General features: G+C 67.5%; 36 protein-coding genes. 19 read left to right on the top strand and 17 right to left on the bottom strand.

Features of this window, described 5'->3' with window-relative positions:
- From ACTCB7_RS03555 to ACTCB7_RS03575, 5 genes are all read left to right on the top strand, one after another.
- Positions 1 to 563 (top strand): TRAP transporter small permease subunit (locus tag ACTCB7_RS03555; protein WP_463005561.1); only part of this gene is annotated, 563 nt, incomplete at its 5' end.
- Positions 563 to 2,038 (top strand): TRAP transporter large permease, encoded by a 1,476-nt coding sequence (locus tag ACTCB7_RS03560; RefSeq protein ID WP_463005562.1) that lies wholly within the window; start codon positions 563 to 565, stop codon positions 2,036 to 2,038. The genes ACTCB7_RS03555 and ACTCB7_RS03560, both read left to right, overlap by 1 nt.
- Entirely contained in the window at positions 2,035 to 3,183 is a 1,149-nt protein-coding gene (dgoD, locus tag ACTCB7_RS03565; RefSeq protein WP_463005563.1) for a galactonate dehydratase, read from the top strand. Before ACTCB7_RS03560 ends, dgoD begins: the two co-directional genes overlap by 4 nt.
- A 196-nt stretch (positions 3,184 to 3,379) precedes the next feature.
- The gene (locus tag ACTCB7_RS03570) at positions 3,380 to 4,066 is read left to right on the top strand and encodes a 2-dehydro-3-deoxy-6-phosphogalactonate aldolase (RefSeq protein WP_463005564.1); all 687 of its coding nucleotides are present in this window, start codon (positions 3,380 to 3,382) and stop codon (positions 4,064 to 4,066) included.
- Positions 4,063 to 4,974, top strand: a complete 912-nt coding sequence (locus tag ACTCB7_RS03575) for a 2-dehydro-3-deoxygalactonokinase (RefSeq protein WP_463005565.1) — start codon at positions 4,063 to 4,065, stop codon at positions 4,972 to 4,974. The genes ACTCB7_RS03570 and ACTCB7_RS03575 overlap by 4 nt, the downstream gene beginning before the upstream one ends.
- A gap of 201 nt (positions 4,975 to 5,175) precedes the next feature.
- Here ACTCB7_RS03575 and ACTCB7_RS03580 read toward each other — a convergent pair whose 3' ends face one another.
- Positions 5,176 to 5,688: a gluconokinase gene (locus tag ACTCB7_RS03580; RefSeq protein WP_463005566.1), complete on the bottom strand. Its 513-nt coding sequence runs from the start codon at positions 5,686 to 5,688 to the stop codon at positions 5,176 to 5,178.
- A 347-nt stretch (positions 5,689 to 6,035) separates the two neighbouring features.
- On the opposite strand from ACTCB7_RS03580, the gene ACTCB7_RS03585 reads away from it, so the two are divergent.
- From ACTCB7_RS03585 to ACTCB7_RS03620, 8 genes are all read left to right on the top strand, one after another.
- Positions 6,036 to 6,914, top strand: coding sequence for an HAD-IIB family hydrolase (locus tag ACTCB7_RS03585; RefSeq protein ID WP_463005567.1), 879 nt, complete (start codon positions 6,036 to 6,038; stop codon positions 6,912 to 6,914).
- Positions 6,911 to 8,131: a glycosyltransferase family protein gene (locus ACTCB7_RS03590; protein WP_463005568.1), complete on the top strand. Its 1,221-nt coding sequence runs from the start codon at positions 6,911 to 6,913 to the stop codon at positions 8,129 to 8,131. Before ACTCB7_RS03585 ends, ACTCB7_RS03590 begins: the two co-directional genes overlap by 4 nt.
- 110 nt (positions 8,132 to 8,241) lie before the next feature.
- Positions 8,242 to 9,108, top strand: coding sequence for an MBL fold metallo-hydrolase (locus ACTCB7_RS03595; RefSeq protein WP_463005569.1), 867 nt, complete (start codon positions 8,242 to 8,244; stop codon positions 9,106 to 9,108).
- An 87-nt stretch (positions 9,109 to 9,195) separates the two neighbouring features.
- Positions 9,196 to 10,449, top strand: a complete 1,254-nt coding sequence (locus ACTCB7_RS03600) for an NAD(P)/FAD-dependent oxidoreductase (RefSeq protein WP_463005570.1) — start codon at positions 9,196 to 9,198, stop codon at positions 10,447 to 10,449.
- 92 nt (positions 10,450 to 10,541) lie between these two features.
- Complete coding sequence (locus ACTCB7_RS03605) at positions 10,542 to 11,003, top strand: YeeE/YedE family protein (protein ID WP_224414283.1); 462 nt, start codon at positions 10,542 to 10,544, stop codon at positions 11,001 to 11,003.
- A complete protein-coding gene (locus ACTCB7_RS03610) occupies positions 11,000 to 11,413 on the top strand; it encodes a DUF6691 family protein (RefSeq protein WP_463005571.1) in 414 nt (137 codons plus the stop codon). Before ACTCB7_RS03605 ends, ACTCB7_RS03610 begins: the two co-directional genes overlap by 4 nt.
- 85 nt (positions 11,414 to 11,498) lie before the next feature.
- A complete protein-coding gene (locus ACTCB7_RS03615; protein WP_463005572.1) occupies positions 11,499 to 12,176 on the top strand; it encodes a response regulator in 678 nt (225 codons plus the stop codon).
- A complete protein-coding gene (locus tag ACTCB7_RS03620; protein ID WP_224414286.1) occupies positions 12,173 to 13,480 on the top strand; it encodes an ATP-binding protein in 1,308 nt (435 codons plus the stop codon). The genes ACTCB7_RS03615 and ACTCB7_RS03620 overlap by 4 nt, the downstream gene beginning before the upstream one ends.
- A gap of 30 nt (positions 13,481 to 13,510) precedes the next feature.
- On the opposite strand, the gene dsbG is transcribed toward ACTCB7_RS03620, so the two are convergent.
- From dsbG to ACTCB7_RS03640, 4 genes are all read right to left on the bottom strand, one after another.
- Complete coding sequence (gene dsbG, locus ACTCB7_RS03625) at positions 13,511 to 14,293, bottom strand: thiol:disulfide interchange protein DsbG (RefSeq protein ID WP_224421527.1); 783 nt, start codon at positions 14,291 to 14,293, stop codon at positions 13,511 to 13,513.
- A gap of 15 nt (positions 14,294 to 14,308) precedes the next feature.
- Positions 14,309 to 15,145 carry a TlpA family protein disulfide reductase gene (locus ACTCB7_RS03630; protein WP_463005573.1) on the bottom strand — a complete coding sequence of 279 codons (837 nt, stop codon included), beginning with the start codon at positions 15,143 to 15,145 and terminating at the stop codon, positions 14,309 to 14,311.
- The gene (gene dsbD / locus ACTCB7_RS03635; protein WP_463005574.1) at positions 15,142 to 17,058 is read right to left on the bottom strand and encodes a protein-disulfide reductase DsbD; all 1,917 of its coding nucleotides are present in this window, start codon (positions 17,056 to 17,058) and stop codon (positions 15,142 to 15,144) included. Before dsbD ends, ACTCB7_RS03630 begins: the two co-directional genes overlap by 4 nt.
- A 99-nt stretch (positions 17,059 to 17,157) precedes the next feature.
- Complete coding sequence (locus ACTCB7_RS03640; protein WP_463005575.1) at positions 17,158 to 18,606, bottom strand: GGDEF domain-containing protein; 1,449 nt, start codon at positions 18,604 to 18,606, stop codon at positions 17,158 to 17,160.
- Positions 18,607 to 19,012: 406 nt separating this feature from the next.
- On the opposite strand from ACTCB7_RS03640, the gene ACTCB7_RS03645 reads away from it, so the two are divergent.
- The 4 genes from ACTCB7_RS03645 to ACTCB7_RS03660 are packed head-to-tail and all read left to right on the top strand — an operon-like array spanning position 19,013 to position 22,232.
- Positions 19,013 to 19,921: a beta-keto acid cleavage family enzyme gene (locus ACTCB7_RS03645; protein ID WP_463005576.1), complete on the top strand. Its 909-nt coding sequence runs from the start codon at positions 19,013 to 19,015 to the stop codon at positions 19,919 to 19,921.
- Positions 19,918 to 20,871 carry an L-carnitine dehydrogenase gene (locus ACTCB7_RS03650; RefSeq protein ID WP_463005577.1) on the top strand — a complete coding sequence of 318 codons (954 nt, stop codon included), beginning with the start codon at positions 19,918 to 19,920 and terminating at the stop codon, positions 20,869 to 20,871. The genes ACTCB7_RS03645 and ACTCB7_RS03650 overlap by 4 nt, the downstream gene beginning before the upstream one ends.
- Positions 20,872 to 20,885: 14 nt before the next feature.
- The gene (locus tag ACTCB7_RS03655; RefSeq protein WP_463005593.1) at positions 20,886 to 21,353 is read left to right on the top strand and encodes a thioesterase family protein; all 468 of its coding nucleotides are present in this window, start codon (positions 20,886 to 20,888) and stop codon (positions 21,351 to 21,353) included.
- A gap of 45 nt (positions 21,354 to 21,398) precedes the next feature.
- Positions 21,399 to 22,232 carry an alpha/beta hydrolase fold domain-containing protein gene (locus ACTCB7_RS03660; protein ID WP_463005578.1) on the top strand — a complete coding sequence of 278 codons (834 nt, stop codon included), beginning with the start codon at positions 21,399 to 21,401 and terminating at the stop codon, positions 22,230 to 22,232.
- Positions 22,233 to 22,248: 16 nt separating this feature from the next.
- Here ACTCB7_RS03660 and ACTCB7_RS03665 read toward each other — a convergent pair whose 3' ends face one another.
- The gene (locus ACTCB7_RS03665) at positions 22,249 to 22,458 is read right to left on the bottom strand and encodes a DUF2061 domain-containing protein (protein ID WP_463005579.1); all 210 of its coding nucleotides are present in this window, start codon (positions 22,456 to 22,458) and stop codon (positions 22,249 to 22,251) included.
- A 326-nt stretch (positions 22,459 to 22,784) separates the two neighbouring features.
- On the opposite strand from ACTCB7_RS03665, the gene ACTCB7_RS03670 reads away from it, so the two are divergent.
- Positions 22,785 to 24,125: a D-alanyl-D-alanine carboxypeptidase family protein gene (locus ACTCB7_RS03670; protein WP_463005580.1), complete on the top strand. Its 1,341-nt coding sequence runs from the start codon at positions 22,785 to 22,787 to the stop codon at positions 24,123 to 24,125.
- A gap of 86 nt (positions 24,126 to 24,211) precedes the next feature.
- On the opposite strand, the gene ACTCB7_RS03675 is transcribed toward ACTCB7_RS03670, so the two are convergent.
- From ACTCB7_RS03675 to ACTCB7_RS03715, 9 genes are all read right to left on the bottom strand, one after another.
- Positions 24,212 to 26,263: a choline transporter gene (locus ACTCB7_RS03675; RefSeq protein ID WP_463005581.1), complete on the bottom strand. Its 2,052-nt coding sequence runs from the start codon at positions 26,261 to 26,263 to the stop codon at positions 24,212 to 24,214.
- A gap of 749 nt (positions 26,264 to 27,012) precedes the next feature.
- Entirely contained in the window at positions 27,013 to 30,024 is a 3,012-nt protein-coding gene (locus tag ACTCB7_RS03680; protein ID WP_463005582.1) for an efflux RND transporter permease subunit, read from the bottom strand.
- Positions 30,021 to 31,283: an efflux RND transporter periplasmic adaptor subunit gene (locus ACTCB7_RS03685; RefSeq protein ID WP_463005583.1), complete on the bottom strand. Its 1,263-nt coding sequence runs from the start codon at positions 31,281 to 31,283 to the stop codon at positions 30,021 to 30,023. The genes ACTCB7_RS03680 and ACTCB7_RS03685 overlap by 4 nt, the downstream gene beginning before the upstream one ends.
- Before the next feature lie 121 nt (positions 31,284 to 31,404).
- Positions 31,405 to 32,448 carry a LacI family DNA-binding transcriptional regulator gene (locus ACTCB7_RS03690; RefSeq protein WP_463005584.1) on the bottom strand — a complete coding sequence of 348 codons (1,044 nt, stop codon included), beginning with the start codon at positions 32,446 to 32,448 and terminating at the stop codon, positions 31,405 to 31,407.
- Positions 32,449 to 32,563: 115 nt separating this feature from the next.
- Positions 32,564 to 33,670: an ABC transporter ATP-binding protein gene (locus ACTCB7_RS03695; protein WP_463005585.1), complete on the bottom strand. Its 1,107-nt coding sequence runs from the start codon at positions 33,668 to 33,670 to the stop codon at positions 32,564 to 32,566.
- A 54-nt stretch (positions 33,671 to 33,724) separates the two neighbouring features.
- Positions 33,725 to 35,338 (bottom strand): alpha-amylase family glycosyl hydrolase, encoded by a 1,614-nt coding sequence (locus ACTCB7_RS03700; RefSeq protein ID WP_463005586.1) that lies wholly within the window; start codon positions 35,336 to 35,338, stop codon positions 33,725 to 33,727.
- 37 nt (positions 35,339 to 35,375) lie between these two features.
- Positions 35,376 to 36,218, bottom strand: a complete 843-nt coding sequence (locus ACTCB7_RS03705) for a carbohydrate ABC transporter permease (protein ID WP_463005587.1) — start codon at positions 36,216 to 36,218, stop codon at positions 35,376 to 35,378.
- On the bottom strand, positions 36,215 to 37,189 hold the full coding sequence (locus ACTCB7_RS03710; protein ID WP_463005588.1) for a carbohydrate ABC transporter permease: 975 nt from the start codon (positions 37,187 to 37,189) through the stop codon (positions 36,215 to 36,217). The genes ACTCB7_RS03705 and ACTCB7_RS03710 overlap by 4 nt, the downstream gene beginning before the upstream one ends.
- A gap of 12 nt (positions 37,190 to 37,201) precedes the next feature.
- Positions 37,202 to 38,461, bottom strand: coding sequence for an ABC transporter substrate-binding protein (locus ACTCB7_RS03715; RefSeq protein WP_463005589.1), 1,260 nt, complete (start codon positions 38,459 to 38,461; stop codon positions 37,202 to 37,204).
- Between the two features lie 312 nt (positions 38,462 to 38,773).
- Here ACTCB7_RS03715 and ACTCB7_RS03720 point away from each other — a divergent pair, with 312 nt between their 5' ends.
- Complete coding sequence (locus ACTCB7_RS03720; protein WP_463005590.1) at positions 38,774 to 40,276, top strand: carbohydrate porin; 1,503 nt, start codon at positions 38,774 to 38,776, stop codon at positions 40,274 to 40,276.
- Between the two features lie 96 nt (positions 40,277 to 40,372).
- Here the strand turns inward: ACTCB7_RS03720 and ACTCB7_RS03725 are convergent, their stop codons facing one another.
- Together ACTCB7_RS03725 and ACTCB7_RS03730 are read right to left on the bottom strand one after the other, a co-directional pair.
- Positions 40,373 to 41,299: a LysO family transporter gene (locus tag ACTCB7_RS03725; protein ID WP_463005591.1), complete on the bottom strand. Its 927-nt coding sequence runs from the start codon at positions 41,297 to 41,299 to the stop codon at positions 40,373 to 40,375.
- Between the two features lie 107 nt (positions 41,300 to 41,406).
- On the bottom strand, positions 41,407 to 42,105 hold the full coding sequence (locus ACTCB7_RS03730) for a hypothetical protein (protein ID WP_463005592.1): 699 nt from the start codon (positions 42,103 to 42,105) through the stop codon (positions 41,407 to 41,409).
- Positions 42,106 to 42,306: the final 201 nt, after the last annotated feature.

Here is a 42,306-nt window from a genome sequence, read left to right on the forward strand (position 1 = left end):
CCGCCGAGCCCGAGTCGGCGCCGGACGAGGCGCGCAGCGCCTTCGACCGCGGCGTGCTGTGGTGCGCCCGCGGTGCCGCCTGGCTGGTCTTCGTCGCCATGGTCATCAGCGTCTACGAGGTCATCATGCGCTATGGCTTCGATTCGCCGACCTCCTGGGTCCACGAGTCGGTGGTCATGCTGGTCGCGGTCTCCTTCGCCCTCGGCGGTCCCGCGGCGCTGGCCAGCAACCGCCACATCCGCGTGCGCGTGCTCTACGACACCGCCGGCCCACGCCTCAAGCTGTGGCTCGACCGCTTCAACGACCTGGTCACCTTCGGTTTCTGCCTGGCGATGAGCTACGCCGCCTACACCATGTTCTGGGACGCCTCCCACAACCCGATGGGCGAGTGGCAGCTCGAGCGGTCCGGCACCTCCTGGAACCCGCCGTTCCCGGCCCTGGTCAAGGGCGTGATCATGGTCGCGCTGATCCTCATGTGCCTGCAGGCCTTCATCCACCTGATCCAGTCGCTGCGCGGCAAGCCCGCCCCGGTGACGCCGCCCGACGAGGAGGGGACCGCCTGATGAGTATCGCCGACGGAACACTGCTGATGGTCGGGGCGATCTTCGCCCTGCTGGTCACCGGCCTGCCGCTGGCCTTCATCACCGGCCTGGTGGCGCTGGCCTTCACCTTCGGCTGGTTCGGGCCCATGGCCCTGCCGCTGGTCACCACCCGGGTCTATGGCTTCGTCACCGAGTATTCGCTGGTGGCGGTGCCGATGTTCGTGCTGATGGCCTCGCTGCTCGACCGATCGGGGATCGCCAAGGACCTGTTCAACGCCATGCGCGTCTTCGCCGGGCGGCTACCCGGCGGCGTGGCGGTGCAGACCGTGGTGGTCGCCTTCTTCCTCGCCGCGCTGTCCGGGATCATCGGCGGCGAGATCGTGCTGCTGGGCATCCTCGCCCTGCCGCAGATGCTGCGCCTGGGCTACGACAAGCACCTGTCGATCGGCGTGGTGTGTGCCGGCGGCTCGCTGGGCACCATGATGCCGCCGTCGATCGTGCTGATCATCTACGGGCTGATCGCCAGCCAGTCGATCGCCGACCTGTTCACCGCCGCCATCACCCCGGCGCTGCTGCTGATGGGCTGCTACATCAGCTATGTGCTGATCCGCTGCCTCAAGAACCCCAAACTGGGGCCGCCGCTGACCGACGCCGACCGCGACGAGGGCTTCGCCAACCGCTGGGAGGCGCTCAAGGCCATCATCGTGCCCGGACTGATCGCCTTCGTGGTGCTGGGCTCGATCTACGGCGGCGTGGCCTCGGTCACCGAAGCCGCGGCGATGGGCGTGTTCGGGGTCTTCATGGCGGTGATCGCGCGTCGCGAGCTGACGCTGAAGATGCTGCACGCCAGCCTGACCCAGACGCTGATGACCTGCGGGATGATCATCTGGATCGGCATCGGCGCCGCGGCGCTGGTCGGGGTGTACAACCTGATGGGCGGCAACCGCTTCATCTCGCAGGTGATCCTGGGGCTCGACGTGCCGCCGGTGGCGATCCTGCTGGTGATGATGGCGATCCTGCTGGTGCTGGGGATGTTCCTCGACTGGATCGGCGTGGCGATGCTGACGCTGCCGATCTTCGTGCCGATCGTCGACCAGCTGGGCTACAGCCCGATCTGGTTCGGCATCCTGTTCGCGGTGAACATGCAGGTGTCGTTCCTGTCGCCGCCGTTCGGTCCGGCCGCCTTCTACCTCAAGGGCGTGGCGCCGCCGAGCATCAGCTTGAAGGACATCTTCGTGTCGCTGCTGCCGTTCATCGCCATCCAGCTGGTGGTGCTGTTCGCGCTGCTGTTCTTCCCCGATCTGGCCATGTGGCTGGTGATGTCGGGCATGGCTGTGCAGGCGTATGACGGCGTTATTCGGTGCTCGCAATCCTCACATACCAACCCAGTATGCTCCGGTTTCTGTGCGCCGAATGCCTTGTCCTACGCCTTGCTCGCCGATGCCGAAAGCTATGCTGACCTGCATGTTCGACAGGAAAATGGAAACATTTTATGAAAATTACCCGACTCAAGACCTGGCAGGTGCCGCCACGCTGGCTGTTCCTCAAGATCGAGACCGATGAGGGCTGCTACGGCTGGGGCGAGCCGGTCGTGGAAGGCCGGGCGGCGACCGTCGAGGCGGCGGTGCACGAGCTGGCGGACTACCTGATCGGCGAGGATCCGCATCGCATCGAGCATCTGTGGAACACCCTGTATCGCGCCGGCTTCTATCGCGGCGGCCCGATCCTGATGAGTGCCATCGCCGGCATCGATCAGGCGCTGTGGGACCTCAAGGGGCGCGATCTGGGCGTGCCCGTGCATCAGCTGCTGGGCGGCAAGGTGCGCGATCGCATGCGCATGTACGCCTGGACCGGCGGCGACCGGCCGAGCGACGTGGGTGCCGGCGCCAAAGCGCTGGTCGATCAGGGCTTCACCGCGTTCAAGATGAACGGCACCCCGGAAATGCAGATCGTCGATTCCCACCGCAAGGTCGACGAGGCCGTGGCGCGGGTCGCCGAGGCGCGCGAGGCGGTGGGGCCGGACGTGGGCATCGGCATCGATTTCCATGGTCGCGTGCACCGGCCGATGGCCAAGGCGCTGCTGCGCGAGCTGGAGCCGTTCCACCCGATGTTCGTGGAGGAGCCGGTGCTGCCCGAGCATCTGCCGAGCCTCAAGCATATTGCCACCGGACTGGGCTACCCGATCGCCACCGGCGAGCGGCTGCACACCCGCTTCCAGTTCCGTGACCTGCTGGCCGACGGCATGGTCGACGTGATCCAGCCCGACCTGTCGCACTGCGGTGGCATCAGCGAGGGGCTGAAGATCGCCTCGCTGGCCTCCTGCCACGATGTGGCGCTGGCGCCGCACTGCCCGCTGGGGCCGTTGACGCTGGCCGCCTCGCTGCATGTGGATGCGGTAAGCCACAATGCCTTCATCCAGGAGCAGAGCATGGGCATCCACTACAATCGGGACAACGACGTGCTCGATTACCTGGTGGACAAGTCCGCGCTGACCATTCAGGACGGCTTCTGCGCGATTCCCGACGGCCCCGGGCTGGGCGTGGAGATCGACGAGGCCTTCGTGGAGGAGCGCGCCCAGGTGGGCCACCGCTGGCGCAATCCGGTGTGGACGCATGAAGACGGGTCGATCGCCGAATGGTGACCAGCGATAGCGTCGCGAATGAATTCGCTCACGTGGCTCGCGCCGATATCCAGGGCTTCTTGTGGGAGGGGATTTATCCCCGACAGCAGTGGCCGAGGCATCGCGACTGAAGTCGCTTCCACATGTTAAGTCACTCTCGCATATTCCCGCCTTGAGCGCTTCATGGCGTGGCATTGAAGAGTTACAGGAGGCAACAATGAACGAGACTCGCCGTGCCGCCCTTCAGGCGGCTCTCGATGACCTGCCGCTGGTGGCGATTCTTCGCGGTGTGCACCCCGATGAGGTCGAGGCCATCTTCGATGTGCTGGTGGCGGAAGGCTTTCGGCTGATCGAGATTCCGCTCAACTCGCCCAGCCCCTGGGAGAGCATCGAGCGGATTGCCGCGCGTTGCCCGGACCATGTGGTGGTCGGGGCCGGTACGGTGCTCGAGCCGCAGGACTGCAGCCGTCTGGCGGACCTGGAAGCACCGCTGGTGATTACCCCCAATACCGACCCGGCGGTGATCGCGGAAGCCCGGGCGCTCGACCTGGCGCCGCTGATCGGCTGCATGACGCCGACCGAAGCCCTGAGCGCGGCGCGTTCGGGAGCACGTGCGCTCAAGCTGTTCCCGGCGGGCAAGCTGGGCACCGGTTACTTCAAGGACGTCAAGGCGGTGCTGCCGGCGGGCATGCCGGTGCTCGCCGTGGGTGGCATCGACGAGCACAACATGGATGAGTGGGTCAGCGCCGGCATCGATGGGTTCGGCTTCGGCGGCAGCCTCTACAAGGCGGGGCGCACGGCCGATGAGGTCGGTGCGCGCGCCCGGGTGCTGGTCGCCGAGTGGCGGCGGATCAAGGAGAGCCTGGACCAGGCCTTGGAACTCGAGCGCGAGGCCGACGCATGAGCGAGCGGCTGATCGCCATCGACTGGGGCACCAGCAATTTTCGCGCTTTTCTGGTCGACCGGGCCAGCGGCGAGTGCCTGGAGTCGCGCCGCTCCGAGGCCGGGTTGCGGGCACTGTCCAGTGCCGAGTTTCCGCACTATTGCGCTGCCCAGATCGGCGACTGGCGCGAGGACGGCGGCGCTGAACGGGTGCCGGTCTATCTGGCCGGAATGGTCGGCTCGCAGCGTGGCTGGAGCGAGGCGCCGCAGCTGGATCTGCCGGTCACGGCCATGGACCTCGCGGCGAACGTGGTGGCGGCGCCGGGGCTCGATAACGCCTGGATCGTTCCCGGGGTCAAGGTGGTTCGCGAGGATCACGTCGACGTGATGCGCGGCGAGGAGATCCAGGCCTTCGGTGCCCTGGCTCGGCGCGGCGGCGACTCGGCGCTGTGCTGCCTGCCCGGGACCCACAGCAAGTGGGCGCGTCTGGAGGGCGGACGACTGGTGGGTTTCACCACCCTGATGACCGGTGAGCTCTATCATGCGGTGCGCTTTCATACGCTGCCGGGCGAGCCGGCGCGCGAGTCGGCGGATTTCGATGCCGAGGCCTTCGCGCAGGGGCTGAAGGCGGCGCATCATCCGGGCGGGTTGCTGCATGCCCTGTTCGAGGCGCGCAGCCGTCACCTCTACGCCGGGCTGGCGGCCGGGCAGGTGGGCAGCTTCCTGTCCGGCGTGACCATCGGCAGCGAGGTCCGTGCGCAGCGGGCGATGGCACCCGAGGCGAATGAGGTGGTGCTGGTCGGGTCGACGACTCTCAACGGGCTGTATCGACGCGCTCTGGAGGCGGAAGGTTTCTCTCCCATCGAGGTCGACAGCGACGCAGCGACCCTGGCAGGGCTGTGCGCCCTGGCCGAACAACACATGGCCTGAAGGGCGGTTGTGTGGGAGGGAGGTCGCCCCTCCGGCGGCGCTGTCATTGCAGATGGTTTGTCGCGAATGAATGGGCTCCCGCGGAAAAAATGATATGGCTTGTCTGGCTCGGTGGTCGCCTCTGATTTGTGCGCTCATCGATACAAGAAAAGCGGCGCCGTTTGGCGCCGCTTTTCTTGTTATATCCGGCCGTTCATTGCGTCAGGAGTGTGCAATGTGTTCGACAAACTGCGTCACGATCCTTTCGGGCGTCTCGCGGATATCGACCCGAAAGGCCTCATCCTCGCCCGGCGGTTCCAGGGTGCCGAGCTGACTGTCCAGCATGTGCTCACCGGCAAAGAAGTGGCCTCCCCGGCTGTTGAGTCGTGACAGCAGGACATCGCGCTCGCCGTGCAGGTAGAGAATCTTCAGATCCGGGGCGCCGCGTCGCAGAACGTCCCGATAATGGTGCTTGAGGGCGGAGCAACCGATCACCAGGTCGTGGCCGGCTTCTCGGTGGTGGCGATAGAGATCGGAGAGGGTTTTCAGCCAGCCTTCCCGGTCATCATCGGTGAGCGGCTCGCCGCGTGACATCTTGGCAATGCTGGTCGGACTGTGATGGTCATCGGCATCAATGAATTCGGCACCGATAGCCGCCGCGACATCCCGTCCGATATGTGATTTCCCGGAGCCGGAAACCCCCATGACGAGGATGCTTCGTGAGGTGGTCTGCATTTGCGATCGTCCGAGGTCGAATGGCAATAATGGCTACCAATGATACCACTCTCATCATCAAAAAATGAGTCTGTTGCCGGCTTCGAAAAGCGCGTGAAGAGATAGCCGGTGCCAATTTCGGACGCCCCGGGTCGCAGTGCACCGGCATGGTGCAAGTGGTTGTCGGTAGTGCTTGGGGGCTGCGCCGATGAATGAACTATCGTGAGAAGAAGGGCAAGGCACGAGCTGCCGTGTCGTGTGGCCTGATGGTGTTTCGGGCCGCCGGACGGCATGGCAAATCTGGCACGCTCCGTGCTTGGTATGTGACACACAAGGCGATGCGTCGCCCGGTTGCCGGGAGGAACCCCATGACGGATGCCACGATTTCACCGCGGGAATGGCTGGTCTTCACCGACCTGGATGGATCGTTGCTGGACCATTACAACTATGACTGGTCGCCGGCGGCGGACTGGCTGCGACGGCTGCGCGAGGCCGGCACGCCGGTGATCCCGGTCTCCAGCAAGACACGCGCCGAGCTGTTGCCGCTGCGCCGTGAACTGGCGCTGGAGGCGACCCCCTTCATCGCCGAGAACGGGGCGGTGATCGGGCTGCCGTCGAACTGGCAGCATGCGCGTCTCGATCGAGATCCGCGAGACATCGGCGGGCTGTGCATCAAGACGCCCGGCGTCGACAGCGCCTTTCTGCGGCGTCGCCTGACGGTACTGCGCGAGCGGCTGGACCTGCGGTTTCGCATCCTCAGTGAGCTCTCCGTCGCGGCGGTCGTCGAGGCGACCGGGCTGAGCGAGGCGGGTGCCGAACGGGCCCGCCTGCGTGAAGGCAGCGAACCCCTGCTCTGGGATGACGACGAGGCCGCGCTGGAACGGCTGCGTCGCGCCCTGGACAACGACGGCCTGAGGCTGACCCGCGGCGGGCGCTTCTGGCACGTGATGGGTGATGTCGACAAGGGCCGGTCGCTGCGCTGGCTGGTGGCGCGTTATCAGGCCCTGCGCGGCGTCACGCCGGAGACGCTCGGCCTGGGGGACGGCCCCAACGATATCTCCCTGCTCGAGGCGGTCGAGGCGCCGGTGCTGATCCGTGGCGAGCATCGTCAGCCCGTCGAGGTGCGCCATGCGGCGCTGTATCGAACCCGAGAGACCGGCCCGCGGGGCTGGGCCGAGGGCCTGGACTACTGGCTGGGCGCGTGCGGACCGGCGCCCCCGGCTCCCCTGGAAGAGGCGTCACCATGAGCGATTTTTACCAGAACGGCATCATCACCAACTTTCACAACCTGACCCGCCGCCCCGTCGAGGCCCTGGAGGCGGACCTGAGCCGCTTCGCCCGGCGCCGGCCGATGGGCCTGATCCTCCCGTCCCTGTATTCCGAGCTGGAAGGGCCGGCCCTGGAGCGCATCGTCGAGGCGCTGGCCGAGGTGCCGTATCTGAACGAAATCGTCATCGGCCTCGACCGGGCGGATCGCGAGCAGTTCCTCGAGGCGCGCCGGTTCTTTGCGCGCCTGCCGCAACGCCACCGCATCCTGTGGAACGACGGGCCGCGGCTGCGCGCGCTGGATGCCGAGCTGGCCGCCGAGGGGCTGGCGCCGCAGGAGCCCGGCAAGGGACGCAATGTCTGGTACTGCGCCGGCTATACCCTGGCCTCGGGGCGTACCGAGGCGGTGGCGTTGCACGACTGCGATATCGTCACCTACGACCGCTCCCTGCTGGCGCGGCTGATCTACCCGGTGGCGCATCCGCGTTTCAACTACGAGTTCTGCAAGGGCTACTACTCGCGGATCGCCGACGGCCGGCTCAACGGTCGGGTGGCGCGCCTGATGGTCACGCCGCTGCTGCGTGCCCTGAAGAAGATCTTCGGGCCGTTGCCCTACCTGGACTACCTGGACAGCTACCGCTATCCGCTGTCCGGCGAGTTCTCGATGCGCACCGATGTGCTCGACGGCATCCGGATCCCCAGCGACTGGGGGCTGGAAATCGGCGTGCTTTCCGAGGTGCATCGCAACTATTCCACCAAGCGGCTGTGCCAGGTGGATATCGCCGACGTCTACGACCACAAGCACCAGCCGGTCTCCGAGGCGGACCCCCAGGGCGGGCTCAACCGCATGAGCCTGGACATCGCCAAGGCGCTGTATCGCAAGCTGGCGACCCTGGGGGTGCCGATCAGCGCCGAGTGCTTCCGGACCATCAAGGCCACCTACTACCGCATCGCCCTGGACCTGATCGAGACCTACGACAACGACGCGGTGATGAACGGGCTGACCCTCGACAGGCACAGCGAGGAGCAGGCGGTGGAGCTGTTCGCCGCCAACATCATGGAGGCCGGCCAGGCGTTTCTCGAGTACCCGCGTGACAAGCCGTTCATCCCCAGCTGGAATCGCGTGCAGGCGGCGATTCCCGACCTGCTCGAACGCATGCACGAGGCGGTGGAACAGGACAACCAGGGGAATGTTTGACGGTGAGCCGGGCGCATAGTCCTGCTCTCTTATGGTTTAAAACAGAATAACGTTAGAACGAAAAATGCGTTATGCTGGTGGGCATTTCGAGAGCGTGAAGGAGTCATCCCATGCGCAATCCCGTCGTTACCCACTTCTTTGACGAGCCCACCAATACCTTCAGCTACGTGGTGCGTGACCCCGACAGCCACGCCTGCGCGATTCTGGACTCCGTGCTCGATTTCGATTACGCCGCGGGGCGCACCGACGTGCGTTCGGCGGACGCCATCATCGACTTCGTTCAGCGCGAGGGGCTCGAGGTCGAGTGGATTCTCGAGACCCACGTGCACGCCGACCACCTGTCCGCCGCCCCCTATCTGCACGACAAGCTGGGCGGGAAGACCGGGATCGGTGCGCATATCACCGAAGTCCAGGCGATCTTCGGCAAGGCCTTCAATGCCGGTACCGAGTTCGCCCGGGACGGCAGCCAGTTCGATCGGCTGTTCGCCGAGGGGGACACCTTCCGTATCGGCAACCTGGAAGGCCGGGTGCTGCACACGCCGGGCCATACGCCGGCCTGTCTGACCTACGTGATCGGCGATGCCGCCTTCGTCGGCGACACCCTGTTCATGCCGGACTACGGTACCGCGCGCTGCGACTTCCCGGGCGGCGATGCGCGTACCCTATATCGCTCGATCCAGAAGGTGCTGGCCCTGCCGCCGGAAACCCGGCTGTTCCTGTGCCATGACTACAAGGCGCCCGGACGCGACGAGTACGCCTACCAGACCAGCGTGGCCGAGCAGCGTCGTGACAACATCCATGTGCACGAGGGCACCAGCGAAGAGGCGTTCGTCAAGATGCGCACCGAGCGTGATGCCACCCTGGGCATGCCGCGCCTGATCCTGCCGTCCGTGCAGGTCAACATGCGCGCCGGGCACTTCCCCCCGGCCGAGGACAACGGTCAGGTCTACCTCAAGGTGCCGCTCGACCGTTTCTGAGCGATCATTGCCTGCCGGTGCCACCCTCGATCGTCGCCGCGGTCGAGGGTGGCCGTTTGCCCTGCCCACCGATTTCGGAGTCCTTTCATGTCTGCCAACGAATCCGCTGCGTCTTCCTCGGGCCGTCACGATGTGCTGATCATCGGCGGCGGCGCCGGGGGGATCGCCCTGGCCGCCAGCTTGCACAAGCGTCGCGCCGAGCTGGACATCGCCATCATCGACCCCGCCGACCATCATGACTATCAGCCCGGCCAGACGATGGTCGGTGGGGGTATCTTCCAGGCGGCGCAGATCCGCCGGCCGATGGGCGACGTGATGCCCGCGTTCGTGCACTGGTACGCCCAGGCCGCCGAGGCGATCGACCCCGAAGCGCGCCGCGTGACGCTCGACGATGGGCGCGCGCTGGACTATCGCGCGCTGGTCGTGGCGCCCGGTCTGGTGCTCGACTGGGGCGCCATCGAGGGGCTGGAAGCGACGCTCGGCGAAAACGGCGTGACCTCCAACTACCGCTACGATCTGGCGCCCTACACCTGGTCGCTGGTGGAGTCGCTGTCGTCCGGCCGGGCGCTGTTCACCCAGCCGCCGATGCCGATCAAGTGCGCCGGTGCGCCGCAGAAGGCGATGTACCTGGCCTGCGACGCCTGGCGGCGTCGCGGCGTGCTCGACAACATCGACGTGAGCTTCCACAACGCCGGCGGTGCGCTGTTCGGCGTCGCCGACTATGTACCGGCATTGCAGGAGTACGTGTCGCGCTACGGCATCGACCTGTGCTTCCAGCAGACCCTGAAAGCCGTGGACGGCCCGGCGCGCAAGGCGCTCTTCCGCGTTCAGAGCGAGGCCGGGGAAGACGAGGTCGAGGTGGCCTTCGATATGCTGCATGTGGTCCCTCCGCAGCGGGCCCCGGAACTGGTGAGCCGTTCGGTGCTGGCCAACGACGCCGGCTGGCTGGATCTGGATGATGCCACGCTGCAGCATCGTCACTACCCGTCCGTATTCGGGCTCGGCGATGCCAGCGGTACCGCCAACGCCAAGACCGCCGCAGCGGTTCGCAAGCAGGCCCCGGTGGTGGCCGAGAACCTGTTGGCCTGGCTGGATGACCGGCCCCTGGCGGCGGCCTATCTGGGCTACGGGGCCTGCCCGCTGACCGTGGAGAACGGTCGGGTGGTGCTGGCGGAATTCGGCTATGGCGGCCAGCTGCAGCCGACCCTGCCCACCTGGCTGCTCGAGGGCACCCGGGCCACGCGACTGGGCTGGCTGCTCAAGGCCCATGTCATGCCGCGGCTGTACTGGGATGCCATGCTCAAGGGGCGCGAGTGGCTGGTCGAGCCGGCGTCGCGCTGAAGATCCATCATTCACCGGCCGGCACGGTGCCGTGACACCGTGCCGTCAGCCCGTCCGCAAGGGCGGCAGTCATCAGTCAGGAGGGAACGCGCGTGGACATGGCAGCGAGCCTGCATGGTCTTTTCGGTGGGGTGCTGATCGGTCTGTCGGCCGTGTGGCTGATGGCCACACTGGGCCGTATCGCCGGCATCAGCGGCATTCTTTCAGGCTTGATCTGGGAGCGCCCGGAGGGCGACAGTGCCTGGCGGCTGGCGTTTCTGGCTGGCCTGATCGTCGGCCCGATGCTGCTGATGCTTGCCGGTGGCAATCTGGGCAATGTCGCCGGCGCGCCGGGGGCGGTGATCGGCGCGCCGATCGGCGGCACCGGGCTGATGCTGGTCGCCGGCCTGCTGGTCGGCCTCGGCACCGGCCTGGGCAGTGGCTGCACCAGTGGCCACGGCGTCTGCGGGCTGGCGCGTCTGTCGCCGCGTTCGCTGGCGGCAACCCTGGTCTTCGTGGCGGCGGCGATGCTCACCGTCTATGGGGTTCGTCACGTGCTGGGAGGTGGTGCATGAAGACGCTCATGGGGTTCGTGGCCGGGCTGTTGTTCAGCCTGGGCCTGGCCATCAGCGGCATGACCGATCCGGCGCGGGTAGTCGGCTTTCTGGACGTCGCCGGTGCCTGGGATCCGACGCTGATCTTCGTGCTCGGCGGGGCGGTGGTGACCACCTTCATCGGCTACCGGCTGGTCTGGAAGCGTGGCACCCCCCTGTTCGCCGGGCGCTTCGCGCTGCCCACCCGCCGTGACCTGGACCCCCGGCTACTGGGCGGCGCGGCGCTGTTCGGCATCGGCTGGGGCCTGTCCGGTTATTGCCCGGGACCGGCCGTGGCCTCGATCGCCGGGTTGAGTCAGCCGCTGGCCGCGATGCTCATCGCCATGGCCGCCGGCTGGTGGGTCGCGAAACGGCTCAGCGGGTCTCACTGAGCCGACCGCACGGCGATTCCCCTCATTCCCGCTTAATCGGGTGACGCGATACTGAGCGTTGCCCGATCATCAGCAGGAAGGTCGCATGAGAGTATTGCTTGTCGAGGATGACGCCCCGGTGGCCGCGGGCATCGAGGCGGGGCTGGCGCTTGCCGAGTTTATCGTCGATACCGTGGAAACACTGACAGCCGCCCGTGCCGCGCGACAGGCGATCGACTATGACCTCGTGGTGCTCGATCGCCGCCTGCCGGACGGCGAGGGCCTGGGGCTGCTGCAGGCGTGGCGCCGCGAAGGCGTCGTCACCCCCGTGTTGATGCTCACGGCACGCGATGCCGTCGCCAGTCGCGTCGAGGGCCTGCAGGGCGGTGCCGACGACTATCTGGTCAAGCCGTTCGATCTCGATGAACTGACGGCCCGGCTGCAGGCACTGCTGCGGCGCACGGCGGGTCAGGCCGATCGGCTGTTGCATCACGGGCGCCTTTCCTTCGATCCCGTGGATCGCAGCGTGATGCTCGACGGCGTCCCCGTGGCGCTGATACGTCGCGAACGCATGCTGCTGGAAGCCCTCATTCGGGCCCGTGGGCGCCTCCTGAGTGCCGATCAGTTGAAGGATCGCCTCTACGGGATCGACGACGAGGTCGAGAGCAACGCACTCAACGTGCATATCTACCAGCTACGCCGCAAGCTGGGCCGTGGTGTGATCGAGACGGTGCGCGGCGTCGGCTACCGGCTGGGGAATGTCGATGAGGCAGCGCGCGCGTGAGCCTGCGATTGCGACTTGTCGTGACGCTGGGTGTCACGTTGCTTGCGCTGTGGGGAATCACCGCCGCCTGGCTGATTCGCGATCTCTCGACGCAGTTCGAGCAATCGCTGGACCAGCGCCTGGCCCAGTCGGCGCGCATGGTCGCCGGGTTGATGGACCGGGTGCCGGTCGATGCCTGGCGTGGCGACACGGGTGCGCTACCGGTCATTCCCGACCTGGAGGGCGTGGCCTGTCGCGTGTCGTCGCTGCGAGGACAGGTGGTGGCGGGTACACACCCGGAATTGAATGATGTGCTGGCGGCGAGCGCCGAAGGCTACGGCTATCGTCGGCACGACGGCCAGCGCTGGCGCGTCTACACTCTGATCGACGAGAACCGGCGCATCACGGTGGCGGATCGCATGCGCGAACGCGAGTCGCTGCTCACCCAGGTGCGTCGTGCCGCGTTTTACCCGTTTCTGCTCGCCCTGACCGGCAGCCTGGTCGCCTTGTGGTGGGGAGTGACACGGGGGCTGGCGCCGCTGGCCCGGCTGCAGCGGCGGCTGGTACAGCGTGATCACGACGACCTTTCGGCGCTGCCCACCCGAGGGCTGCCCGGCGAGATCCGCCCGCTGATCGACGGCTTCAACTCCCTGCTGGCACGTACCCGGCGCATGCTGGAGCGCGAGCAGCGTTTCACCGATGACGCCGCCCATGAACTGCGCACGCCGTTGACGGCGGTGCGAACCCACCTGCAGGTGGCGCGGCGGGTCGACGGTGAGCGTCACCGGGAAGCCATGCAGCAGGCCGAGGCGGGGGTGGTGCGTTTGACCCGCACCCTCGAGCAGCTGTTGCTGCTGGCGCGAATGGATAATGACGTCGGGCGGGGGGATCTCGAGCCGGCACGGCTTGGCGAGGCGCTGGAGGCCGCCATGGCCGAGACCCACAGCCATGACCGCTGCCGGCTTGCCGGGGTGGACGCTTCGCTGCGCATCGCCATGCCGGTCACGCTGCTGGCGACCGCCCTGCGCAATTTGATCGAGAATGCCCAGCACCATGGTGAGCCGGGCCACCCGATCGAGATCGGCGCGCGGCGTGGTGACTCGGGCGTGGTGATCGAGGTCATCAATCAGGGGGACGTCATCCCGCCGACGCGGCTGGCGAACCTGACCGATCGCTTTTATCGCGGCAACCACCCCCGGGGCAGCGGTCTGGGGCTGGCCATCGTCAAGGCCCTGGCCGAGCGTTTCGGAGGCGCCTTGACGCTCGCTTCCAGCACGGAGACGCCATTCCTGGTGCGCCTGCGGCTGCCGCAGGCGCACGATTGACGCGTGTCATGCCGGGGCCGTCGAGTCGGGTCAATCGCCGACGGGCCCGCCCATGATTTCGCGCAGCTTTTCCGGGCCGGGCGCGCCCATCACACGGTGTACGCCGTCAGCATCGCGGTAGAAGATGACCGGGGTCGCATTGAGCCGGGCATTACGCATCAGCCGGGTATTCTCCGACACCCAGCGTCGGCTCTCGTCACTGATGCGGTTGTTCGGCATGGTGCCGTCACGGTAATGCTCGCCGATGGCGGTGCTCGGATCCTCGGCGCTCAACAGGGTCGCGGCCTTGGCGGCGCTGTCGGCCTTGAGAACGCCGACCATCAGGTGGCGCAGCTGGACGTCGCCGTTTTCGACCCAGGGGCGGGCCTCCTGCCAGAATTTCCGGCAGTAGGGGCAGTTGGGGTCACTGAGGGTGTAGACCACGCGCTTGGCATCGGCAGAGCCGTCGCGCACCCAGTGATGCTCGGCCATCTGCTGCCATAGCCTGGCATTCTTGGGCCCGTTGACCAGTCGCTCCAGGGGCTTCGCCGATACGTCTTGCCCCTGGGCGTCGATCAGCGTGCCGATCACGGCATGGTCGCCATCGGGCGTGAGGTAGGCGGCGATGGCGCGGCCACGCAGGCTAGCTGCGTAGCCCTGAAGCCCGCCGGGGGCGTCAAACGTGCCGTGGATCGTCAGCCCCTGTTGCTTGAGTTGCTCGATAGGGGCCGGCAACTCCATGGCCTGGGCCGTCAGGCTGGTTACCAGCAGCAGGCCGGTAGCGAGGCCCAGCATCCGGCGAGCGGGACTGGCGATGGGTCGTCGATCTTGCATGGCTGTCAACTCCGTTCAGGGGGAGGCGGCTCGACGCAGGCGCTCGAGGCTGCGCGAGAGCGTGGCTCGGGACAATTCCCCGAAGTGCGTGTCCACCAGCTGATCGCTGGCGTCGTAGTAGAGCGTGGTGGGTATGCCCACGGCTCCCACGGTCTTGCCGAAGGCGCGGTGTGGATCGCGATAGAGGTGGTCGAGCGTGAGGGATTCGCGCTTCAGGAAGCCGTTGATGGTGGCGAGGGATTCGCCCTGGTTGAGGAACACGAATGTCACGTCGTCGTGTTGCTGCTGGGCCCGGGCCAGCAGCGGCATTTCGCGCCGGCACGGCGGGCACCAGCTGGCCCACAGGTTGACCACCAGCGGCCCCTCGGTACTTTCCAGCCTGTCGGGAAGGGTCACCCGCGAACCATCGAGTCCTGCCAGCGGTGTATCGGGCAGCATGGGGCCGCGCTCGGCGATCAGCGCCAGGGGGCCGGCGGTCAGGGACCAGGTCACGAGGCCGGCGAGGAGGGCGATGGCGAGTGGCCGGCGCTCGACGGGATGTCGCCAGCTGCGCCAGGCCCAGTAACCGAGCCCGGCCGCGAGGCCGGCCAGCGGCTCGAAGCCGCCGTCGCGGATATCCAGCCAGCCCAGGAACGAGGCATAGCTGTCTCGGTAGCGGAACACGAAAGCCACCCGTGCCGCGACCACGGCGAGCAGCAGGCCGTTGAACAGACGGTCGGCGGCCGCAACCTGTCGGCGCCGGCCAAGCCGGGTCGCTACCCCGAGGGCAACGGCGCAGGCGAGCATGAGCAGCAACAGACCAAGAGGCAGGACCAGCGGGCCAATGGCCAGGCTGCGATCCAGGGGGCTCATGGCGTCGTGCTCCCGCCGTTGCGGGCGGCCTGCCGGGCCTGGGCGTAGCGGTCCAGGAAGTCGGAGGCACCCAGCTCGCCGATGATACGGGCGCTGCGCAGCTCGTGGCCGTCCGGGCCGAACCACATCAGGGCCGGCGGGCCGAAGATTCCGAAGCGTTGCATGAGCGCCTGGTCGGTCGCGTCATTGTCGGTGACATCGATGCGCAGCCGCTGCACGTCCTGGAGGGCGGCCTTGACCTCGGGATTGCCGAAGACTTCCTCCTCGATCACGTCGCAGGAGACACACCACTCGGCGGTGAACTCGACCAGTGTCAGCGTCCCCTTGTCGGCCGGGGTCGCGAGACGGGATTTCAGGGCATCGAAGGTATCGACGTTATCAAAGCTCAACGGCGGGTCCGATGCGGATGCGGCGGCGCCGGTGGGCACATAGACCGCCAGGGGCCGCCAGGGATCCTCGGCCCCGCCGGCGGCGCCGACCAGCACCAGGGTGCTCCACAGCCCGACCACTCCGGCGCCGGCCTGTGCCAGCTGGCCCAGCGTGCGATCGCCTGATTCGCCCCGCGCCAGGTGGTACAGCGCAACCGCCAAGCCCAGCCCCAGGGCGCCCCAGAGTCCCATCACGATGGCATCAGCGAGCAGGCGGTCCAGGAACCCGATCGCCGTGCCGAGCAGCACGAAGCCGAAGAGGCCGCGCACCCGGCTCATCCAGGGCCCGGGCCTGGGCAGCAGGCGGCTGCCCAGGGTGCCGATCAGCACCAGCGGCGCGCCCATCCCCAGGCCGAGGGCCAGCAGTGCTGCGCCACCCAGCCAGGGGTTGCCGCTTTCGGCGATGAACAGCAGGGCACCGGCCAGCGGTGCGGTCGAGCAGGGGCCGACGAGCAGGGCCGACAGCACGCCCATGGCAGCGGCGCCCTTGAAGCGACCGCCACGCTGGCGCGACAGGGCGGCGTCCAGGCGCTGGCGGAGGAGACGCGGCAGCTCCAGCTCGAAAAGGCCGAACATGGCCAGCGCCAGTACCACGAACAGGGCCGAGAACAGGCCGATGAACCAGGCATTCTGGAGCAAGATCTGCAGGTTGGCGCCCGCCATCGCGGCGCTCACCCCGAGCAGCGCGTAGGTGGCGGCCATGGGCAGCACGAAGGCGGTGGACAACAGGAATCCCGTGGCGCGTCGATGCCCGCCTTGTGGTTGCTGACCCACGGTCAGGCTGGAAAGGATCGGGATCATCGGCAGCATGCAGGGGGTGAAGGCCAGCAGCAGCCCCATGCCGAAGAAGGCGAGCAGCGTCCAGACCGCGTCGCCGCCGGCGAGCCGTGCTGCCAGTTGCTGGTCCTGAGCCCCGGGGGAGTCGTTGGTCGCGGCGGGGGAGGGCGAGCCGGCCTCCGGATAGCCGGCCTCCGAGGAAGCGGTCGTCGACACGGTGGACGTGGTCGAGGCCGGTACCGACGAGGCAGTGATGCCGCTGGCGGTATCGAGGTCGTTCAGCGCGAAGGTGCGTTGCTGCGGCGGATAGCAGAGCCCGGCATCGGCACAGCCCTGCCAGTGCAGGGTGAGGGTCTCGGCATTGCCGGGCTCGAGCGTCATGTGCAGCGTGTCGCGATACACTTCGGAGCGGCCGAAGTATTCATCCTCGATCGTTTCGCCGTCGGGGAGCGTCAGCGCGAGCCGGCGCCCGTCCGCCTCGGCGGCGAAACGGTGTCGGTAGAGGTAATAGCCCGGCGCGATCCGCCAGTCGACCGTCAGGCCGTCGCCATTGCGCGATAGTGTCGGCTGAAACGCCTCTTCCGGAGACAGAAACGTGTTCTCCTGGTCGAAGAGCCCCTGTGCCGACGCCAGCGAGGCCACTGTCAGGCACCCCAGCATCAGCACGGCGCGCAGCATGTTGAACCAATGCCCCTTCCTGGCCTGCATTCCCGTCACTCCCGAGTCGCTTTGCGAGCAGGGTCGCGCATCGAGATGAGCCGAGGATGAAGTCGTATTATCTCTCCCCCAGTACTCAGGGGCTTCTTGTCACCTCCAGCGTGGCGGACGGGCCTGCTTGGCCTTCAGTAGCTCGATATCGGCGCGCTTGAAGGCCTGGGTCAACGTTTCGTGCCTTTCCAGGGTCACCACACCGAAGGTGGCGGACAGGCGCTGTTGCATGCCGGCAACCTGCAGGTCGCAAATCCGCTGATGCAGCCGCGTGACCAGCTGCCGGGCCTGTGCCGTATCCCGGTTGGGCAGCAGCAGCAGGAACTCGTCCCCGCCGAATCGCCCGAGCAGGTCGTCCGAGTCCAGCGCCGGGCGCATGGCGGCGCAAAGGCCGATCAACGCCCTGTCGCCCACGTCATGACCATGGGTGTCATTGATGGTCTTGAAGTAGTCCAGATCGAGCACGGCCAGCGAGAGTGGCACTCCCCGGCGACGAACCTCGCTGAGCGTTTCGTCGGCGTACTCGAAGAAGTAGCCGCGGTTGGCGGCGCCGGTCAGCTCGTCGTGCAATGCCCGCTCACTGAGTCGGCGGTTCTGGGCGAGCAGCCAGGGAACGGCGAACCCGAAGTAGCCGCTGGCCGCGATCACGCAGAGGGCGAACTGATAGGTCAGGGATTGCTCGATCAGCCCCAGAAGCGCGACCCACAGGGCGGTCAGGGTACTGAACAGCGCGATGCTCAGCGTGCTGCGAAAGGGTGGCTCCGTATAGACGATCCACATCTGCGGGATGATCAGGAAAAACACGCCGAAGGCGACCTCGGGTGAGTGCACGTGCGCATCGAGCAGCATGATCAGGCTGAGTGCGGCCAGGCTGAGCGCCAGCTTTCCCGTGAAGGCGCGCAGGCCGCTTGTCGACGGCAGGAAGCTCAGGCCGCCGAGCCAGGGCTCGACATCCGGGTAGTGCCAGCTCAGCAGCCCCACGAACAGCGGTGTCAGCACCAGCACGCCGGCCATGTCGCCGACCCACCAGGGTAGCCAGAGATCGTCGATGGCGACTGCGCCGAGCATGCCGGCGGTCTGCAATGCGACGATGCCGGTCAGGGTGGCGCCCAGCGAGGCCAGGCTGCCGACGAGCAGAAACAGCGGCACGATCACCGGGACCGACACCTCGTCGCGGGCGCGTATCAGGTGCTTGAGCCCCAAGGCGCCGAGGCCGTAGCTGCCGCAGTGGGCCAGGCCGAACAGCACTCCGGCCTGAAGCAGTTCACGCCAGGGGAGCGCAGTCGCGTACATGCGGTCGACCCAGAAGGTGACGATGACCGCGCTGGCCATCAGGGCCGGGAAGGCGCGTCGACCCAGCATCAGGAAGGCGGCGAAGCTCAGCCCGGCCGGCGGAAACCACAGGCTGGCATGGGGCGCGAACTCCATCAGCGCGGAGAGACGCCACAGCAGCAGCCAGGCCAGCATCAGGCCGATATGGCGCAGGATTCGGGTGCCAGAGTGGCTGGCGACTCCGTCTCGCAGGTGTCCGGAAGCTCCTGGCTGCATGGCGCCCCCTCTCGGGTGTGAAAGTGGCCCGCAGCGCGACTCCCGCAGCGCCTGGCCGGTCAGAGCTGCACTTTATGGCAACCGGGCGTGTCTGGCGACCCTGCCGGCCAACCTTTCGTGAACGCAGAAGGGCGCCCCGTGTCGGGCTCGGGCAGGTCCAGCGGCTGTCGCGTGTCGCGCCACGCCATGACTGGCGGCGAAGTCGGGATGGCTGCAGCCGGCGGGCAGGGCGCGAGACGGGGCGTCGGGCATTGGTAACTCCTCGCGGCAAGGGGGCTTTCCCGAGTGCTGCAGATGTCGTGCCGGAACGCGTCCGGCGTATCGTGGCGATCCCGTGTCGCGAATCGTCAAGTCAAGGGGCCTCGTCGGCGTCAGACTGGCGACATTCTGTCATCGGAGGAGCGCCATGAATTCCCGAGTCATTCTTACCTGTGCCGTGACCGGCGCCGGCGACACGACCGCGAAGAATCCGCACGTCCCGGTCACGCCGGCCGAGATTGCCGAGGCGGCGATCGAGGCCGCCCGCGCCGGTGCGAGTGTCGCGCACATTCACGTGCGGGACCCTGAGACCGGCGGCATCAGCCACTCCACCGCGCATTTCCGCGAGGTGGTCGAGCGGGTCCGTGAGGCGGATACCGATATCGTGCTCAACCTGACCGCCGGCGGCGGCGGCGACTGGGTGCCGCATCCGGACGACCCATATCGCGGCGGCCCGGGCAGCGACATGCAGACCCCCGCCGAACGCCACGCCCCGGTGGGCGAGCTGCTGCCCGAGCTGTGTACGCTGGACTGCGGCAGCCTCAACTTCGGCGATGCCGTCTACATCAACACCGCCGACTGGCTGCGCGAGCATGCGCGGCTCGTCCAGGCGGCCGGCGTCAAGCCGGAGCTGGAGTGCTTCGATCTGGGCCATGTGTGGTTCGCCCGCCAGCTGCAACAGGAGGGTCTGCTCGACGGCGATCCGCTGTTCCAGCTGTGCCTGGGCATTCCCTGGGGCGCGGAGGCCGATACCGAAACCATGCTGGCCATGCGCAACAAGCTGCCGGCTAACGCCAACTGGGCGGCGTTCGGCATCGGCCGCGCGCAGATGCCGATGGTCGCTCAGGCCGTGTTGCTCGGCGGTCACGCCCGGGTCGGCCTGGAGGACAACCTGTACCTGCGCAAGGGGGTGAAGGCCAGCAACGGCCAGCTGGTCGAGAAGGCGGCCGGGCTGATCGACAACCTCGGCGCGCGGGTGATGACCCCGGCCGAGACCCGCGCCCACCTCAAGCTGCGCGACCCGCGTACCGGCAAGATCGTGGAGGGCGAGGCATGAGTCGGCTGGCAGTGATCGGCACCGGGGTGATCGGCAACGGCTGGATCGCCCGCGCCCTGGCGCAGGGCTGGGACGTGGTCGCCTTCGACCCGGCGGCGGGCGCCGAGGCGCGTACCCGCGAGGCGGTGGCCCGGGCCTGGCCGTCGCTGAAACGGCTGGGGCTTGCCGAGGGCGCGGACCCGCAACGGCTCGCTTTCGTCGACAGCCTCGAGGCCGCCGTGGCGCAGGCGGATCTGGTCCAGGAAAACGTGCCCGAGCGCCTCGCGCTCAAGCGCGAGATTCTCGCCACACTCGATGCGGCCGCGCCGGCCGGCGTGATCATCGGCTCGTCCACCTCCGGCTTCAAACCCAGCGATCTGCAGCATGCTTGCACACGGGAGCCGGGGCGGGTCGTCGTCGCCCACCCCTTCAATCCGGTCTACCTGCTGCCGCTGGTGGAGCTGGTGGGCGGCGAGGCGACCACCGCGGATCATCTCGCCCGCGCCGAGGCACGCTATCGCGAGCTGGCGATGCGCCCGCTGGTGGTGCGCCGCGAGATCGAGGGCCACATCGCCGACCGGCTGATGGAGGCGCTGTGGCGTGAGGCGTTGCACCTGGTCAACGACGGCGTGGCGACCACCGAGGAGATCGATGCCGCGGTGGTCTACGGTTGCGGCCTGCGCTGGTCGCTGATGGGCACCTTCCTGACCTTCCATCTGGCCGGCGGCGAGCAGGGCATGCGTCACATGCTCGAGCAGTTCGGCCCGGCGCTGAAACTGCCCTGGACCAAGCTCGAGGCCCCGGAGCTGACCGACACCCTGATCGATCGCGTGGTCGAGGGTTGCGAGCATCAGGCGGCGGGTCGCAGCATCGACGCCCTGGAGTCGCGGCGCGACGAGTTCCTGGTACGCCTGCTAGCCTTGGTCGAGGAGTACTGGCCAGAGGCCGAGGGCCTGGAGGGGCGACTATGAGCGAGACGCCGTCGTTGCGCGTGCTGGAGACTCGAGTGGCGTCGGAGTGGGTCGATTACAACGGCCACATGAACGACGCCGCCTATGCCAGGGTGTTCTCGCTGGCGGTCGATGCCCTGATGGAGCGGCTGGGGCTGGACGCCGCCGGCCGCGAGCGCCATGCCTACACTCTCTATACTCTGGAGACGCACCTGTGCTATCGCCGGGAGGCCCATCAGGGACAGCCGCTGCAGGTGGGCATGGTACGGCTCGATGCCGATGCCAAGCGCCTGCATGCCTTCTTCACCATGGAGGACGACCAGGGCCACTGCCTGGCCACCAGCGAGCAGATGCTGATGGGCATGGCCACCGACCAGGGCCGTCCGGCAGCGTTTCCGCCTGAGGTGGCCGAGCGTCTGGCCACGCTGCCGGGATGCGCGCCGGACGACTGGCCGAGCCTGGCCGGTCGACGCATCGCCATCGTGCGGCCAGACGCGACATAGTGAGCGTGGCGGCACCGGTGCACCGGTACCGTCGAGGAGGCTGTCATGACCGTCGAGGATTTCATCCGCGAGTTCGAACAGGGCATGCGCGACGTGGGCGCCGCCGATGACTGGCTGACCGCCCGGCGTCGCTACGAGGATCTGTGCGACACCTTCGCCCCGGCTGACCCGCCGGGGCTGAGCTGGGAAGACGGCGAGGTGGATGGCGTGCGCATTCGCCGCTATGTGCCGCCGAAGGCCGCGACGGGCGAGGTGCTCTATCTGCACGGCGGGGGCTGGACGCTGGGTTCCGTGCGCAGTCATCACGGCATCGTCGCCGATCTGGCGATGCGCCTGGGCCAGCCGGTGACGAGTGTCGGCTATCGGCTCGCGCCCGAGGCGGACTACGGGCAGGCGCTGGATGACTGCCAGGCCGTGCTCGAAGCCTGCCGGCCACTGGCGCTGGCCGGTGACAGTGCGGGCGCCCGGCTGGCCCTGGATCTGGCGCGTCGGGTCGGCTGGCAGGGCCCGCTGGGCTTGATCTACCCGCCGGTGGGCACGCCCGATGCCGACTCGCTGGGGCCGGATGCGCCCCTGCTGACCCGCGAGGAGGTCCTGCAGATGTGGCGGGACATCGCCGAGACCGTGCCGGCGCTGTGCGAGGCCCATCCTCCCTCACCACTCATCGAGGCGCTGGCCGTGGATCATGATCCACTGACGTCGCCCTTCGAGGCGGCGATCGGTCACTGGCGAGCGAATGGCGCCGATATTCGCTATCACCGCGCGCCGGCGATGGTGCATGGCGCCCTGCATGCGCAGGCCCGGCTGGCGCCCATGGGCGAGGCGTGGCGGGCCTTCTGTACCGGGCTGCAGGAGCGGCTGAGCCGCACCCCGGCCTGAGCGGACCGGGGGAGTCTCAGGCGGCCAGCCGTGGCTGCCGGTCGCGTGCGTCACGACGACGGTGTAGCCGCTCCCAGGCCTTCTCGTGCAGGAAGTAGGCGACGGTGTTGATGCAGGGCTCGACCAGTGCGATCAAGCCGCCGACCACCCAGCTGCCGGTCAACAGCCAGGTGACCGTGAAGGCCACCGAAAAATGGATGCAGGCAAAGGTCAGTGTCTTGAACATGGCGGCAAGCCTCGTGAGCAAGTGTCTGACACTGACTATAGGCAGTTGAGAATCATTCTTGAAGGAGATTCCTGCAATAGCACGAATAGGCCGCTGCTATCGCGGATATTCCCGCGATGCTTTCCCTCCGCTGGGGCTGTTCAGCAACGTACCTGGCATGGACAATGGTCCGGCTGCGAAGTGAAGGGTCACTGACCAAAAAGAGGCCCTGTTTGCGTCGGGATACCAGGCGGCAGGAACCGCCGGACTGACATAGACTCCGAAAAGAGTCTGTGCGCACCCCGTAGCGCCCGACGGAAGTCACAATAAAACGCAAGGACATTCACATGGTCATCCTCGCCCCTCGCTCGCCCTGGCGCGTCTGCGCGCGCGCGCCGTTGCCGCCTGCCCGGTTCGTGACGCTATCGCTCGCCGTGCTGTTGCTGACGCTGATCGCCACGGCCGCCCAGGCCAAGCCCAACCCGCGCTATGCCTCGATCGTCATCGATGCTGCCAGTGGCGAGGTGCTGTCTGCTGCCAACGCCGATGCGGCGCGCTACCCGGCGTCGCTGACCAAGATGATGACCCTGTATCTGCTGTTCGAGGCGCTGGACTCCGGCCGGTTGTCGCTGAACGATCGGCTGGCGGTGTCGTCCCATGCCGCCGACCAGCCGCCCACCAAGCTGTGGCTCAAGACCGGCGGGCGCATCGCGGTGAAGGACGCCATTCTGGCGATGATCGTGCGTTCGGCCAACGACGTGGCGGTGGTGGTGGCCGAGAATCTGGCAAGCAGTGAGCCGGCCTTCGCCCGGCGCATGACCGCCAAGGCGCGGGAGCTGGGCATGAACGACACGCTGTTCCGCAACGCCTCGGGACTGCCCGACGATGCCCAAGTCACCACGGCCCGTGACATGGCCACGCTGTCGATGCACCTGATGCGCGACTTTCCCCAATACTACGGGTACTTCGCACGCACGGAGTTTCGCTTTCGCGGCAAGACCGTCACCGGCCACAATAACCTGCTCGACAGTTATCCGGGGGCCGATGGACTCAAGACCGGCTATATCAACGCCTCCGGCTTCAATGTCGCGACCTCGGCGGTTCATGACGGCCGGCGCATCGTCTCGGTGGTGATGGGCGGCTTCACCGCCCGCTCCCGCGATGCCCACATGGCCCGGCTGCTCGATCGCGGGTTCGCCCGGGCCAGCCTGATGGATGGCAACGACTGGATCGCCAAGACGGCGCTGTTCGATGGGCCGGGTCGGGCGGCCAGCCGGGCCTCGGCCACGCCCACCAAGGCAGTGGGCACGTCACTGGCGGTGGCCGAGTCATCGCCCGGCGCTGATGGCCCGGTTACCGGCCAGGGCGATGCCGGCGATCCGATTCGTGAGCTGATCGCGCAGGCCAAATCGAAAGACACGCCTTCGGTATCGACGGTGAGTGCGGCCTGGGCGATTCAGGTCGGTGCCTTCAGCACCCGGCGCCAGGCGCAGTCGCTGGCGTCGCGGGCCGCTGCCGCGCTGACCACGGACCTGCGCAGCGCCCGCCCGGCGGTGATGGCCGCCGAGGGCGACGCCAGTGTCTTCCGCGCGCGGGTGGTGGATCTGCGCGAGGCCCAGGCGCGTCGCTCCTGTCAGCAGCTGCAGCAGCAGGGCATGGAGTGCGTGGTAGTTGCCAGTACACGTTGAGGTGGTCCTCGGCCTTCATGGCTCCGACATGAAAACGCCCCCGAACGGGGGCGTTTTCGTTGCCGGTATTGTCTGCCGAAATCGACTCAGGCGGGCGACTGCGTGGCGCCGTCGGGCAGTGAAGCCGTGTTGCCGGGCGCCTCGCGGTTGAGGTGCAAAAAGTGCAGGTGGCGTTCGTACTGATCGAGAATGTCTTCGATGACCTGCTCTTTGCTGTAGCCCATCAGATCGTAGCCCTGACTGCCCTCCAGCAGATACACCTCCAGGCGATAATAGTCGGCGTTGGCGTGCTGGGCGCGCATTGCGAACGAGGGCGTGGCGAAGCGCCGCGGCCGGATCCGGTAGGTGAAATCCTGCTCGCTGCCGTGGGTCACGTCGAGCGCGAGACCGACGTCGTCGCCTTCGCCCTCGGTGATGCGGGCTTCCACGCCCTGTGCCTGGAGCTCCCCGGCGACCTCTTCCATGGCTGGATGGGCCACGTCGCTCAGGAAGCGCTGTGCCGAGCGGCGGCCGGGGAAGCTCACGGCGCGCGCCAGGCGCTGACGCCAGCTCTTGTGGCCGCGTTCGCCACCGGTCCGGCTCGACAGGCTGCCGGCGAGGCTGGCGCGATGGCTGTCCTCCTTGCGGCCCTCGACCTTCAGGGCCTTGAGCAGGCCGGCCATCATGAAGAACAGCACGATCGAGAACGGCAGCCCGGTGACCACCACGGCGCTCTGCAGGGCGGAGAGTCCGCCGGCCATCAGCAGGGCCAGGGTCAGCACGCCGATCACCGCCGCCCACAGGATGCGCATCCAGATCGGCGCGTCGCTGTTCACGTCATGCAGGATCGAGGTGAAGTTCGACAGCACCAGGGCGCCGGAGTCGCCGGAGGTAACGAAGAACACGATCGCCAGGATGGTGACCACGATGGTGGTCGCGCCGGTCCAGGGGAACGACTCCAGAAACAGGTAGATGGAGGAGGCCGGGTTGTTCATGGCTTCCTGGCCGAAGGCCGCGGCGCCGTTCATCAGCATGTCGATGGCGCTGTTACCCATGATCGACATCCACGCCATCATGAAGGCCAGCGGCAGGATCAGCGTGCCAGCGACGAACTCGCGGATGGTGCGCCCGCGCGAGATGCGCGCCAGGAACAGGCCGACGAACGGGCCCCAGGCGATCCACCAGGCCCAGAAGAACAGCGTCCAGCCGTTGAGCCAGTCGGTGGGCGGGTCGAAGGCGTAGGTGTTCATCGACAGGTCGATGAAGTGGGTGAGGTAGTCGCCGACGTTCATCACCAGGGCGTTGAGCAGGAACAGTGTCTTGCCGGTGAACAGCACGAACAGCAGCAGCGCCAGCGCCAGCAGCATGTTGAACTCGGAGAGCCGGCGGATGCCCTTCTCGACGCCGGTGACCGCCGACACCGTGGCGAAGAACACGATCATGATCACCAGCGCGGCCTGGATCATGGTGTTCTCCGGCACGGCGAACATGTAGTTCAGGCCGAAGTTGAGCTGGATGACGCCGATACCGAGGCTGGTGGCGATGCCGAACACCGTGCCGAGCACGGCGGCGATGTCCACGGTGTGGCCGATCGGCCCGTGGATGCGCTGGCCGAAGATCGGGTACAGGGCGCTGCGGATGGTCAGCGGCAGGTTGTGGCGATAGCTGAAGAAGGCCAGCGACATGCCGACCAGGGTGTAGATGCCCCAGCCGGAAAGCCCCCAGTGCAGGAAGGTCAGTTCCATGGCATGGCGCGCCGCGGCGATGGTCTCGGCACTGCCGTCCGGCGGCGCCAGGTACTGGGTGACCGGTTCGGCGATGCAGAAGAACAGCAGGTCGATGCCGATCCCCGCCGAGAACAGCATGGCGGCCCAGGAGGCCATGTTGAAATCGGGTCGGGAGTGTTCCGGGCCCAGGCGGATCTTGCCGAAGCGCGACAGGCCGATGCCGATCACGAAGGCCAGGTACACCACCACGGCGAGCACGTAGTACCAGCCGAAGGTGTCGGAAATCCAGCCCAGGGCGGTGTTGATGATGCGGCTGGAGGAGTCGGTGAAGAACATCGTCCATACGGCGAAGATGACGATGCCGATCGCGGAGCCGTAGAACACCACGGGATTGAGACGATCCCGTGGCTCGGCGTCGGTGTGTTGGTGCATGTCGGGTCCTGTTGTCGTGTGGAACGGTAATCGCGACATTGCTCGAGGCACCCGGGCGGGCTGCCGGATGCAGACACGCTTGGCAGCAGGACCCGGATCCCGCTGCCAAGCGTGGCTAGGCTTTATCTGAAAACTGGCTGCGCTCGATCATGCTGCGTTAAAAATCAGCTCAAAATACTCATTTACACCTCGTAAACTGGTGCGCCAGCCCGGTCCGCTTTTTCGCTGATTTTTGCCTTGCCTGATCGTCGCTCGCCGACTTTTCGGACAAACCCTAATGAGCAAGCGATGCCCGATGGCGTTGCATGTCGCCGTCCCGGCGAGTTTTTATTGATTGATCGTTCAATTAAAATACGCATCTCCCGTCGGCCTTGCAAGTCCCGGGGATGTCTCCACTGGAACGATCGGGGATGTTGGCGAGAGGCGACGGGGATGGAGCGAAGCGGGGGGCTCGGCCCAGGGAGGGCCAAGGTAGCGCTCAGGGAAGGGGTTACAGCGCTCCCTCGAAGTTCCGTTGCCGGTACAGCCCCGAGCGGGTTGGCCGACGACGACAGCCCGTGATGCCGTGGGCTGGGGCTTCGCCATACAGGGAGCGGCAAGCGAAAAAAGGCCCGCCGAAGCGGGCCTGATGGGGAAGGCGGTGAATCAGTCGCTGGGCGACGAGCGGCTCGCCTCCGCTGGCGAGGCGCCCAGGCGCTCGCGCAGGTCCTCGAGGATCAGGTACAGGCAGGGGATCAGCACCAGCAGGATCAGCGTGGCGAACAGGATGCCGAAGCCCAGCGAGACGGCGAGACGGCCATGGGGATGATGAAGCGCGCCTGCCGCGAGGTCTCGAAGATCATCGGCGCCAGCCCCAGGAAGGTGGTCAGGGTGGTCATCATGATCGGTCGCAGGCGGCGCGTGGCGGCAGCCATGATCGCCTCGCGGGCGTTGAAGCCCTCGCGGCGGCGCTGGTTGGCGTAGTCGATCAGCACCAGGGCGTCGTTCACCACGACTCCGGACAGCGCCAGCATGCCCAGCAGGCTGATGATCGACAGCCCGAAGCCCATGATCAGGTGGCCGAGCACCGCCCCGATCACCCCGAAGGGGATGGCCGTCATCACCAGCAGCGGCTGCGTGTAGCTGCGGAAGGGAATCGCCAGCAGGCCATAGAGCGCGGCCAGTGTCGCCCACAGGGCGGTCCGGAGCACGGCCAGGTTGTCCGCGGTTTCCTCCTGGCGCCCGCCCGGGCCGATCTCGAGCCCTGGGAAGCGCTGGCGCAGCTGCGGGAACAGCGAGTCCTCCAGGGTGGTCATCAGCGCCGGGGTCGCGCCAGCGGCATCGAGATCGGCAGTCACCTCGACGATACGGCGGCCATTGATGCGGGTCAGGCCGGCACTGGCCCGGCTGCGCTCGATGCGTGCCACGCGGGCCAGGGCCACCTCGCCGCCGTCCGGGGTGAGGATCGGCAAACGACGCAGTTCGGCCAGACTGTCGCGCGCGGCGGGGGGCAGCCGGACCTCGACGCTGACCTCGGCCTGGCCCTGTTGCTGTTTGAGGGCGGTGGCGCCCTGAAGCGGCCCGCGCAGCTGCCGGGCCAGCGACTGGCCGGTCAGGCCCAGGGCACGGCCTTCCGGCGACAGGCGGATCGACAGTTGCGGCTTGCCGTTGCCGACGCCGCTGTCGACGCTCTCCACGCCCTGGTAGTCGCCGAGCCGTGCGGCCAGGGCCTTGGCGGCGGCGTCGAGCGTGGCGCCGTCGGGATGCGACAGGCGCAGGGTCAGGTCGGCGCCACCGCCGGGGCCGCCGGCATCACTGGCGAAGCGGATCGCCTCGACCCCGGGCAGCTCGCCGGTGGCCTCGCGCCAGGCCCGGGCCAGCCGCGAGGGCGGCCAGGCGCGCAGGCTGTCGGCGGCGATCGACAGGCGTACCTCGAGGGTGTCGCCGCGCTGGCGGGCGCGGGTGCTGTCGTAGGCCAGGTCGGCATGCGCGTCGGCGAGGCGGCGAGCGCCGGCCAGCAGGGCGTCGCGGACCGCATGATCCGCGGCGAGCGGACTGCCCGGCGGCAGGCTGACGGTGGCCTGCACCCGGTCGGCCTCGACGCGCGGCATCAGCGAGAAGCCCAGCCGTCCGCTGGCGGCGTAGGCCAGGGCGAGGGTCAGCACTGCGACGCCGATCGCCACGGCGAGCAGACGCCGGTCGAGGGCATGCTCGAGGAAGGGGGCGAAGCGGTGATGGGTGAAGCGGTCGAGCCCGTGCTGCATGGTCCGGCGGATCCGCTCGATGGGCCGCTGCCAGGCGGGGACGCGCTGGCGCGGCTGGCTGTGGGCCAGGTGGGTGGGCAGGATGAACAGCGCCTCGATCCACGACACGGCAAAGACCGTGATCACCACCAGCGGAATCACGCCCATGATCATGCCCAGAAAACCGGGCAGAAACAGCAGCGGCAGGAAAGCGACCATGTTGGAGAGCACGGCGAACCCGATCGGCACGGCGATCTCGCGGGCCCCGTGAATGGCGGCCTCGAAGACCGAGTGGCCCTTCTCGCGATGGGCGTAGATGTTCTCGCCGACCATGATGGCGTCGTCGACGACGATACCCAGGGCGATGATGAAGGCGAACATCGAGATCATGTTGATCGACACGCCGAGCCCGGGCAGGAAAAGCATGGCGCCGAGGAAGGCGGTGGGGATGCCGAGCGTCACCCACATCGCCAGGCGGGCCTCGAGGAACAGCCCCATCAGCACCAGCACCATGGCGAGGCCCAGCCAGGCGTTGCCGAGCAGCAGATCGAGGCGCTGGCGGTAGATCGTGGAGCTGTCCCAGCCCGGGGTCAGCGAGATGCCGTCCGGCAGTTCGTCACGCAGGCGGTCGAGCTCGCCGCGCACGATCGCCGAGACGCCCAGCGGCGTCTGGTCGCCGACCTGATAGACCTGCAGCGAGATGCCCGGCTCGCCGTTGAACAGCACCTCGCGATCGCCCTCGGCGAGCCCGGGCTGCACGCGGGCGATGTCGCCCAGGCGAACCACGCCGCCGTCGGCCGTCGACAGCACCGGCAGCTCGGCGAAGTCCGCGGCACTCCGGCGCCGCCCCTGGTAGCGGACCAGCCACTCGCCGTCGCGGGTGTCCAGGCGGCCGCCGGCGAGGTCGAGGGCCTCCGCGCCGATGCGCTCGGCCAGCTGGGCATGGCTGAGCCCGTAGCGGCGCATCGCCGCCGGGTCGAGCAGCACCTGGATCTCGCGGTCGCGACTGCCCTCGAGCTCGATCTTGCCCAGCGCGGTCTCGCCGAGCAGTTGCTCGCGCAGGCGTTCGGCCAGCCGCTGGAGGGTCAGGGCATCGGTGGGGCCGTGCAGGTTGAGCTCGAGCACCTGCCGCGAGCGCCCGGCGAGGCTGAAGGTGGGCGCCTCGGCGGCCTCGGGGAAGGTGCGGATGCGGTCCACCGCCTGCTGGATCTCCTGATAGACCCGCATGGTCTCGGCCCCGGGGCGCAGCTCGGCGGTCACGCTGGCGCTGCCTTCGCTGGCGGTGGCGGTGACCTCGTCGATGCCGTCGATATCCGCCAGCGCCGACTCGATGGCCAGCAGCAGGCTCTGCTCGACCTCCTCGGGCGTGGCGCCCGGGTAGGCCACCTCGATGTCGACCGCTTCCAGGGTGAAGTCGGGAAAGACTTCCTTCTTGATCGTCAGGCTGGCCATCAGGCCGCCGAGCAGCAGGATCAGCATCAGCAGGTTGGGAGCCACGCCGTGGCGGGTCATCCAGGCGATGGGGCCGTGCCGGGTCATGGCGGCGTCTCCCCGTCGTCGGCATCGCCGCCGGGCGACGTGTCGTCCGGTGTCGGGGCCACGCGCAGCGCCATGCCCTCGCGGGGGCGGGCGAGCGGGCTGACCACCACGCGTTCGGCCCCGTCGAGCGGGGCGCCGTCGGCACGGAACAGCACCTGGTGCTGGTCGCGGTAGAACGGCGTGACGGAGACGATGTGCAGTCGGTTGTCGGCATCCAGCGTCCAGACACGGTCGCCCTCGTGCAGCGCGGCGACCGGCAGGCCGATCAGGTCATCGCGCCCGGGCGGGCTGAAGCGAGCCTCGACGACGTCGCCCAGGCGCAGGGCCGGTGCGTCCGTGTCGAGCGCCAGCGGGTCCTCGACCCGTACCAGCAGTCGGCTCATCAGGCCGTTCTCGGCCAGGCCGGGCAGGATCGAGAAGGCGCGCCCCCGGCGTTGCCGGCCCGGTGACCAGGCATCGCTGACCAGGGTGGCGAGCGAGCCGCTGTCGATGCCGTCGCCGGTTTCCAGCCAGTCCAGGGCATCGGCCTCCAGCGAGACACGCACCCAGAAGTGCGAGACATCCACCAGGCTGAGCAGGGCGGTGTTGGCTGCCACGGCGCTGCCGGCGCCCACCAGGCGTTCCTGAACCATGCCGCGGAAGGGCGCGGTGATGGTGGTTCGCGCCAGCTCGAGGCGGGCCTGCTCGCGGTCGGCCTCGGCGCTCGAGACGGCGGCCCGGGCGGCCTTGAGCTGCGGTTCGCGCAGGACCAGGGCGCGACGCTCGGCGGGCAGCTCGCGGCCGTAGGCCCGGTAGTCGGCCTGGGCCTGAAGCTGCTGGCCGCGTTCGATCGCCAGCTCGGCCCGGGCCTGAGCCAGTGCCGCCTCGGCGCGCTGGACGGCCAGCCGGTAGTCGGCGTCGTCGAGCGTTGCCAGGGTGGCGCCGGCCTCGACCACACGCCCCGGCTCGACGTCCGGGGCGAACCGGGCCAGTTGACCCGCGACGCGGCTGGCCACGCGGGTCTCGCGGGCGGCGATGACCCGGCCGTAGGCGATGATCGCAGGCGCCACGCCACGGCGCTGGACGGGGGCGACATTGACCATCGGGGGTGCGGGCTCGGGCGCGGCGGCGCGCTGACCGGTGCGCGGCGGGTGGCTCATCAGCCAGTAGGCGACGGCGCCGGCCAGCAGCAGGACGCCCAGGGCCAGCAGGGCGCCGGGCGCAAGGCGTTCGCCCTGACGCACCGGCGCGCGTCCGGACGAAGAGAGTTCAGGTTTCATGAGTGGCTCGGAGTGGCGATGATGACTCGGTTATCCTGCCATCTTGACGCATCACCGCGCAGGATGTGTCAGGGAAATGCACCGCCCTTGTGCCGGTATTCGTCCCGCCGGGGCATGAATCTCAAGGACAGGTCTCACCGATCAGCAGTTCGGTGGCCAGTTGCCGCGATTCCGTCGGCGTGAGGCCGAGGATCATCGAGGCGGCGAGCCGCCCCTTGGCGACGCTGTCCTGGCGCACCGTGGTCAGCCGCGGGGCACGGTACTGGCCTTCGGCAATGCCGTCGAAGCCGGTGATGCGCAGGTCCTCGGGAATGCGCAGGCCGCGCTGCTCGGCCAGGGTCAGCACGGTCAGGGCGATGCGATCGGACATGCACAGCAGCAGATCGGGGCGCTGGTCATCCGGCAGGTCGAGGATCTCGGCGATCACCGGGGCGCAGACCGCGTGGGTATTCTCCTCGATGTTCCACATCGGCACCTCGGCCGGGTCGAAGTCGTGCTCGGCGAGCGCATCGTAGAAGCCGTTCAGGCGGGCGCGGGTGATGGTCTGTGTCTCGCTGAACAGTGGCTGGTCGAGGATGCGCCCGTTGCAGGGCTCGGCGGTCAGGCGCAGGTTGATGATGCCGGGACGACGGGGCCGCCGGCGCAGGGCGTGCCGGCCGATTGCCTGCGAGGCGGGGCGATTGTCGACGTGAACCGAGGCGTGGCCGGCGACGTTGAAGTCCACGGCGATCAGCGGTCGCTGGCGCGGGAACTGTTCGAGGACCTGCGGGTCGGGCACCAGCCCGTAGACGATGAAGCCGTCGGCCATGCTGGTCGACTCAAGGCGTGCGCCCTTGCGGCCGGGCAGCAGCAGCAGGGTATGCCCGTGGGCGTCGACCACCTCGGCGACCCCGGCGAGGAACTCGCTGGCCACGGCGTCGTTGAGGCTGTAGGTCAGACTCTCGGCCAGCACCACGGCGATGATCCGCGAGCGCCCGGTACGCAGGCTGCGGCCTCGGGCGTCGGGGCCGGCGTAGCCCACGGCGCGGGCCTCGTCGAGGATGCGGTCGCGCAGGGCCGGCGAGAGCTGGTCCGGACGGTTGAAGGCATTGGATACCGTGGCGGTGGAAACCTCGAGCCGGGCGGCCAGATCCTTGATGGTGATGCGACGCTGCGGTTGAGTCACGGCCTGCCTCGTTGCGGATCGAACCGGGTGAGAATACCTGTCTGCCCGCGGACACTCCAGAGCCGACGGCGGCAGCCCGGCGAGCGTGCCGCCGTCGGTGGGGCCCGGCGCTTCGTCAGGCGGCGTGTCGCGCCGGCGCCATGCCCAGCGCACGGCCGTCGCCATCGAACAGGTGCACGTTGTCGAGCGCCGGTGTCAGGGCGGCACGCTGACCGATCTCCCAGCTTCCGGGAGCGTCGCTGCGGTGGATCAGCAACGGCGCGTCGCTGCCGGCGTCGAGGTAGACATAGACCTCGTTGCCCAGGTACTCGACGTTGACCACCTCGAAGGCATTGTCGCCGCGGGCCTCGGCCAGGCACAGGTGTTCGGGCCGCACGCCGAGGGTCAGCCGGGTGCCGGGGGTGAGCCCCTGGCCGGACTGCGGCAGCGATAGCTCGCCGATCCCGGCAACGTCGACACGGCAACCGTCGGCACCGCCCTCGCGCAGCGTGGCGGGCAGGAAGTTCATGGTCGGCGAGCCGATGAAGCCGGCGACGAAGCGGGTTGCCGGCTGCTGGTAGAGCGTCTGCGGGCTGCCCACCTGTTCGATGCGCCCGCCGTTGAGGACCACGATCTTGTCGGCCAGGGTCATCGCCTCGACCTGGTCGTGGGTGACGTAGATGACCGTCGAGCCGAGCCGGTGATGCAGCCGGGCGATCTCGTTGCGCATCTGCACGCGCAGCGAGGCGTCGAGGTTGGACAGCGGTTCGTCGAACAGCAGGATGCGCGGCTCGCGGGCCATCGCCCGGCCCATGGCGACGCGCTGGCGCTGACCGCCGGAAAGCTGCTTGGGCTTGCGCTCGAGCAGTTCCTCGAGCTGGAGGATGCGGGCGGTCTCGAGGACCCGCTCGCGCACGGTCTGCTCGGCGGTCCTGGCGAGCTTGAGGCCGAAGGCCATGTTCTCGTAGACCGTCATGTGCGGGTACAGGGCGTAGGACTGGAAGACCATGCCCACGCCCCGCTCGCGAGGCGGCAAGTCGTTGACCACGCTGTCGCCGATCTTCAGCTCGCCGTCGCTGATTGACTCCAGCCCGGCGACCAGCCGCAGCAGGGTGGACTTGCCGCACCCGGAGGGGCCGACGAAGACCACGAACTCGCCGTCGCCGATCGCCAGGTCGACGTCCTTGATGATGTGAGTGTCGCCAAACGACTTGTTGAGCTTGTTGAGCGTCAGGCTTGCCATGGGTGTGCTCCTGGCCGGCACCGGGGCGCCGGCGGCATGTCGTCCAAAGTAAGGTCAGTTCAGGCGCAGGTAGGCGGCCTGGTAGGCCGGCAGATGCAGGTCCTGGCCTTCCAGCCGGGCCGTGAAGCCGGGGGCGTCGAGCAGGCGGCCCGGCTCGGGCAGGCGGCAGTCACGGGCCTCGCCGCCGAGATTGAATACGCACAGCAGACGCTCGTCGTCGCGCTCGCGCACGAAGCCCAGCAGGTCGCCACCGACGTCGACCAGGCGCAGGTCGCCGTCGAACAGCGCCGGCTGCCGGCGCCGGAAGGCGATCAGCGCACGCAGGGCGTTGAGCAGCGAGTCGGGGTTCTCTTCCTGACGCGAGACGGCCCGCAGCAGATGGCGGGTGTCCACCGGCAGCCAGGGCTCGACGCGCGAGAAGCCGCCCTGGATGTCGTCGGTCCAGGGCATCGGGGTGCGGCAGCCGTCGCGGCCCTTGAAATCCGGCCAGAGTACCTTGCCGTAGGGGTCCTGGATACGCTCGAAGGGTACCTCCGCCTCGGGCAGGCCGAGCTCCTCGCCCTGGTACAGGCAGACGCTGCCGCGCAATGACAGCAGCATCGCTAGGGCGACGCGGGGATAGGCGTCCGGGTCCTCGTCGGCGCCCCAGCGGGTGGCGCTTCTGACCACATCGTGGTTGGACAGCGCCCAGCAGGGCCAGGCATCGCCGGCCATGCGCTGGAAGCGTTCGATCACTTCGCGGATATAGGCCGGGGAGTGCGGGGCGTTGAGCAGGTCGAAGGTATAGGCCATGTGCAGCTTGTCACCGCCCGCAGTGTACTCGGCCATGCGTTCGAGCGGGTTGTCGTCGCCGATCTCGCCCACCGTGGTGGTACCCGGATATTTATCCATCAGCGCACGGAGATCCTTGAGAAAGTCGAGGTTCTCCGGGCGGCTCAGGTCATAGACGTGGCGCTGCCAGGTGTAGGGGTTGGCCTCCGGGGCACCCAGGGTGCGGGCCTCGCCGGGCTCGAGCGCGGGATTGTCGCGCAGCTCGGGGTCATGGAAGTAGAAGTTGACGGTATCCAGGCGGAAGCCGTCGACACCGAGATCGAGCCAGAAGCGCATGTTGTCGAGCTGGGCGGCGCGCACCTCGGGATTGTGGAAGTTGAGATCCGGCTGCTCGATCAGGAAGTTGTGCAGGTAGTACTGGCGACGCCGGGAGTCGAAGGTCCAGGCCGAGCCGCCGAAGATCGACAGCCAGTTGTTGGGCGGGGTGCCATCGGGCTTGGGGTCGGCCCATACGAACCAGTCGGCCTTTGGGTTTTGGCGGTCGCGCCGGCTTTCCTGGAACCAGGGATGCTGATCCGAGGTGTGGCTGATCACCTGGTCGATGATCACCTTCAGGCCCAGAGCGTGGGCGCGTTCGAGCAGCACCTTGAAATCGCCGAGGGTGCCGAACATGGGATCGACGTCGCGATAGTCGCTGATGTCGTAGCCGAAGTCGGCCATCGGCGAGGTGAAGAACGGTGACAGCCAGATGCCGTCGACACCGAGCGAGGCGACGTAGTCGAGCTTCTCGGTGATGCCCGGCAGGTCGCCGATGCCGTCGCCGTTGCTGTCCAGAAAGCTGCGCGGGTAGATCTGATAGATGACACCGCCGCGCCACCAGAAAGTGTTGTCCTGCATCATGAAGTCCTTGGCGAAATGTCCTGTCGGTCGTGGGTCAGCCCTTGACGGCACCGGCGGTGAGCCCGGAAACGATGCGTCGCTGGAAGATCATCACCAGGATGACCAGCGGCACGGTGACGGTGACCGAGGCGGCCATGATTGGCCCCCAGGGCAGCTCGTGCTGGCTGCCGCCGGAGATCAGCGCGATCGCCACGGGCACGGTGCGCTCCTCGTTGGTGAGGGTGAAGGTCAGGGCAAAGAGAAATTCGTTCCAGGCGGCGATGAAGGCCAGCAGGCCGGTGGTGGCCATGGCCGGCCACATCAGCGGCAGGAACACGCGGGTGATGGTCACCCAGGGTGTGGCGCCGTCCATGATCGCCGCCTCTTCCAGTTCCTGGGGGAGCTGGCGCATGAAGGTGGTCAGCACCCAGACGGTGAACGGCAGGGTAAAGATGGTGTAGCTCAGGATCAGCCCGCCCGGGCTGTTGTAGAGATTGAGCGTGCGGATCACCTCGAACAGCCCCGAGAGCACGGCGACCTGGGGAAACATCGACACGCCGAGCACGATCATCATCACCGTGGTGCGACCGCGAAAGCGCACCCGCCCCAGGGCGTAGGCGGCGGTGACGCCCAGCAGCAGGGCGATGGCCACCACGCTGACGGCGACAATGATCGAATTGATGATCGCCTGGACGAAGCTGCCCTGGGAGAAGATCGCCCGGTAGTTGCTGAAGTCCACGCTATTCAGCCAGTAGTCGACCTGGAACAGTTCGCTGGAGGGCTTGAGCGAGGTGATCACCGCATAGTAGAAGGGAAAGACCGCGTAGATGAGCAGGATGGCCACCAGCAGCCAGAAGCCGGTGCGCTTGATCAGGGTCTTCGCGTGCTTGGCGCTCATGCGTCACCTCCCAGCTGACGGCGGCCGAGGTAGAGATAGATCACGGTGGCCAGGGCGATGATCAGAAACAGCAGGGTCGAGGCGGCGCTGCCGTAGCCGACGTCCTGGAACTCCACCAGTTGCTGGCGGGCGTAGATCGACATGGTCATGGTGCTGGTGGAGTTGGAGGTCAGCACGTAGATGACGTCGAACACCCGCAGGGCGTCGAGCAGGCGGAAGATCACCGCCACCAGCAGCGCCGGGGTGATCAGCGGCAGGGTGACGCGGAAGAACACCTTGACCGGGTGGATGCCGTCGACCTCGGCCGCCTCGTAGCAGTCGCGGGGCAGCATCTGCAGGGCGGCCAGCACCAGCAGGGCGACGAAGGGAATGGTCTTCCACACGTCGACGATGATCACCGCCCACATCGACAGATCGGCGTTGGCGGTCCAGGCCAGGGGCGCGTCGATCAGACCCAGGGCCATCAGCAGATGGTTGATGATCCCGAACTGGTCGTTGAGCATCCACGCCCACATCTTGGCCGAGACGATGGTGGGGATCGCCCAGGGAATCAGCACCGCCGCACGTACCAGCATGCGGCCCTTGAACTCGGCATTGAGGATCAGCGCGACGATGATCCCGAAGACCGTTTCCAGCGACACCGAGACGGCGCTGAAGAACAGGGTGTTCCACACCGACTGCCACCAGGCGGGATCGGTCAGCAGGCCGTACCAGGCGCCGTCGTCGTAGATCAGGTAATTCTCGAAGCCGATGAAGCTGGCGCCGGTGGTGTCCGCCAGCGAGGCATCGGTGAAGCTGAAATAGAAGGTGCGCAGCAGCGGCCAGCCGGCGACCAGCGCCAGGGTGACCAGCATCGGCACCAGAAACAGCCAGGCCGCGCGGACGCGCTGCCGGCGTACCTGGGTGCCTCGATGAACTCCCCGGCGCGCGGGCGCCGGGGACGAGGTCGAGAGAGAATCAGTCGTGGCCATATGAACCTCGGGTTACCAGCGGCGACGCTTCATGCGCTTGAGTTCGTGCTGCAGCCCGGAAACCGCCTGTTCCCCGTTCATGTCACCGGCCAGTACCTGGTGAGCCGCGTTGAAGAAGGCGTTGCTGACCCGGCCGTACTTGTCGCCGGTGGGTGCGGAAGGGCGGGCCACGGCGTGGGTGAAGGTGTCATAGAGCTTGCCGAAGAAGGGCACCGCGGCGAGCACGTCCTCGTCCTGGTAGAGCGACTTGATGGTGGGGTTGTAGGACCCCTCGATGGCGCGGCGCTTCTGTTCGGCCTCAGAGGTCAGGAACTTGACCAGGTCCACCGCCATCTCCGGGTTCTTGCTGTATTTGGAAACGGCCAGGTTCCAGCCGCCGAGGGTCGCGGCGCTCGACCCCTCGGGCCCGTGCGGCAGCATGGCGACGCCGACCTTGCCGCGCACGTCGCTGTCCTCGCTCTGAGTTAGTGCCCAGGCGTAGGGCCAGTTGCGCATGAACACGGCATTGCCGGACTGGAAGACGCCGCGGGCTTCCTCCTCGGTGTAGTTGAGCGCCCCTTCGGGCGAGATGTTGCCGATCCATTGCGCGGCCTGGTCGAGCGCCGCCGCGGCACGCGGGTTGTCGATGGTGATCTCGCCCTGGTCGTCGACGACGCTGCCACCACCGTAACTGGCCACCCACTCCAGGGCGTTGCAGGTCAGGCCTTCGTAGGCACGGCCCTGGAAGACGTAGCCCCACATCTTGTCGTTGCCGGCCTGGCGCTCGCCCTGCTGGATCGCCTCGGCGGTATCGGTCATTGCCTGCCAGGTTTCGGGCACCTCCCGGTCGTACTTGGCGAGCAGGTCCTTGCGGTAGTAGAGCACGCCGGCGTCGGTGAACCAGGGCATCGCCACCAGCCGGTCATCGACGGTGTTGTTGTCGACGATCGCCTGGAAATGACCGTCGGCGATGTCCTTGCCCCCCAGCTTGCGCAGATCGACCAGATGGTTAGCCAGCAGGCCCGGCCAGACCACGTCGATCTGCATGATGTCGATGTCGCTGGAGTGCGCGGAGAGAATCTGCTGATAGAGCGACAGCCGCTCGGTGGAGGAGTTGGGCGTGGACACCACGTCGACGCTGTGGCCGGTCTGCTTCTCCCAGGCGGCGACGCCTTCCTTGCAGAGCGCCAGCTCGGCGCCCACGGCACCACAGGAGATGGTCAGGTCGGCGGCATGCGCCTGGCCGACGGCGGCGCCGGCCAGGGCGATGGCGGGGATCAATTGGCGAATCATGGCGTATACCTCCGATGTTGGTTGTTGTTATTGAGAAAGAACGCGTCTTCCCAAGCAACGTCAGTGAGGTGCTCGCATCCCGAGCAGGGGTCTTAAACGTTTAAGTTTTTTAACGGTAGTCGTCTTCACGGCATGCCGACAACCTAGACTTTGGTGGAGTCCAGAGAGGCTGCATGAGCGGGAATTAGACATTGGTCAAAATTGGCTGCCCGGGTTTTGAAGCGCAGGACTTAAACGTTTAAGTTTTGACTCGCTTCGCCATCGGTAGATGCCCGGCGAGGCGAGGACAACAACCATAACGGGAGCCATCACATGCCACGATTTCTGACTCGGACGCCGCTGACCGTTGCCATTGCCCTGGCATCGCTGGGTGCGGCATCGACCGCCGCTGCCCAGCCCCAGAGCCTGGATGCCAGGCTGGCCGCACTGGAAGATCGCATTGCTGCTGCCGAGCAGCGGGCGGCGGCGGCCGAACAGCGGGCCGACCGGGCCGAGGCGGCGCTGGAGGCCCTCGACGATGCCGAGCTGGAGCCGCGCCTGGCCGACGTCGAGGCCCATGCCGACGGCGATCTGGGGCTGTCGCTCAGCGCCTATGCACGTTCCGGGTTGCTGCTCGACGATCACGGCAAGAGCGCGCCCGGCGGGCCCTACCTGACCCCGGCGGGCGGCACCGGCGGCGCGGTAGGGCGCCTGGGCAATGAGCCGGACACCTATGTCGAGACAACCCTCAACTACAAGCAGCGTTTCGACAACGGAGCCCGTTCGCACTACCGTGTCATGCTGGCCGACGGTGTCACCACCAGCAACGACTGGACCGCCGACGAGTCGAACCTCAATGTCCGTCAGGTCTATGCCCAGTTCAGTGACCTGCCGAGCTTCACCGGCGCCTTCAAGGACGCCAAGATCTGGGCCGGCAAGCGTTTCGACCGCGACAACTTCGATATCCACTGGCTCGACAGCGATATCATCTTCCTCGCCGGTACCGGTGCCGGGGTCTATGACATCCGCCTCAGCGATGCCTGGACCACCAACGTCTCGCTCTACGGGCGCAGCTTCAGCGATTATCCCGTGGTCAGACGCAGCAATCCGGGGCTGACCGGCAGCACCGACAATCTGATCTTCACGCTCAACAACCACATCGGCAACTGGCAGTGGATGGCCAGCGGGCTGTCGGCCAACGACAACGACCAGCGTGACACGGGCAGCCGTGCCACCGCCGCGGAGAGTGGCTTCCATACCATGCTGGCTTATCACGGCGACAGCTTCTTCGGGCTCGGCGAAGGCAGCTTCAAGGCGGCGGCGCTCTACGGCCGGGGGCTCGGTGCGGAGGTCAAGTCACTCGGCTCCGACGGCAACCTGCTCGACGACGCCGAGACCACGCGGCTGGCGCTCTACGGCACGACCTATGTGGCCCCCGACTGGCGGCTGGCGCCGGCCGTGCTCGCCCAGCACAGTGCGGATCGTTACGCGCGAGGCGACAGCTACGACTGGGCGACCGTCAACGCCCGCCTGGCCAACGAGCTGACCGAGAACTTCGAGATGCAGTACGAGGCCAGCTACCAGTGGATGGACCTCGACCCGCAGGGCTACAAGGGACACAACGCGGTGGATGGTGCCTACACCAAGCTGACCGTCGCGCCGACCTTCAAGCCCGAGGTCGGCGGTTTCTGGCAGCGCCCGGAGATTCGTCTGTTCGCCAGCTGGAGCGACTGGGACGCCTCACTCAACGACTTCGCCGGCGACGATGCCCTGGGGGACGACACCTTCACCGGCGGCGAGTGGACCTTCGGCACCCAGATGGAAATCTGGTTCTGAGGCGAGCGCTGCCATTGCGATAACGAACCGGCACACGTTTACTTCGATCGAGCCTGGCCCGTCACCCCACGGTGGCGGGTTTTTTTGATGTGTTGCCTACAGCGACAGCAGGAAGAGGATCAGCGGCGGCGAGAGCAGCGAGAGCAGGAAGCCGCTGACCACGGCGATGGGGACGCAGGACACCCCCCCGTGTTGCTGGATGACCGGCAGGGTGAAGTCCATGGAGGTGGCGCCGCCGTAGCCGATGGCCAGCGGCGTAGCGCGATGGATCACCAGCGGAATCAGCAGGAAGGCCGTCAATTCCCGGGCCAGGTCGTTGAAGAAGGCCGCGCCGCCCAGTACCGGGCCCAGCTGGTCGCCGATGAGGATGCCGGAGAGCGAGTACCAGCCGAAACCGGCCGCCATCGCCAGGCCTTCGTTCCAGTGCAGGTCGAGCAGCGGGGCGGCCAGCAGCCCGGCGGCCAGCGAACTGGCGGCGACGGTCAGAGCGATGGCCAGGCCGTGGCGGTTGAGCAGGATCTGGCGCAGCGGCATGCCGGAATTGCGCAGCTGGCAGCCGATCAGCGCCAGCAGCGCGTAGAGGACCCATTCGGCCAGCGTTTCGGCGTGGTGAGGCGCCTCGGCGAATCCCAGCTGCACAAGCAGCAACCCCGCGAAAATACCGGCGATCACCACGCCGGCCAGCGCCAGCGAGCCGGCCATGGCCGCCAGCTTGCTGGTCGGTGCCCCCGCGAGGCGCGGGGAATCGCCGGCGTGCAGGGCGCTGCGCCGTGAGAGCCCATACAGCGCCAGCAGGTTGACGGGCGTGATGACGGCGAACAGCGTGATCGCCTGGCCGCTCATGCGGGCCAGCTGGCCGCCGAGGTCGTCGAGGCCGGTGAGGCTCACCCCCATCAGCGCCAGGATGGCGTAGATCGAGCCATTGACCGCCCGGTTGATGGCCTGCATCAGGCCGTCCCGGCGCACCGGCACCAGATACCCGAGAATCAGTGGCAGCAGGATCAGCAGCAGACCGGAGAACATCGTCACTCCTCGGCAGGGTGGGGGCAGGGCGGGCATTGCCGCCGTGAAAGGCTCCCTACCTTAGCAAAGTGCGATGCGCGGCGGTGACGACAATCGCTGATGCCCCATCAGCGGGACTGATCGGCCCCCGGGTTGCGGTTCAAATCGGCGAGCTCCAGCGTGCTGCGGAGGTCGCCGTCGCGGCGATAGTCGCCGCCCAGCAACAGTCCGGGCAACGCGGGTGTCAGGCGCAGGCGCAACTGGCGCTCCGGCTTGTCGGGGTGCCAGGTGAGAATGTTCAGGCTGGGATAGTGATGGCCTTCCACGGTCACGTCGTCGCGATCGAGAATGCGGTAGGCCAGCGTGACCGGGGCGCCGTCGTAATCGCGGTAGCGCAGGGTGCAGGGGGCCGCGTCGGCGCCGTTGCAGGATGTCGTGGCCGCCTGGCGGGCCAGGGCCACCAGGGCGGTCTGGCGATCGGGCAACGCTGCCAGGTCGTGACCGTCGAGACGATAGTTTTTGCCCAAGCCGAACAGCCGATAGCCGCTCTTGTAGAACAGCGCATCGAGGCCGTCGTCGGTGACGCGAAAGCGACCGCGCTCGTTGCCTTCGGCGACGGCGATCTGCGCGTTCATGGCACTTTCCCACTGGCCGCCGTCACGGCTCAGCTGATGGTGGATGGTGACGTCCGGCCAGCCGGCGACGTGTAGCCGGTAGGTCGCCGAAAAGGGGTGGGGCTCGGCCGCGGCCAGCGCGGACAGGGCGACCAGCCACAGCGCCAGGCCGAGGGCCAGTCGCACCGGTCGGATGAGAGAGCCTGGGGCCATGCGTCGTCTCCTTCAGCGGGGTGCCGACAGTAAGACCGGCATGGCCGGGCGCGCGTTCCCTGCTATCCTGTTCAGGGAGCCGTGAGCGCCCGAACCAGGGCCAGGCATTGTCTGAAAACTGTCTGCGCTCGGCCATACTGCGTTAAAAATCAGCTCAAAATGCTCATTTACACCCCGTAAACTCCGCTTTTTCGCTGATTT

The organism is Modicisalibacter sp. (assembly GCF_055145905.1).

Excerpts from the sequence above, each read along its gene's own strand:
- ACTCB7_RS03560 (WP_463005562.1), top strand. The coding sequence starts at position 563 with ATGAGTATCGCCGACGGAACACTGCTGATGGTCGGGGCGATCTTCGCC.
- dgoD (WP_463005563.1), top strand. The coding sequence starts at position 2,035 with ATGAAAATTACCCGACTCAAGACCTGGCAGGTGCCGCCACGCTGGCTG.
- ACTCB7_RS03570 (WP_463005564.1), top strand. The coding sequence starts at position 3,380 with ATGAACGAGACTCGCCGTGCCGCCCTTCAGGCGGCTCTCGATGACCTG.
- ACTCB7_RS03575 (WP_463005565.1), top strand. The coding sequence starts at position 4,063 with ATGAGCGAGCGGCTGATCGCCATCGACTGGGGCACCAGCAATTTTCGC.
- ACTCB7_RS03580 (WP_463005566.1), bottom strand. The coding sequence starts at position 5,688 with ATGCAGACCACCTCACGAAGCATCCTCGTCATGGGGGTTTCCGGCTCC.
- ACTCB7_RS03585 (WP_463005567.1), top strand. The coding sequence starts at position 6,036 with ATGACGGATGCCACGATTTCACCGCGGGAATGGCTGGTCTTCACCGAC.
- ACTCB7_RS03590 (WP_463005568.1), top strand. The coding sequence starts at position 6,911 with ATGAGCGATTTTTACCAGAACGGCATCATCACCAACTTTCACAACCTG.
- ACTCB7_RS03595 (WP_463005569.1), top strand. The coding sequence starts at position 8,242 with ATGCGCAATCCCGTCGTTACCCACTTCTTTGACGAGCCCACCAATACC.
- ACTCB7_RS03600 (WP_463005570.1), top strand. The coding sequence starts at position 9,196 with ATGTCTGCCAACGAATCCGCTGCGTCTTCCTCGGGCCGTCACGATGTG.
- ACTCB7_RS03610 (WP_463005571.1), top strand. The coding sequence starts at position 11,000 with ATGAAGACGCTCATGGGGTTCGTGGCCGGGCTGTTGTTCAGCCTGGGC.
- ACTCB7_RS03615 (WP_463005572.1), top strand. The coding sequence starts at position 11,499 with ATGAGAGTATTGCTTGTCGAGGATGACGCCCCGGTGGCCGCGGGCATC.
- dsbG (WP_224421527.1), bottom strand. The coding sequence starts at position 14,293 with ATGCAAGATCGACGACCCATCGCCAGTCCCGCTCGCCGGATGCTGGGC.
- ACTCB7_RS03630 (WP_463005573.1), bottom strand. The coding sequence starts at position 15,145 with ATGAGCCCCCTGGATCGCAGCCTGGCCATTGGCCCGCTGGTCCTGCCT.
- dsbD (WP_463005574.1), bottom strand. The coding sequence starts at position 17,058 with ATGCAGGCCAGGAAGGGGCATTGGTTCAACATGCTGCGCGCCGTGCTG.
- ACTCB7_RS03640 (WP_463005575.1), bottom strand. The coding sequence starts at position 18,606 with ATGCAGCCAGGAGCTTCCGGACACCTGCGAGACGGAGTCGCCAGCCAC.
- ACTCB7_RS03645 (WP_463005576.1), top strand. The coding sequence starts at position 19,013 with ATGAATTCCCGAGTCATTCTTACCTGTGCCGTGACCGGCGCCGGCGAC.
- ACTCB7_RS03650 (WP_463005577.1), top strand. The coding sequence starts at position 19,918 with ATGAGTCGGCTGGCAGTGATCGGCACCGGGGTGATCGGCAACGGCTGG.
- ACTCB7_RS03660 (WP_463005578.1), top strand. The coding sequence starts at position 21,399 with ATGACCGTCGAGGATTTCATCCGCGAGTTCGAACAGGGCATGCGCGAC.
- ACTCB7_RS03665 (WP_463005579.1), bottom strand. The coding sequence starts at position 22,458 with ATGTTCAAGACACTGACCTTTGCCTGCATCCATTTTTCGGTGGCCTTC.
- ACTCB7_RS03670 (WP_463005580.1), top strand. The coding sequence starts at position 22,785 with ATGGTCATCCTCGCCCCTCGCTCGCCCTGGCGCGTCTGCGCGCGCGCG.
- ACTCB7_RS03675 (WP_463005581.1), bottom strand. The coding sequence starts at position 26,263 with ATGCACCAACACACCGACGCCGAGCCACGGGATCGTCTCAATCCCGTG.
- ACTCB7_RS03680 (WP_463005582.1), bottom strand. The coding sequence starts at position 30,024 with ATGACCCGGCACGGCCCCATCGCCTGGATGACCCGCCACGGCGTGGCT.
- ACTCB7_RS03685 (WP_463005583.1), bottom strand. The coding sequence starts at position 31,283 with ATGAAACCTGAACTCTCTTCGTCCGGACGCGCGCCGGTGCGTCAGGGC.
- ACTCB7_RS03695 (WP_463005585.1), bottom strand. The coding sequence starts at position 33,670 with ATGGCAAGCCTGACGCTCAACAAGCTCAACAAGTCGTTTGGCGACACT.
- ACTCB7_RS03700 (WP_463005586.1), bottom strand. The coding sequence starts at position 35,338 with ATGCAGGACAACACTTTCTGGTGGCGCGGCGGTGTCATCTATCAGATC.
- ACTCB7_RS03705 (WP_463005587.1), bottom strand. The coding sequence starts at position 36,218 with ATGAGCGCCAAGCACGCGAAGACCCTGATCAAGCGCACCGGCTTCTGG.
- ACTCB7_RS03710 (WP_463005588.1), bottom strand. The coding sequence starts at position 37,189 with ATGGCCACGACTGATTCTCTCTCGACCTCGTCCCCGGCGCCCGCGCGC.
- ACTCB7_RS03715 (WP_463005589.1), bottom strand. The coding sequence starts at position 38,461 with ATGATTCGCCAATTGATCCCCGCCATCGCCCTGGCCGGCGCCGCCGTC.
- ACTCB7_RS03720 (WP_463005590.1), top strand. The coding sequence starts at position 38,774 with ATGCCACGATTTCTGACTCGGACGCCGCTGACCGTTGCCATTGCCCTG.
- ACTCB7_RS03725 (WP_463005591.1), bottom strand. The coding sequence starts at position 41,299 with ATGTTCTCCGGTCTGCTGCTGATCCTGCTGCCACTGATTCTCGGGTAT.
- ACTCB7_RS03730 (WP_463005592.1), bottom strand. The coding sequence starts at position 42,105 with ATGGCCCCAGGCTCTCTCATCCGACCGGTGCGACTGGCCCTCGGCCTG.